Genomic DNA, 56,777 nt, shown 5'->3' on the forward strand with positions numbered 1-56,777 from the left:
TGTTTTTAATAATTCAAACAACACGAAAACAGTAGAGGGACTTAGAGAGGAGCTTATAGGGCAGATTAAAAAATCACTCGGGAACGTTTTAGATGATTTGAATTTAAGCTCTATAGGTGACCCTCTGTCAAACGGAAGTTTTTACTTTGAAAAAGGTGCATCAAAGGATTTTCATTATAAAAACTTGTCGGCAGGAGAAAAATCTGTCTTCGATTTATTATTAGATATCATTATCAAATCCACTTATTACACTGATACAATTTTTTGTATTGATGAACCTGAGGCCCATATGCATACTCGTTTACAAGCTAAATTTCTTAAAGAATTATATAACCTTATACCCAACAGTTCCCAACTTTGGATATCTACCCACTCGATTGGTATGCTTAAACAAGCAGAAGAACTTGAAAAAGATGTGCCAGGCAGCGTTGTCTTTTTAGACTTTGACAATAGGGATTTTGATTTAACAGAAAATATTTTCCCTGCTAAAATTGATAAGACTATATGGAATAGGTTCTTTGATCTAGCGTTCGCCGATTTTTCACAGTTGATTGCTCCGCAGAGAATTGTTTTTTGTGAAGGAACATCCCAGGGTAGAAAATATAAGGACTTTGATGCTCAGATCTATGGTAAAATTTTTGAGCAAAAGTTTCATGACACAAAATTTATATCAATTGGTTCAAGTTCTGAAATTGAAAATATAGAGAACGAATCAGTGAAAATCGTATCAAACATTCTTAAATCTTCGAATATCATAAAATTTATAGACAGAGATAGTAAGAGTTTGCAGGAGATTCAGGAACTACGTGATAAAGGAATAAAAACTTCACGAGAAAGACATATAGAAAGTTATCTTCTTGATGATGAAATTATAGTAAAATTATAGTAAAATTATGTAATATTATGGATAAAGCGAATTTGATTCAAGACTGCTTGAATGCTAAAGCTCAAGCAATGCAGGAAAGTGTTGCAAGAGGTAATGCATCTGATGATATTAAGTCAGCTAGTGGTAAAATATATACCGAACTTAAAAGGATATTGAATATAAATCAAGGCGGAAATAACAAATGCGCATTCATTAGGGATACTATAACACCACTGGTAACAGAAGATACTCATGTTTATAAGAAACTTGAAGCAGAAATATTCGGATAAATAATTAACGTTAATTGAAAATAATATAAGATTAGCCTACCATCTTTTCTCTATGCTAATATTGATCACCTCACCGGCTCCCACAACCGCTTCTTCACCTCCTCTTCCACCCGTTTAGGCCGTTGCGACTTCGGGTCCAGAAGCACCTACTGAGTTTCGGCCTGGCAGAGCAGCACGTTATCGGCGGCCCGCTCGATGCCCACGAAGCGCTGGGATTGGGCCCGCGTATATAGCCCAAGAACTTACTGCCTTCTACTGAGTCCTAATCCCATTTTGTAACTTTAAGACATGGAACTGAAAGATCTTATCACCATTGACTCCGATATCCTAGGAGGGCAGCCTGTCTTCAAAGGAACACGGGTTCCTGTCGAGACGCTTTTTGATCATTTGGAGGCTGGAGTATCGTTAAAAGTGTTTCTAGATGACTTTCCGACGGTTACTAAAGAGCAGGCTATTACGACGCTCGAAATCGCCAATAAGCTCATGACTTCAAAAAATATCGCCAAGCTCTATGAAATTGCTGCTTGACGAGAATCTACCTAAACGGCTAAAGGCGGACTTTCCTGAGCATGAGATTTACACGGTGAGAGACAAGGGCTGGAATGGCATCAAGAACGGCCAGTTGATGCAATTGATGGTAGAAAACGATTTTCATGCGCTATTGACCTTCGATAAAAATTTACAGCATCAACAGAATTTCAAGAAATACATAATAAGCGTTTTTGTCCTTTCCGCCGTTAACAATACTTACATGGCGTTAACAAAACTGACGCCGAGAGTGCATGAGTATTTGAACAAGGAAACGCTGCCTGTTGGGCCAATTATTATTGCTACTCAATAAACAGGAAAACAAGTTTTCTTATTTCCTCACCCCACCGGCTCCCACAGCCGCTTCTTCACGGCTTCTTCCACGCGCTTGGGCCGCTGCGACTTCGGGTCCAGGAGCACCCACTGAGTTTCGGCTTCGCAGAGCAGCAAGTTATCAGCGGCCCGCTCGATGCGCACGAAGCGCTGAGACTGGGCCCCGCGCACTTCTCCCACCCAGGTAGTACAGCGCAGTTCTTCGCCCAGGAACGCAGGCTTGTGGTAGCGGATGCGGTGTTCCAGTACCACCCAGATATAGGGTTCTCCTTCGCCGGGCGGGTAGGCGGTTAGCCAGTGTGCCGCTGCCGTATCCTGCACATACTGCACGTACTGCACATTGTTGACGTGGTTTAGCTCATCGATATCGGATGCAACAACGGTAAGCAAGCGGGAAAAGCGGAAGGCGGGCGTAGGTTCAGACATGAGCGTGAGAGGATGGTTAACGCTAACAACGGCTGGCACGCTCTGGCGTTTATAAGGTTGGCTATTTCTGGCCCGCCACTTTCGCCTTTCGGGTCCACACGCGACTCAGATAGTCGCGGATATCGAAGGTTTGACAGCTGGTGTCGCCGTGGTCAATGACTATTTCGCCAATGCGGTCGGCGGCTTGCTCGGCTAGCTCCCGCAGGGCCTCCGAGCGGCTCCCGATGCTGATGAACGCGGTATTTATGGCTTCCTTGGCGCGGTTAGGCGCCTGGTGAATGGTAGCCTCCATCTGCGGCAGATAGCCTTCGAAGTAAGTGTTCAGCAGATCTTTGTTATCTAGTGCCAGGCGGCTAAGCAAGGAGTAGCCGATGCGCTGATGTCCTTCGTCGGGCGCGGTAGTCCACTGCGCTACTTTCGTTGGCGCAAAGGACGTTTGGGCAACCAAGCCGGCGAATAAATCGGCGAGGGCATGGTAATGGATATCCTGGGCCCAGCTATCGGCCTCGGCTTCGGAAAGCTGCTGCGGATCGGCAATCATGGTAGCCAACGACTGCGCATCGATATTCTGCGTGGCCCACAGCTGTCGGGCTACGGCGTGCGCGTGGGTTTTGTCTTTGCCACGGCCCACAAACTCCTTTTTCAAAGTCCCATAGCTAGCGAAGCTCACCCCAAATACATTTGGCCCGCTGCCGTGACGCTGATAGGTTTTGCGAGTTTGCTCCGAGCCCAAGGCGCGAAGCTGAGCAATTGTTTCTTCAAAATTCATAGAGAGTGAAGTTGACAGCTGGCGTGGTAGCAAATAGAATTGGGCCGGAAGCTAAGCGGAGTTGAAGATGAAAAGCGTAACGCAATTTAATCTTAATCCTAAATCGCTAATACTACGTGATTTAACTAGCCCATGCTGCCTTCATATAAATATGCTCGACTATAGCGGAACGCGAATCTTTAAATGGTGTTATAGCACCTCACAGTAGGTACAGCAGAACATTGGCGCACCATTCAATTTGCCCCCCAACGCTAGCTACGAGAGCTAAACTTGACACTGGGGGCTTTTTTACGAAATAAAATCGTATCTTTGCACCCGCATTTGAGAATGGCCCCGTTCCGCGCAGCTACGGCTGCTTTTTATAAATTTCTGGCCGTCACCGTCTTCCGTCCGTTGCTTCCGTCGCTTGTCGTTGTTGAGAGTGTGGGTGAAGAACGTCGCTGAATCTGCTGTTTTCAGAGCTAGTTCATCTCATTCCATCTAAAGACAACATGGAAAAAGTAAAATTTGAAGAACTGTCGTTATCGACAGAAATGCAACGCGCGATTACCGAAATCGGCTACGAAGAGGCTTCACCGATTCAGTCAGAGGCAATTCCCGCGCTGCTCGCAGGTCGCGACGTGATTGGCCAGGCCCAAACGGGTACCGGCAAAACGGCGGCCTTCAGTATTCCCGCCATCGAAGGCGTTGATACCAATTCCCGCAACACGCAAGTACTCGTACTCTGCCCCACGCGTGAGCTGGCCGTGCAAGTATCGGGCGAAATTCAGAAGCTAGGTAAGTACAAGTCAGGTTTGGCCGTGGTGCCGATCTATGGTGGCTCGTCTTACGACCGTCAGTTCCGCGCTTTGGAGCGTGGTGTGCAGATCGTAATTGGTACGCCTGGTCGCGTTATGGACCACTTGGAGCGCGGCACGTTGAAGCTGGATCATTGCAAAATGATCATCCTCGACGAAGCCGACGAAATGCTGGACATGGGTTTCCGCGAGGACATCGAAACGGTGCTCAAGCGCATGCCTGAGGAGCGCCAGACGGTATTCTTCTCGGCTACGATGAGCCGCCCGATCATGGAAATGACGAAGCGGTATCAGAAAGATCCGCAGATCGTGAAGGTAAACCACCAGGAGATGACTGTTTCGAACATCGAGCAGTCGTACTACGAGGTGCGTGGTCCCCAGAAAAAAGACGTGCTTACCCGCCTGATTGACATGTTCAATCTGAAGTCGGCCATCGTATTTGCTAACACCAAGCGCATGGTAGACGAAATCGTGGGCGACCTGCAAGCCAAAGGCTATTTTGCCGAGGGTCTGCACGGCGACATGGGCCAGCAGCAGCGTCAGAATACGCTTGACAAGTTCCGTAAAGGTACCCTGGAAATCCTGGTTGCCACCGACGTAGCCGCCCGCGGCATCGACGTGGAGAACGTGGAAGCCGTAATCAACTACGACCTGCCCGCCGACGAGGAATACTACGTGCACCGCATCGGTCGTACGGGCCGCGCCGGTAAGTCGGGTCGTGCATTCACCTTCGTGAGTGGCCGCGACATTTATAAGCTGCGCGACATTATGCGCTTCACCAAGGCCACCATCAAGCAGGAACGCGTTCCGTCGTTTGAGGATGTGACCGAGGTGAAAACCACGCTATTCCTGACCCAGATCAAGGATGTTATCGAAAAAGGCAATCTGGAGAAGTACGTAGGCCGCGTGCAGCGCCTGCTGGATCAGAGCGAAGAAATTACTTCGCTTGACATCGCCGCTGCCTTGCTCAAGATGAGCATGAAGGAAGACAAGCGCGTTGAGCAAAGCCTCGACGCTGGTCGTACTCAAGGCGCGCCGCGTGCTGGTTACACCCGCATGTTCGTGACCATGGGCAAGAAGGATCGGATTCACCCACGTGATATCGTTGACCTGATTGCTGAGAGCACAGGCCTGACTGCCGGTAAAGTAGGCGACATCGCCCTTTACGACAAGTTTAGCTTCGTGGAAGTGCCTTCGGAGTTTGCCGAAGAAATCGTAACCAACCTCGGTCGCGCCAGCATCAATGGCCGTCCGGTTGCTTTCAACGTGGCTACGCCCGTGCAGGAAGGTGATGCCAAGCAGGAAGGTGGCCGTCCAGGCGGCTTCGGCGGTGCCAATGAGAATCGTCCTGCTCGTCGTGGCCCAGGTGGCTACGGTGGCGGTGAGCGTCGCGAAGGCGGCTCGAGCTACGGTGGAAATCGTGGGGGCAGCAGCTACGGCGACCGTCGCGAGGGTGGTTCTAGCTATGGCGGCGGTGCCCGTGGTGGCAGCAGCTTTGGTGGCAACCGCGGTGGCTCTAGCTACGGAGGTGGCTACAAGGGCAACCGCGACGGCGGTGGCAGCAGCTACGGCGGCGGTTACAAAGGCAAGCGCGATGGCGACAGCGGTGCCGGCAACGCTGGCAGCACGGGCGGTGGCTACAAGCCCCGCAGCACCAACGACTTCGACGAATAGATCGTTAAGACTGAGTACTACTCGCAGCTTTTAGCAGTGAGTAGTACTAAAAAAGCCCCCCAGACCAACGTCTGGGGGCTTTTTTGTAGTTGTGCAACCAGTATTACTTCTTGCTCGCGTCGCGCAGTGACTTGATAGTGTCGTGGGCTTCGCGTACGCCTTGGTATTGTTTTTCAATGATAGACTTCAACTGGCCGGGAAGGTTTTCTGCCTTCAAAGCTGTTTGATAGGCTTTTACGGCGTAATCTTCGCCACGTTCGCACTCGTTGAGGATGCTTTCGCGGTCCTTGCTGGTGATGGCCGCTTTGATGTTGATGAACGCGCGGTGCACCGTGCCAGTGATAGAAGTGTCTTCCTCCGCCTTCAGGTTAAGCTGGTGCATCTGGTCTTCGATCTCCGTGAGATAGCCATCGCGCTGAGCGGCGTATTTCTTGAAGACCTCTTTCAGGTCCTGATCTTCCACGTCGGTGAGGGCGGTGGCGTAGCCTACTTCACCGTCTTTGAGGGTTTGAACGAGTTCGTTGAGTAGGGCTTGGGTTGCTTTGGAATCCATGAGGAGTAGGGTTGGGTAGGTAAAACATTAACTGCTATGCTTTACTGTGTCCATACCCGCAAGGTTGCAATCCGGCTATGCGATACCCGCTACGGCGCTGGCGTGGTTCTCCACTGGCCCGGCCTGATGCAGGAAGGTTGCGATGGCCGCCAGGGTTTCGATGGGCGCGCTTAAGTGCGGACAGTGTCCGGTAGCGCGCAACGTAATTAAAGTGGAATCGGGGATAGCCTGGTGCATGAAGGCGCCTACTTCGGCGGGCGCAATTATATCCTCAGAGCATTGCAGAATCAACGTCTTGGTAATGACTTTGGGTAGATCCTGGCGGTTGTCGGAGAGAAACATAACCCGAGCAAACTCCTTGGCAATAGCGCTATCGGCGTGGCAAAAGCTATCTATTAATTCCTGCGCTAGTGAAGGACATTCGGGATTTCCCATAATTAGCGGCGCAAAGGCGTTAGCCCAACTCCGAAAATCCTTGTTCATCATGGCTAATATAGCCTTAATATCAGCCTGCTCGAACCCTCCGATGTAGTCGTGGTCGTTGATGTAGCACGGAGAGGGGCCAATGAGAATCAGCTTGGAAAATAGCTCCGGCTCCTGAATCGTGCTCAATAAGCTAATCATGGCTCCCACGGAGTGACCCACCAGAATGACATCCTGCAACGCAAGTGAGTGGCACACCTCCACGATATCGGCCGCATAGCCGTGCAGGGTAGCGTATTTATCTGAGTCGTAGGCGGCCAACGCGGAATTTCCAACGCCCACCTGGTCTATCAGCACCAGCCGATAGTTGGCTAATAAGCCGGCCGTAATGTAGCGCCACACGTTTTGATCGCAGCCAAAGCCGTGGACCAACACCATTGTCTGCTTACCCTTCCCAGTAACCTTGACGTTGTTCCGTATGCATGCATCCATAATCCAATGCAAACTAGTTAAGCTAGTACTAGTGGGTACTTTCCTTCTAAAATATGTAATGATTCGGTATTACAAGACAAAGGCGTATCAATTCTACTTTGGTTGCAAAGCAAAAGGAATGCAATAAGCGCCTATAAGGCAGCAGCGCCCTAATTGTCGTTGAAATAAAAAATTGTGGTACTACGGTTGAGCTGACGTAGAGCCACTATATCTGACCGTGTTTTCGTATCTCGCTCTATTTTATGGAGTTAGACTGCATGCGAGAATGCCCATCAGGTTCGGGAGTTAGGAATTACTCGTCGCCATTGCTCTGCCCGCCAGGTACCCGGTAGTCCAGGCAGCTTGAAAGTTGAAGCCCCCAGTAATACCATCAATATCCAGTACCTCACCTGCGAAGTATAAGCCTGGCACCCGCCGGCTCTCCATAGTATGCATATTGATCTCACTGAGCACGATGCCCCCGCAGGTTACAAATTCCTCTTTGTAGGTGGTTTTGCCCCGCACAGGTAATGGCGTACGCAGCAAGCTTTCAATTAGGCGGTTTTGGAGCTTAGCGGGCAGCTCACTCCAGCGCATTTCCGCACTGATACCGGCCTGGTCGGTGAGGGTGCGCCACAGACGCTGGGGCAACCCAAATAGGGGATTGCTTTCAACCGTTTTACGCCCGTTCTGGTCGCGGAAATTGTGCAGCCACGTGCGCAGGGTTTCCTCCGTATGCGCGGGTACCCAGCTCACCAACGCCGTACTTTCGTACTTGAGCTCGTGGAGGCGGCGCGCCCCCCAGGCCGAAAGCTTGAGCACCGCCGGGCCGCTCACGCCCCAGTGTGTTACCAGAATCGGCCCTTCATACTCTAGTTTTTCGCCCGCTACCCGCACGCGCACGTTGGGCACGCTCACGCCCGGCAGCTCCCGCAGCGGCGAATCGGGCACGTTAAACGTGAATAGCGACGGCACTGGCTCGGCTACAGTGTGCCCCAGCTGGCGTAACCATTGGTAGCTTTCCGACTTCGGCGCGCCACCCGTGGCAATGAGCAGGCGCGCTACCTGCATTTCCTGAGCGTGCGTGCCCGTAAGCCGCAACCGGAAGCCGCCACCGGGCTGGGGGGCAATTTCATCGGCGTTGGTTTGCTGCAAGATGCTCACACCGGCCCGCTGCGCTGCGTCGAGCAGGCACTGGGCAATAGTTTCGGAAGAGTCGGTGGTGGGAAACATGCGGCCGTCGGCCTCCGTTTTGAGCGCCACGCCGCGCGCCTCAAACCAGGCAATAGTAGCGCGGGCATCAAATTCCCGAAAAGCTTCCTTGAGCTGCTTGCCCCCGCGCGGATAGTGTTGCGCCAGCTGGGTCGGCGACTCGCAGGCGTGGGTTACGTTGCAGCGCCCGCCACCGGAGATGCGCACTTTGCTCAGCAGCTTACCCGTTTTTTCGATGAGATAAACCGTTAGGCGAGGGTTGGCTTCGGCGCAGGCAATGGCCCCGAAAAAGCCCGCCGCGCCACCGCCCAGTACGGCTACGGTGTTAGAATGTGAAGGAGTTTGCACACTCCAAAGGTACGAACCTCGCCTGCTTAAATCTCTCAGCGCGGATAGGAGTGAAGCTAGCAGGCGGCCAGCGCCACCTCTATATCGTCGTGTTTGAATTGATACCCCAGGGTCTGCCGAATCAAGGTGCTATCAATAATTTTGCCCCCCAACGCGTCATCCATGCGGAAATCGGGCGGCTGCAAACCCAACTGCTGCGCAGCTTTCGGATAGAAATCGCCACGCATGGGGTGGGAGATGGCGCAAGCATTGAAGGTAAAGCCCCAGGCTTGCTGCCGGATAATAGCCGTGAGCAACCCCACGCAATCGGTGAGGTGAATCAGGTTGACGGGGGCATTGGCCTGCGCCACATCGTGCCGGCCGGCCAGAAATCGGCCTGGCGGGCGTTGCGGGCCAAACAAGCCCGCCAGTCGCACCACCGTATTATGGGGCTGGGGAGCAAAAAGCTCTTCGGCCCGAAGGATATCGGAGGCAGCCTCGGAGGAGGCGTGGGCATCGTTTTCGCGCATGGCGCGGGGCTCGTCGGGGTATACGCTGGTTGAGCTGACGAACAACACATGGCCAACCCCGCATTCCTGGGCAGCTTCTGCTACGGGCTGAAGCAGGTTGGAGTAGCTGCTGGCGGTAGCGCTCCGGCGCGGAGGCACGTTGAGCACCAATACATCAGCGCCGCTGAGTAAGGTGTGGAGAGTGTCGCGGTCGGTGGCCGTGAATTTGCCCCCCAAACTCAGTAAATACGGCCGAATGCCTGCGTCGCGCAGCGTGAGTACGCGGGTGGGGGTGGTGGTGGTGCCGGCTACCGTATAGCCTTCGGCCACGAGGGCCTTAGCCAAGGGTAACCCCAGCCAGCCGCAACCCAGCACGGCCACCGTCGGACGAGGACTTTGAGATGTATTAACCATGTGCGGTTCAAAGGTGGCAAAAAATCCTTCCGGGGCAAGTTGGCTGCTTGAAATTCAGAAATCGAATACATTATGGCCTCCTTCTATCATTTCTATGCTCGCTGGCCATCGACTCTACGATCACCTGCCCGATGAATTAGAAGCCCGAATTCGTATTCTGACTCCCGAAGAAGGTGGCCGTACGGTACCCGCCTACAATGGTATTCGGTGGGACTTTCGCTACGCCCAGGGCGAGTATGCTAAACACCACTTTATGTTGTACCCCGACTTTTATGACCCAGTCACTGGCGCTTCATTTCGGGATGAATGGCTGCCAGTAAATGAGTGGCTCTATGCCCGGATGTATGGTATAAACTCCAAATTAAGGAGTAGCATTCACCAGAAAATGGCGCGGCCAGGCACTTCGTTCTATTGCTGTGAGGGGGCTAGGATTGTGGCCGAAGGGACCATTACGCGAATAACTGGTTTATTTGAGCCACGGGCGTAGCTTGTGACAGCTTTCTGTATTTTTTCTCCTCTAAGACCCCACCAACTCTATCTATGTCTGCTCCCTACACCCAACCCATGCTTCGTGACAACGCCCTGCAAGGCAAAACCATTGTCGTGACTGGTGGTGGCACCGGCCTGGGCCGTGCCATGACCACGTATTTTCTTCAGCTGGGGGCCAATGTCACCATCAGTAGCCGCAAGCTGGACGTGCTGGAAAAAACCGCCGCGGAACTGCGTCAGCAAACTGGCGGCAAGGTGTTGGCCGTGCAGTGCGACGTACGCAAGTACGATGAGGTGGAAAATATGCTACAGCGCACCATCGACGAGTTTGGGGGCGTAGACGTGCTGCTGAACAACGCCGCCGGCAACTTTATCTCGCCTACGGAGCGCCTCAGCCACAAAGCCTTTGACGTAATTGTAGATATTGTGCTGCGCGGCTCTTACAATTGTACCCTCGCCTTCGGCAAACGCTGGATAGCTGACAAAAAGCCCGGCACCATTCTGAATATTGTGACTACCTACGCCTCTGTAGGTTCGGCCTACGTGGTGCCCTCGGCGGCCGCCAAAGCCGGTGTGCTGGCCATGACGCGCTCTTTGGCCGTGGAGTGGGCCAAATACGGTATTCGCTCCAACGCCATTGCCCCCGGCCCGTTCCCCACGGAAGGTGCCTGGAGCCGCTTGTTCCCCGAGCCGCTCGCCAAAAAGCTCGATCCGGCCGCTTCCGTGCCGCTCAAGCGTGTAGGCGACCATCAGGAACTGGCTAACCTGGCCGCTTATCTCGTATCCGATTTCTCGGCGTATATGAACGGCGAAGTTGTTACCATCGACGGCGGCGAGTGGCTAAATGGGGCTGGCGAGTTCAACAAGCTGGAGCTGATTCCGGCCCCCATGTGGGACGAAATCGAGAAAGCCATGCGGCGGTAAAATCGGCAGCAAAAGGATTTGGCTGAAAAAAAGCCCCTCATATTACGTCCGGGGGCTTTTTTATGTGCGCTGAATGTTGGGATGAGTTCAGTTAACGCAGGATTACAGGTTATAATCTTTAAAATCTTTGGTGAACTCCAGAGTTGGAATGGGCTGATTGGCCACTACATCCAAAAACTTAAACTCCTCGAACAGCCCTTTGTCATCTTCCGCGCGGATTAAGAGCGGCAAATACAGCTTTTTGTCAACGCAAATCAGGGTACGCGAGCCGTAGCTATTGGGTACATGCAGCACCTTGCCCGTCGGAATGGGCGCGTCGGCGGCAACCCCGTTTTGCTCCATAATTCGGTATTCACCACAGCCAAATCTGTCGGCCACTTGGGCTACCGTTTCGCCCTTGCCGGCGGTATAGCTCACGTAGCGAAACTTGGGAAAGTCGGAGCGGAGCTGGTAACAGGGGCGGCCCGCCACCACCGTGTCGCCGGCGTAACGAAACGACCGTTCGTAGGAACGATCCGGGCGCTGGGCTGAGCCGCGCAGAATATCGGCTATCATGCCGTAGCCTGCATCCAGTACACTATGGTGCTGACTGCGGCGCATGAGCGTGCCATTAGGATCAAGGCTCAGCGTGACGTACGGAAAGCTATTGGGATACACCCACGCGTCGCCGTCGTTCTGGCCCGTTACCCAGAGCACTTCTACCCCTTTCTTATTGCGCAGGAATATCCGTAGGGGAGCATACCCCAATTTCATGGTGGAGTTAGCCTGGGTGTATTTGGCCCCCAAGCGTTCCTGGGCGTGCACGGTGCAGCGCAGCGTCTTCAAATTATCAATAGCTGCTCGCAACCGCAATACAAGCTGCTCGGTGGTCATGCCTTCCGTGGGGGCCGCCGCTGGTGCCGCACCCGGCCGTAAAATTAGGGTAGCGGCTAACAAACAGGCAGCAGGCACTTGTAGCCGATGAGATAGAGACATAACGAAGCGCTAATGGCTTTTGCAAATGGGTAATACAAATGGGTATATCACGTAATTTTGGTAACGAACTATCCTGCTGAACAAGTTAATTCAGACTGAGGCGAGGGAAACGCGATTTAGCTGAATCAAAAATAAAAAGTTCGTCAATTTCAACTTCTGTGAGAAACGAATACAGGGGAAACCGCTCGACCACGGCTTGTACTGCCGCCGCATCGTCCGCGTTGATGGTAATCCAACCACGAGTTCGATCAGCGCTGATAGCATACGTTTCAATAACGTGTTCCTCAATGAGCTGCTGAATAAGCGCCCAATGGGAGGGGATAAGCGCCATGAACTCTTGGGTGAACAACGCGGGTAGCCGCAAGCTAACGACGAATTTGGGCATAAAAGCAGGAGGACAGAGAGGAAGCAGTAGGTTACCGTTGCTGAACGCCAGGCGTCAGCAGAAAGTTGACGTTTTACAGCGTTGCTGGCAACTTTTTAGGGCAAAAAACAGAATAGAGAGCCATGCACTTTTCCGTTATTACTCCCAGCCACAACCGCCGCCAGTATCTGCCCGAAGCGGTGGCTAGCGTACGGGCCAGCATCAGCGCCCCACTCGACTTCTCATTTGATCATCTAATCTACGACAACGGCTCTACCGATGGCACCGATGAGTGGCTGCATCAGGCCGCGGCCGACACCCCTAATCTGCGCACGTGGAGCCATCCGGAGCCTTTGAAAGCAGGGGAGGCGCGCAACCGTATTATTCGCGAAACGCCCCCGATGCCTGGCTGGTGCCTCTCGATGATGACGATATTCTGCTCCAGCGCACGCTCTACCACTATGCCGACTTGGTGGAGCGCCACCCCGACGCCCCCTGGTTTGTCGCCGATTTCCTGCGCATTGATCAGGATGGCCGCTACCTACCCAACGAAGATTATTACGCCTGGCGCTTTGAGTCGCCAGTAGATATGCTGGGGGCCATTTTTCGAGCCGAGCATTTTATTCAGGGCAACGTATGCTACAGCCGCAGCCTGTTTGATCAGGTAGGAGGTTACGATGGGGAGTTACCTATGGCGGAAGATCTGGACTTATATGTCCGGTTCCTGCTGGCTGGCCATTTGCCAGTAGTCTCGCCCCATATCAATCACTTGCACCGTTTTCATACCAGCAATGTGAGCATAGGGGTAGATGGCAAAAAGCATGGGGAAGACTTACGAGCGATTTACGCAAAATATGCCCCCAACTCAAGGCCTTGGGGGTTGTTGAGCCAGGACATTAACTTTGCAGGCAACAGCATTTCTGTTGTTAACCTTTGACTAACTACAGCAATTGGATACTAAAGAGGTTGTTGCTCGCACCGCGGACTATATTGAAGCCAAGTTCCTGAATGAAGGCTCCGGTCATGATTGGGCTCATATTAAGCGGGTGTGGCATACCAGCCAGGCCCTTGCCGCCCAAACCCCGGCTGCCGATCCATTCGTCACGGAACTGGGTGCCTTACTGCACGACGTCGGTGATTGGAAGTTTCATGCCGGTGATGAGGAAGCTGGGCCACGAGCGGCGCGCGCTTGGCTAAGCAGCCTGGGCGTGGTGGAGGCCGTAATTGAGCGTGTGGAGGCCATTATTCGGGAAATTTCCTTCAAAGGAGTAGGGGTGCCTACCCCCATGAGTACGCCGGAGGGGGAATTGGTGCAGGACGCCGACCGCCTGGATGCTATCGGCGCTATTGGCGTAGCACGAGCCTTCGCCTACGGTGGCCACAAAGGGCGGCCGCTCCACGACCCAGCCGTTGCGCCCATCGCCCACGACTCGTTCGAGAGCTACAAGCAGAATACTGCTCCCACGATCAATCACTTTTATGAGAAGCTGCTACACTTGCAGGATCGGCTTCATACCCCAGCGGCGCGTGTAATAGCCGAGCAGCGGCATCAGTTTATGGAGGCGTTTCTCGCTCAGTTTCTGCGCGAATGGGAAGGGGAGGACGTGAAGGCGAGTGCGCCGGTAGGGTGATAATTTTCACCAGATGCAAGCTGAACCGTAAATAAGGGATTATGTAACTCGCTGCAGATGGCTACTTTTAGGGCATGAATCTACGTTTTCTCTATGTTCGGTTAGTAGTGGCCATGTTCCTGTTGGTCGCCGTGGCCTCGTGTCGAACCTGTCCGATTGTCTCGTGTCATACCCGTAAGCAGCATTTCCACGATGGTACCAAGTTTCGGGGGCAGCCTTTTTTTAAGAAGCAAAACCCCGCTATTGGCGAGAAAATCAAGGTCCACAACGAGGGCAACAGCAAGCGCCGGAAAGCGGATAAAAGCAAACCGCTGAAATAGGCTGCAATTAGGCAAAACGGCCCTTTTTTCGTAACTTGCGGGCTTCACAAAGTACTCATTCACTGGTGCCGAAATTGCCCCCAGGGGGCTTTTTTTCGGCTTACTTAGATTTCTCTATGGCGGAAGGCGAAAAGATCATTCCGATTAACATTGAAGATGAGATGCGCGGGCTTACATCGACTATTCGATGTCGGTTATTGTATCCCGCGCTCTGCCAGATGTGCGCGACGGTTTGAAACCCGTGCACCGGCGCGTGCTTTATGGCATGAGCGAACTGGGCGTATCCTATAATAAATCCTACAAGAAAAGTGCTCGTATCGTGGGCGAAGTGCTGGGTAAATACCACCCGCACGGCGACTCCTCAGTATATGATACCATGGTGCGCATGGCCCAGGAATGGAGCCTGCGGTATCCGCTGGTTGACGGGCAGGGTAACTTCGGTAGCATCGACGGCGACTCGCCGGCGGCTATGCGTTACACGGAGGCTAGGTTGAAGCGTCTGGCGGATGAGCTTTTGGGTGACTTGGACAAAGAAACGGTTGACTTCCAGCCCAACTTTGATGACTCTCTGGAAGAGCCTTCGGTAATGCCAGCCAAGTTCCCGAACCTGCTGGTAAACGGCACAACGGGTATTGCCGTGGGTATGGCCACCAACATGGCGCCCCACAACCTGACGGAAGTGGTTAGCGGCATTATTGCCTACCTCGACAACTCCGAGATTACCATTGCGGAGCTGATGGAGCACGTGACAGCGCCTGACTTCCCGACGGGGGGCATTATTTACGGCTACGAAGGCGTAAAGCAAGCCTTCGAAACTGGCCGGGGCCGGGTGGTAATGCGGGCTAAAGCTCACTTCGAAACTCTGCCCAGCGGCAAGGAGCAGATCATCGTTACCGAGATTCCCTATATGGTGAATAAGGCGTCGATGATTGAGAAAACGGCTGCTCTAATCAACGAGAAGCGTATCGAAGGCATTTCGGATCTACGGGATGAGTCGGACCGCGACGGTCTGCGCATCGTGTATGATCTGAAGCGCGATGCCATGCCCAATGTGGTGCTCAACAACCTGTACCGCTATACCCAGCTACAGAGCAGCTTCGGTGTCAATAACGTGTGCCTGGTTAAAGGCCGCCCCATGACGCTGAATCTGAAAGAACTGATTCATTACTTTGTTGAGCACCGTGCTGATGTAGTAGTACGTCGCACTCGCTATGAGTTGGCCGAAGCACAGAAGCGCGCCCACATCCTCGAAGGCTTACTTATCGCTCTTGATCATCTGGATGAGGTAATCGCACTGATTCGTGGATCCCGCGACGGCGAAGTAGCTCGGGCTCAACTCATCGAACGCTTTAAACTGAGCGAAATACAAGCCCGTGCTATTCTGGATATGCGTCTGCAGCGCCTTACAGGCCTGGAGCGCGACAAAATTGTTCAGGAATATGATGAGCTGATGAAACTCATCGACCACCTGAAGGCGGTATTGGCGTCGGATGAGTTGCAGCGTCAAATCATCAAAGACGAGCTGCTTGACATTCGCGAGCGTTACGGCGATAAGCGCCGGACCACGATTGAGTATGCCGGTGGCGACTTCAGCATGGAAGATATGATTGCCGACGAAAGCATGGTAATCACTATCTCCAACGAAGGCTACATTAAGCGTACTGCCCTTGACGAGTATCGGGCACAGGGTCGGGGTGGCGTTGGCTCCCGCGGCGCGGCCTCTAAGCAAGACGACTTTACATCTAATCTGTTCGTAGCTACTACCCACGAATACCTCTTGTTCTTTACAGAGCTGGGTCGTGTATTCTGGCTGAAAGTATACGAAGTGCCAGAAGGAGGGAAGAACGCCAAAGGGCGTCCCATTCAGAACCTGATTGAGATTCCCCGCGAAGATTCGGTGCGCTCCGTGCTGAACGTCCGCGGTCTGCGCGACCCGGATTATCTGGAGAATACCTTCCTGATGTTCTGCACTGAGCAAGGAACCGTGAAGAAGACTCCATTGGAAGCTTATTCGCGTCCTCGCACGGCTGGTATCAACGCCATCACCATTAATGAAGGTGACCGTTTGCTGGATGTGCAGCTGACCACTGGCAGCAGCGAAATTGTTGTTGCGTTGCGTTCCGGTAGAGCTGTTCGTTTCCCTGAAGGTAAAGTGCGGTCGATGGGCCGCAACGCTGCCGGCGTACGCGGTATCACGTTGGCTAATGCGAATGACCGGGTCGTTGGTATGGTGTGCGTATCCGATCCATCTCAGGAACTGTTGGTTGTGTCCGAAAACGGCTACGGCAAGCGTTCTGAGTTGGAAGAATACCGCATCACCAACCGCGGTGGTAAGGGTGTTCAGGCCATGAAGGTGACGGATAAAACTGGTGCACTCGTAGCTATCAAGGATGTGAATGATACCGACGATTTGATGATTATCAACAAGTCAGGTATCATTATTCGCTTGCGGGTGGCCGATCTACGGATAATTGGTCGGGCCACGCAGGGCGTACGCCTGCTCAAAATCAGCGCTGGTGATGAAATATCATCTGTTGCTAAAGTAGCAGCGGAGGAGAAAGAAGAGATTCTGAATGGTGTTGGCGAAGATGGCGAGGTACAACCGCTTAACGTAGATGCCTCTGCTGATTTGGCTACATTAACTGATCCTGAGCAGCTTAGCGATAACTAAGCATATTTTAATGGCTGAAAATTGATAGTAATGATGGTTTTTCTGTCGTTACTGTCTTTTTTCAGCCATTTTTGTTTTTCAACCACCTTACTTACAACCTTTCGCTGAACCAAGCACATATTTTCCGCGTTTGGCCAGCAATTCCTTTCTTTCACCCTAATTCCTGAGTTTCATCTTTATGAAGAAGATTCTTTTGACCCTGGTTGCTGCAGCGACACTCCACACTGCATCGGCTCAGAACTCGGCCGTTACCAACGCCATTCTCTTCCAACGTCAGGGTACCCTTGATAAGGCTCGTACCGAAATCGATAAGGCTGTTCAAAATCCGAAGACCTCTACCAAGGCTAAAACTTGGTTTACGCGGGGTGAAGTGTACGACGGCATGGCTGCCAGCCCGATCTATGGTAAAGCCTTAGCACCAGGTGAGGGGGCCAAAGTTGCCTTCGAATCCTATCAGAAGGCAATTGAGTTGGACGGCAAGGATGGAGAATTCGGTAAGCAAGCTGTTGCCAAAATGGATAACCTGTACGGATTGGCCCTCAATGCCGGCGTGGAAAGCTATAATGGTAAAAACTTCGACGAAGCCATTAAGTCGTACCAGATGGCTCAGCAGATTCGTCCTCAAGACACAACCGCGTACCTCTATGCAGCATATGCGGCCGAAGCTAAGCAGGACTTTGCTACGGCAAAGAGTACCTATGCTAAGCTGCAGGCGATGAACTACAAGTCGCCACAGATGTATGGCCGCCTGTTGCAAATTGCTCGCGAGGAGAAGAATGATGCTGAGGCTATGAAAGTGGTTCAGCAGGCATTGCAGGCATATCCGAACAACAAGGCATTCATGCTGGAAGAGCTAAACATGTACCTGGCTGCCGGCCGTGGTAAAGAAGCCCTTGACAAAATCGACCGCGCTATTGCCGCTGATCCAACGAACTCGAACCTGTACGCCGTGAAAGGCTCGATTCTGGACCAGAATAAACAGCCTGAGCAAGCGTTAGCCGCATATCGCAAGGCAGTTGAGGTGAATCCTGACAACTTCGATGCTCAATTTAATATGGGCGTTTACAACTATAATAAGGCTGCTGAGAACTTTACGAAGGCCAGCAAGATGGACATGGCGAGCTACCAGAAATCGGGTAAGAAGCTGGAAGCCGATGGCAAAAAATACTTTGAGCAGGCGTTACCACATTTTGAAAAGGCTTTGCAACTGCAGCCCGATGATCGTGCTACCATTTCATCTCTGCAGAAAGTATACGTTCGCTTAGGTCGTAATGCTGATGCTGAGAAAATGAATGCGAAGCTTGAGACACTGAAGAAATAAATCACACAGGCCGCCAGCGATGGGGGAGTAAAATTTAGCAGCCTGGGTATCAGATTAGTGCCCGGGCTGCTTTTTGAAAACACTACTTAACATAATATAAATTATAAGACAAAACTATAATGATGGTTTGGGGCCCAGATCCATGCTCTCATAACGATTTACGATATGATTTGTCGAGGCATATAGACTTCGGAATGTCAACCCAGAGCATACGCTTGCTGGAGCCTTATCCAATAACTTATGTGAGTAATACTCGCAGTCGATGCTTCATAATGGATCAATACAACGAGCGAGCTTGATATAGTGTGTGCATCAGTAGATCAAAGCAGATCCTGCGCAGCAATAAGAACCCTCTAGGCCTCGGTAAGTAACTGAAGCATCTTAAGATATTCTGTGTGATAAATTAGACTTTGACCTAGATAAGATTGCGGTTGACAGAATAGTTATTATATATAGACTTTACAATGATTTAAGAGAACCCTGCAGATTCAATTAGTTTTAGGGCCCTTGGCAAGTAGTTCGAAGTTATAGGGAAATAATGTCACCACACGCCAGTAAACCGATTATACAGCTTCTAAAGCTACTATATCCCCCCTACTTATCGCTTCCACCCGCCGCCTAGACCTTATATTGAGATGGTATTATTCAAAAGTGGGTTATAGTAGAAAAATTAAATAAGCGTTTGTAAATAACTCATACAAGTATAAAATAGTATAAAAAAGCAGTAAATGGTTTTTACTTTTTTATACTTTATACTACTGTTATATACTTATATTGTTTATACTTGTACTCTCACTATTTATACCATCATTTTATATGCCCAAGACCATTGATTATCCTCGCACTAGCTATCTGAGTGCTTGGGAAGTAGCTGAAGTAGTCGATGACACTGGTGGTAAGTGTGCTATTGATACATGCGCACGAAAGCTTAACAGAAAAGTAAGTGGGTCTTTTAAGGCTATTATAGGATCCGCTGTCAAGTTTGGGCTCATAACCAGTAAGCGGGAGTTGCTCACTACTACTAACTTGTTTCGGCGCATTAAGCACGCCTATGATAAACAAGAGGAGAAAGTATTTCATCGGGAGGCGTTTTTACATCCACCGTTGTTCACGCAGATCTGCCGAAAGTTTCGGAGTCGAGAACTGCCCGTTCATATGCTTGATGTAATGCTAATCAGAGAATTCGGCGTTGAAGAGATTAATGCCCAGAATGTAGCAAAGGCTTTTGTGGAAGGGGCTCGGATGGTTGGCGTATTGGATGAACGAAATGTGGTAGCGGATATTGACCAGTTGGCCGCCCAACAACCTCCGCGCCGTGAACTGGCCAGCACCGACATGCCGATGAACTTATTCCGTGGGCCTGCGGCAGCTACTAGCGATACATCAGTCGCTGCAGAGACATTCACTTCAACCAGAACAACAGACACACCTACATCTCAATCTCCTGATAGTATTAACTCCAAGGGGACTCTTGTACCAAAAGGGTCATCAAAGGATGTCGTGTCCGCGCTGTTTGGACTAGATACTGACGATCTAGAGGAAGAGACAGAACAAATGCCCCCCAGCCCGATCGAACCTACACCATTCGCCTTTGAGAATGAGCCAGGGGCAGCTAGTGTAGCAAGTGCGGCTGGCCGCGTAGATCCTAAGCCGACCATCACCAGCCATAGTACGTTGTCACGGACAGTCAATGGACCTCCTCAGACGCCAGCAGTTACTCGAGCTACGGGAACCTCATATTCCATCCATATCACCGGACCGGGCATGGATACACAGTTTAGCATTCAAGATCTCGATGATGTGGAAATCGTCCGGATATTATTGGAAAAGATTAGGAAGCAGTTAGCTGGGTAATCTTGGCTACTTCTGCCCTATTGGCAGTCATACATAATTGGCTGTCAAACACTCTATATATTAATTATGTTAATTAATAATTTTCTGCTTTTCATTTTCCCTCCTGATGACGATTTTCAAATTCCGCCTACTCTTTTCGTTTTTGAGCTTGACTTTACTAGTTGCCTGCGAGCCACAACAAACCTCGACTTCTACCCCTTCAGACAGCACTCAGGCATTACAACGGGAGAACGACCGGCTTAAAAGCCAGAATGACAGCCTCCAAAAATTATTGGAAAGCGAGCGCATGACGCCTCGCTCAGAAATGCCCCCCACCGCCCTTCCATCGTCTCCCGACTCCGTGCCGACGACCAATCCTTAACTACGTGTACTCAACTGCTGCGCACCCTATCGTTGGAGCGTGCGCAGCAGTTGAGGAACGTTATCCACCTCAATGGCATCGGGGTGGGCGGCTACTAAACGCCGTATGGAGCCGGCCGAACGCCCACCAAACAGCACGGCATCGAAGCCCGCTGCCTGCACCTGCGCCACCTGCTCAGGCGTTGCCATCGCTTTGGGAATGACGATGGCCTGCACCCCGATGGCCCTGGCGGCAGCCAATCCGTCGCTGAGGTTTTCGCCTTTCGTAACTTCCAGGCCCAGCGGAACCTGCGGGAGTTCCTGCTTGAGTTGGCGCAGCGTGGGTTGATAGGTTGTAAGAATGAGCAAACGCTCCGGGGGTACTTTATAACGGCGAATCGAAGCCGCGAGGGCTCGAACCAAAGCGGGTGAGCGGGTATACTCGCCGCCACAGACATCATGCTCGTGCAGGTCGAGATGTAGATACGGATACCGTGGATAGCGCGCTACGCGTGCTAACAGGGTTTCGAATGTTATTAGTCGCTCGCTTTGAAATAGATCGTAGCCCCACCCACCCCGATACGGGAGCTTCACCAAGGCCGCCGCGGGCTTTTGACTGACGCAGCCGCTGCCAGTAGTCATGGAAGTAAGCGTAGGATCATGGTATAGCATTGGTATGCTATCCTGACTTAACTGCACATCAATCTCCACACCATCAGCTCCCTGAGCAAGAGCCTTCTCCACGCCTGCCAGGCTGCTGGGGGGCAAGGGATTGAAAGGATTGAGCGGAGTAAAAAAGCCGGAGCCAGCGTGACCAATTACCTGAATATGACCACCATGACGGTTCGAAATGGGGCCGGGCACGGAGGCATTGGCTTCCCAGATCAAGCGGCTGGCACCCAATATGCCAGCCAAAAGCAGTATACTCCCTCCTATCCGGTGGGCTCGGTTTGATAGACGCATAGCTCGCAAGTTCGCAGTTTATGCTGGCTTCCTAGCTAGTCTGAACTGCATAATTCATTCTACCTTTAGCCCTGCTTTCCTGCTTTTTTACCTCTTTGCTTATGCCTTCGGTTCTGGTTACGGGTTGCGCCGGCTTTATTGGGTCCCACCTTTGTGAACGGCTGTTAGCTGATGGCTACCAAGTTGTCGGCCTCGATAACTTCGACCCCTTTTATGACCGCCGCCTAAAGCAGGACAATATGGGGGGCTTTTTTCAGCACTCCGACTTTCACTTTCTCGAGTTGGACCTGCGCGCCGGCACCGAAGCCCTGACCCATGCCTTGGCCGATACACCAATCGACATAGTGGTGCACCTGGCGGCCAAAGCCGGCGTGGGGCCATCGGTGCGTGAACCAGCGGCCTATCTGGAAAATAATGTCCTGGGCACTACCCACCTGCTGGAATGGATGCGGCTGCAAGGCGTCGGAAAATTATTTTTTGCCTCGTCGTCCTCCGTCTACGGCAACTCTCCCCAACGGCCCTTCCGGGAAGATCAGGACCTGCTGCAAGCCTGCATCTCGCCGTATGCTGCCTCAAAGCTGGCCGGTGAGCAGCTGACCTATACCTACCACCACCTCTATGGCCTGAGCGTGCTGAATGCCCGTTTCTTTACGGTATTTGGCCCCCGCCAACGCCCCGATCTGGCTATTCATAAATTTGTGCGCCTGCTGCGGGCAGGTGAGCCCATCCCGGTGTTTGGCGACGGCACCACGGCCCGCGACTACACCTTCGTGGGCGATACCGTGGACGGCATCGCGCGGGGCGTAGCGTATTTAGTATCCCAGCCCATCGGCTTCAATACTATCAATCTGGGCAACAGCCACCCGATACCACTGCTAGAGTTGATTCAGGCAGTCGGTGAGGCCGTAGGAATTGCCCCCCAGCTAGCCTTCCAGCCCATGCAGGCCGGCGACGTGGATGTGACCTACGCCGACATCCGTAAAGCCCAAGAGTTGCTGGGGTACGCCCCCCGGACCTCCCTGGCAGAGGGTTTAACGCTATTTATCAACTGGCAACAGAAGACCAGCACCTCGCCGCTACAGGCCTAAGCAGCCACGCCGGGCAGCATCTTCTCATTCTGGAGCCGCAGACGTTGGCAGAGGATGCGCATAATATTGCGGGCGACTTCGGAGCACTCTTCCATCACATCGTAGAAGTCCTCCTGATCGATGCGAAAGGCCACGACGGGACTCTGCGCAACGGCCGTGGCTGAGCGGGCTTCAGCGTCCAGCAAGGCTAACTCGCCAAAGAAATCACCCTTTCGGAAAGTCGTCAGTTGAAGCGGCCCATCGAAAATTCCCACCTCCCCCTCGCTTACAATAAACAGGGAGTTGCCCAGGGTTCCTTTGACAAAAATCTCCTGATCAGCCTGAAAAGAGACTTCCTTCATAATCGGCACAATGGTACCCAGAACGTTCTCGGGCGTTTCGGCGAAGAGTGCGGTGCCTTTCAACAATAGTACGCGCTCCCGCGCCGAAACCGAGGAAGCGGAAGCGTGCGGCGTGTTCATAAGCAGTTGATGGGAATCTGGATACACAGAAATCAGTTGATCGAAAGCGGCGGGACGCTGCTGGGGCAGCTGCCGGAGTACGGCCATGGCACTCTCCTGAATCAGAACATTGGCTGACAGCAGGTGCGGGTGTAAATACAGTACCGTTTGCGGACTTGAATGCCACTGCAGCAGCGCCACGCTAATCGTCCAGGCTGAAAAAGAGGCAGACCCGCGCCGCACGATGGAGGTTTGAATAGGCTCGGCGGAACTCAGGGGGCCTAATAAACTATCGAAGGTTTGTACCTTATCCCGCAACCGTCCGGTATCGAGCAACGCTTGCAGGCCCTGATAAAGCGGCCGGGGAATTAAGTTGTCCAAAATTTCCAGCGCATTGGCCTGCCGTTCGCCCGCCGAGTGGGCTACGCCGCGCTGCGCGTCCAGAATATGCTGGCGCTCATAAATTTGCATCAGCAGCCAGAATAAGCGCTGTTGTCCTTTCTTGAGCTCGTAGCGTAAGGCCGAGCGTAGCTCCGCGTTGGCACTGCTCATACCATGCAGGACTTGCTGGGCCAGGCGCATTTCTTTCTCCACCAGCCGCTGAAACATGGGCGCATCGGCCGGTACCGTGGGATAACTGCTCAGGGCCCGTAATGCGGCGGCGCGCGCGTGCAGATTGGAGGTCTGCGCTACCTCCACCAACACTTGCCGGGCTTCCGTGGTAGCCAGCCGGGCACACACCTGCGCCAGCAAATGCAGGTAGTGCCCATCTGATTCCTTCGTCAATACTTCCTTGATCTGGGGCAAGGCCGCGGCTCCTAGTCCTACGAGGCTGTCGGCCACTGAATGTCTTACCGTCTTGTTGCGCAGCAAGCGCAGCAGCTCATCGGTTAGGGTCGGATTGGTCGCCTCCGCGGCGGCGGTTACGGCGGCCTGCACTACCTCCGGCGCCGGGCTATGCAGGCAGGTTATCAACAGTTCGCTTTGTTGCTCGGGAGTCAAAAAACGGATGAGTCCCAAGGCCATGATGCGGGAGTTGGTATCGGAAGAAGCCAGGATACTGCTGAGGCTTTGCCTGGCCTGCACGTCGTCGGGAGCTTGTGCCAGCCGGCCCCGCAGAGCTCCCCTCCGCACCACGGTATCCGGATGATGCAGTAAGTCATTGGCCTCGGGGTGGCCACCGGCCAGGGTACTGGCGGTTTCGCGCAGCTTCGGATCGGGGTCGTCGAGCGCCAGGCGCCGCAGTAGGCTCGCATCGGCCTGATGGCCCACCAGACTTAGCACACGCGTACGCACCCGACTATCGGTATGCGAAAGCAAGGCCGAGGCGTGTTGTACCAAGGTGCCGGATCCGGCTTTGAGTAGATCCTCAATGGCCAGCAAGGCTTCCTCTACACTATTGTCGGCTTCTTCCGTATCCGCCGCCGAGGGTGCACTGGGGGGCAAATTTGGCTCTGGGTTGGCCTCAAACCGTAAGCCCAGCGCGTCTTTCAGCTCATCGAGGTATTTCCAGTAGGTACGCTGCAACAGAAAAACAGCGCCCAGCAGTAGCAGCCCCATCCACACAAACGGCACCCACTGGTTCAGCGCTGGCGAGTCGTGCAGGCCCAGTAGCAATAAGCCCCCCACCCCCAACCCCAACGGCTCATAGAAGCCTTTGGCTAAGGTGTGCCCTTCCAGGCGCTCCAGCGGCGTGAGGGGTTGGAAGAGAACTAGGAACACTGGTTCGAACAAGGCCCGGCGCAGCACTTCCAGCGTCAGATAAAGCCCGCCAAAATACACCAGCAACATGGCAGGACCGACAGCAGCCAGCTCCAAAGCCCCAAACAGTAGAACACCCGCCAGGGCCGTCATCGGCAGCAAGGCCAGTGTCCAGCGCACGCCCAGGCGGTCGATGCCGTGGCGCGTGAAGAGCAGCTTAAAGAGCATAGCCAGCAGGTACGTAAGGGCCAAAACGCCCCCCACGTACTGTAGAATCGTGGTCTGATCCTGGAGCTTATACTTCACATTCACAAAGAATATATACTCCACACCCACCGCTACCGCGGCAATGGCGGTCAAACTCAGGCCCATGGCATGAATCAGGGGGCTGGCCCCAAATACCTGGCGTACCAGCGCCGACTGCACTGGCCGCGCTACCCTCGGCGCCCCCGGCCGCGCCTCCACTACCCGCGATTGAAACGTAGCCCGCTGAATCCAGGAGGCCAGTATATAAGCCCCGCAGGCGGTCAACAAGAGCACGTAGAGCTCATTATAGGCGTGCACAACTACGGCCAACACAGCCCCGACGGCTTTGGCGGGCATATCGCCGGCGCTGATGATGCTGAACAGCCGCCGCCCCTGCCGCACGTTAAAGACCACGGCCGACATCCCCCAGAACTCCAGGTTGGTCAGCAGATAAATGAGGCGGTAGCCCGTCATGATGGCTACCGCCGTTGTAACGGACGGCCCCAGCAGGAGCAGCAGCGCCAGCACCAGTGTGAGCACCACAGCCACCAGCAAGGCCCGGACGGCCAGCTTCTGCAACAGCCAGTGGTGTTCAAAGTGCGCGTACAGCTTCCCTACGGCCATCATAGCTAGCGCCCCCACACAATACGCCAGGGGCAGATTGCGCTCCGGATGCTCTTCCAACAGCAGCACGTTGGCCGTCACGTACACCAGAATGGTGCCGATGCCCAGCAGGAAATTGTGCGCAAAAAACAACCCAACCGTCTTCGTCTCGCCGGGCCGTATCCCCAGATACCGGGTTAGCTTTTCCATTCAAATTCTTCCGTTAAAAAGCCCCCCAACGGACACTGCCGGCCTATCAGAGGGCCGCGGCCGCTTAGTGCAAGGCGCGCTTCTTGACCAATCCGCCCTTGGTGTCGCTGATGCTTTGCATGACCACAAAAGCGTTCGGATCGATTTTATGAATCTCATCGGTGAGGCCCACGACCTCAAGACGGGTAACGACCGTAAAAATGGCTTCTACCTTCAGGTGCTGATGCCCGTGCGAGCCGTAGCCCTGGGTAACTTCAAACACGGTAGCACCCCGGCGCAGCTTATCGGTTATCATCTGCCGGATTTCGGTGCTATGGAAGGAAATAATCGTCAGGCCGGTGTATTCCTCAATTCCTACCAGGATAAAGTCCACGGTTTTGGCCGCCGACAAGTAGGCCAGAATGGAGTATAGAGCGGTTTCAATGGACAGCAGCCACGCCGCCACGCCAAAGATGATAATATTGATAATCAGCACAATATCACCAATGGAGAGAGGCAGCTTGCGGCTGAGGTAAAGGGCCAGAATTTCAGTGCCATCGAGCACGCCGCCGCCCCGCATGGCCAAGCCAATGCCCGCCCCGAGAAAAAATCCGCCAAACACCGCAATCAGCAGCTTATCATCCGTGACGCTGGGAAAGGAAACAATCAGCAGCGCCCCGGACAGGGCCATAATCGTTAGCAGGGTTTTAAGCGCGAACTTCCGCCCCAGCTGATAGTAGCCCAGGATTATAAAGGGATATTGATAACCAGAATCAGCACCGACAGGGACATGCCGGTCAGGTGCCTTACCAGCAGCGAAATACCCGTCACGCCGCCGTCAATGAATTCGTTGGGCAACAGAAAGCCTTTCAAGCCCAGCGCCGCCGAAAAAACGCCCGCCAGCAGCAGCAACGTCTGCACGATCGTGCGACGCACCCAGCGCTGCGACAGGGCATAGAACACGTTATAGTTGGCCGACGCAGTGGCCGCCTCGTCCACGGGCGCCGCGACCACTTGCTGCGCATAGCGCTTGGTGCGAAAGCGAGAAGGAATCAGGTGATCAAGCAACATTGCCGCCAGCAAAAGCCAGATGTTCACTACCGATATAGGTTCCGGCGGCCAGCTGGTCAGAAGCCGCTGCCGGACAAATACAGAAAACGCCAGTCACGAGCTCAAGGCTTGCACCGACACCGAAGAACGGAATCTAATTCGGTGCCCTTTTGCTGTTCTATAGACAAAGGGGCACTAGTTGATAATATCGGATTAATTTAAATAAATCGCAAAATAATACTTGAGCTACGCCAAGCGCTTTTTGGGGTCGAGCGGCAGGGAAATGGTAAACTCCGTGTATTCTCCCTCCTTGCTGTCCACGGAAAGGGTACCACCGTGGCCTTTAGTGATAATATCGTAGCTGAGCGAGAGGCCCAGCCCCGTGCCCTCCCCCGTGGGTTTGGTAGTGAAAAAGGGCTGATATATTTTCTCGCGCACCGCTGCCGGAATCCCGTTCCCGTTGTCGCGCACCCGCACTTGCACCGTATTGCCCACTTGTCGGGTTTGCACGCATACCTCCGGGCAATAGCCAGGGGGCGCTTGCCGGCTCTTTTCCGCTACGGCGTAGAAAGCATTGGTCAGCAGGTTCAGAAACACCCGGCTCAGGTCCTGGGGCAGCACTAATACGGGCTTCAGGCTGGGGTCGAGTTCGGTGAGGAGCGTGGCGTTGGAATCCTTGTTTTTCGCCCGCCAACCATGATACGCCAGGCGTAGGCTTTCCTCCACCAAGGTGTTGATGTTGGTCGCCTGCCGCTGGGTGCTGTTGGCCCGGGAGTGCTCCAGCATGCTTTTCACAATGCGGTCGGCCCGGTGGCCGTGCTGATGAATGCGGCTTTGGTTCTGAATCAGTTCCTGCAAGAGCTGCTGAATAGTGTGCTGGCCTTTCTCCGAGAGCTGTTCTTTGGCGAGCTCCTCCTCCAATTCGGCTACCAAATCAACGCTGAGGTCGGAGAAGTTGGTGACGAAATTCAGCGGGTTCTGCATCTCGTGGGCAATGCCAGCGGTGAGCTCCCCTAGGCTCGCCATTTTCTCCCGCTGCACCAGCTGGCTTTGGGTGGTTCGCAGGTCGGCCAGGGCCTGTTCCAGGTCGTTGCGCTGGGCAATTATCTCCGAGGTACGCGCCGCCACCTGCTGCTCCAGCTGCTCATTCTGCTGGGCCAGCAGCAGCTGCTTTTCCTGCTCCTGCACCAGGCGCCGCCGCTGCTCCCGAATCAGGATGGTCACGATGCCCAGGGCCAGCAGCAGCAGGATGGGGCCAACGAGCAGAAAGGGAATCAGGACGTCGGGCATGGCACAAGCCAGCGGAGCTGAGAAAGGTAAAGACGTAACCAGCAAACCAATATACGCAACTTAGAGGGCAAAAAAGCCCCCCACTCTATTTCGAGGGGCAGCCCCATCGGTATTCCTAGGGCTGAGCCGCCGGGGAGGGCTGCGGATACGAGACAGCTGACCGGAAAGCCGTTAGCGGCTGCCCTAGCATTCGATATGGCCGCTGCTCCCAGCTACTGTAGTGCAGCCACCGCGGCAGGGCCCGGCGCGCGGGCACGCTAATAGGAAAGAAGCGGAACATCCAGGCAAATAAGCCCATTTGCACAGCAGCTAAAAACGTATCAGGACTACTGAGAAGCGTATCCAGACGAATAGTGGTGGCCACGTCGTAATCAGCGCTGTAGATGACATTGATGGCCCCATACGTCACTACGGAGCACGAGCAGTACACCAGGATACCGACGCTGAAAAAAAACTCCGGCTGCTTTTCCAGCTCAAAAGGCGAGCTGCGGGTCAGATACACCACATGAATAATGGCGAGCGTCACCAGAATGGTGCAGCCTAGGGCTTGGGCGTAGCTGTTTACATCCGTAAGTAGACCATTGAAGAAAGTGGCATCCAGCAGAGCCACAACCAGGAACACCCCAATGCAGAGGCGGATGATCTGCTGCACCCGCCCGGCGGGTAGTAGACGCTGATAGGTGCCCGCCAGCAGCACTACCATCAGCACCGTGGACAGGTGAAAAAGGTAAATGTTGTTGCGAATGGAAATGCGGCTGATCGTATCCATGGGAAACAGCACCACTTTGGCGGCCACGTAGTAAAATACCAACCGGAAGCGATACGGAATGTGCTGCCGCCGCAAACAGGCACTGGCAAACGGCACGATCGGTGCCGCCTCCAGTATCCGATTCATCACATGAACGACAACCCAAGCATCCATTCGCGCTCCTTAATTCTGATCGAAATGGCCGCAATTATCGGGACATCTCTCCTCACTGGTACCAATCAAGTAGTCGACTTTAAACCCATCTTTTAGCTGGACGGATTTTTTTACTTCTTTCCCGGTGCTATCAACAGCTGTAATCAAGATTCCAAAGTCTTTCTTGTTATTTCCATACGTACGGTAGATGCGGATGCCAGCGCAGTTTTCTGTGTCCTGCATGATCTTGTTTATAGTCGTGCGACTGAAGTAGTTACTGGTAACTACTGCCTTCGGATTGACTCTTTCATATTCATCTATAGCAGCAAGGGCAGCCTTGTATTCCGTCTCATTGCTTGGTATTACACCCGCTCCTGGCTCAAAAGGCGGCTTGGACAGTTTAGGGTCTAGGCCAGTCTCTTCTTCACGAGTTGTATCCGTCTGGCTAAGAACTGCTGGCTGCTGAGAAGCCGAAGGCTCTTTTTTCTGCCCGCTGTCGCAACTAAAAAGCCCCCCAGTACTTGCAAGCCAGAAGCAGCCAACCCAACGCAGTTTTGTAAAGATTTCCATACACACTAGGTTTTGGTAAAAAGTGAAACAATGATGGCTGAAATAAAGCCTCCGCTGAGCATGCGCTGCTAGGCTACTTATTCATATAAGGCGGCTCCTACGCAGTTCTCGGGGCATTTGTCTTCGCTTATCCCGAACAGGTATTTACCCTGGGTTCTCAGCCCCGATTGCTCCTCCAGATTGATCGGATTGACTAAGTCAGCGCCATCCTTATCCACCCCTATCACCACCATTCTTTCCTGCCCCGCGCTGTCGGCGAGGTACATGCGCAGGCCCTCGCATTTGCCGTTGGCCAGCAGGTCTTTCACCAGCTGCTTACTGATATAGCCATTGTGCAGGCCACCGGACGGGTGCTTTTCTCTGTATTTTTTGACCGATGCAATGGCATTGTCATAATCAGCTTTGGTTTTGGGCTTGCGACCCGGCTTGGGCTTCTTGGCCGCGGGAGCTTCTGCCGTATGGAAGGCAAAGTGCACGGGCACGTCCAGCTGTGCCGCCGCCGCCTGACTAGCAGAGGAATTGCTGCATCCAAAAAGCCCCCCAGTGGCCAGCAGCGCAGCCACGCCCATTGCGTAAAGACCTGACATCAGTTTCATATGCAGTAAGCTTAGGTATGCTGAAACTCTACCCAGACAGGAAAGACAGAATGGTAGCAGTAATATCCCCTCTGCGTCTTTACCTTATATAGACGTATAATAGTAATAAAATATCTTTAAATAATATATCCGCAGATATAACTCTGGATAATTGCCTTGCTGCACTAACAAGGAATGAATCAGGGCGAGGTATGCGCTTGATTACAACTGTGACTCTGAAAAGTGAGTATTGGCAGCATAGGCCGATAGGTAACCGGCCACCTTGTTTCCTTTTTAGAGAACTTCCTGCGCCCGTAGGTAGCTAGCCGCACGTATGGTATCTACTTTTACCCTTGCTCATTCCTGGCGCGTTCGCACCGTTGGGCTGCTGTTGGCGCTGGGCACGGCAGCTCCGGTGCAGGCCCAGATTACGCCGCCCGCCGCCGCCGATACTCTCCGTAAGTACGAAACGCCCGCCCAGGCTTCGGCCATCAAGAAACCCTGGTATCAGGGCAAGCTGGTGCGCGCCACCCTTGTGCCAGCCGTGATGATTGGCTACGGTTTTTACACTCATAAGGGTGGCGGTTTTTATACCAACGAGCAGGCCAACCGTGACATTCACAAGCTGTTTCCCACTTACCGCACTTCCCTCGATGATTATCTCCTATTGGCCCCCTACGCGGAGCTGGGCCTTGTGGCGCTGGCCGGCGTAGAGTCGCGCAGCGACCGAATAAATACGCTGCTGGTCATTGGCAAAGCAGAGGCGATTATGCTTACTTCTGTTTACGCCCTAAAGTACATTACCCGCCGGCCCCGCCCCGATGGATCTGACAACGAATCGTTTCCTTCCGGCCACACGGCTCAGGCCTTCCTGGCCGCCAGCATCGTGCACACGGAGTTTCGCGATAAAAGTCAGTGGTACGGCATTGGGGCGTATACCATTGCCACGGGCGTGGGGGCGCTGCGCATGATAAACACCAAGCACTGGCAGAGCGACGTGGTGGCCGGGGCTGGCTTCGGCATTCTCTCCGCCCACCTTGCCTATCTCACCCACCGCAACCGCTGGGGTCGGCAGCCGCGCCTGCCAAAAGGCATGACCCTGACGCCGACCCTGTACGGGGGCGCTACGGGGCTGTGCTTTATCTGGCGCCCTCAGTAGCCAGAAGTAACCTCAGAATGGCACAGCTACAGGGGACGTAGAATGGAAATAAACCAGTGTCCTTTCTTTCGCTCGCGCCCCAGGTAGTACCCGTCTACTACTTTAATTTGCAAGTGGCGGCGCCAGCGGGCCGGAATTTTGGTGTAGGGCAGCGAGTTGGAAAAGACGGCAATAGGCAGCTTTTGCAGCGGCAGCGAATCGGTGGCGGGGTTCCAGGTAGGTACGGCTTGGCCAGCGGCCCATACCTGCTTTACCTGCATTGTATCAAGGCTATACCAGGGCACCTGCTGGATAGCGGGCTGCCGCCGGGCCATGCTCAATTGGCGCAGGCCACGCTCCCCGTGCCTTTCCTCCCAAACAGGATACGCTGGCTGCAGAATACTCAGGATGGCGGCCATGAGCGTCAGCGATGCGGCCATGAGTAACTCCGGCCGAGTGTGCCAGGCCGCGCGCACAGCTACAATGCCTACGCTGCCCAGGACCAGCACAACCGCGTCAAACCGCAGCGTATTCGGCCCAAAGCCCGGCAGATTGATAACCAGCATTGCTCCCGGCACGGCCAGACAAACCACGGCCAGCAGGCCCGCCCAAAAGCGCAGCAGCAGATGGTCGGAGCGGGTGGCCTGCTGATGGCGGAAAATCGTTTCCCAGTAGCGCAGGGCTCCGGCAGTCAGCAACGCCAACGGGGGCAGCAAGGGCAGCATATACCTCACTTTTTTTTCGGGCACCAGACTCAGTAGCACCAGAGCGGCTAGCAGCCAGCCCAGGACCAATACATAGGGCAAAAAGCCCCCAGACGCCGCTTCGCGTAGGGTACCACCAGGGCAGCTACTGTTGCCACCACCCACACGCCGGTATATACAAAGAAAGGCGAGTAATACCACAGCGGCTGGACATGTCGCTCACCCCAGGCCGTCACCTCTGTTTGAGCTACCGCCAAGGCTGCCGGGCGCACATGATAGAGAATATACAGTGGCCAGCTGCCGCCCACCACGAGCGCCACCATCCCGGCCAGCAAGGTGCCGCGCCAATGCCCGCGCACTCCCCCGCGCATTTCCGGATTTAGCCGAGATAGATAGCACGCCACAAATGGCAAGAGTGCTCCATACAAGGCCACGGGACCTTTGCTCAGCATTGAAAAACCCAGCAGCAGTCCGGCTCCACTGAAGGTACCATAGCCTTGGCCGGCGCTCCGCCAGCCCCGCACCAGCAGCCACAGCGCCCCCACGACGAACCCGTACGCAAAAATATCCCACTGCCCTTCCCGGCCACTCACAATTACCAGCAGGCTACTGGCTAATACCAGCGCACTCAACCAGGCCGTGCGGCCGGGGTTATCGCTTTCAAAAGGCGCATCGCGCGTTAGCTCGCGGGCCAGGCCCCAGAACATCAGGACCAGTAGCGTAGCCATCACAGCGGCCGGAAGTCGGAGCAAAGCCAAATTGTTGGTGGGGGCTACGAGTTGCTGCGTGGCCGCAACGGCCCAGGTAGGCAGTGGGGGCTTGGCCAACCGCAACTCATGGTTCAGGGTAGGAATCAGCCAGGAGCCGCCGGCCACCATTTCGCGGGCAGCCACAAAATTGCGGGCTTCCATCAGACTAACCTCCGGGGCGCCTACGTGAACAAAAAAGCTAAATACGCAGACCAGCAGCACGGACGCCAATCGGCCGAGCGTGCTGCCTTTGGTTGGTAGCGTTGATTCAGGCACAGATGATCAGCTTAAGATACTGTGTGATTATACTGAGAATAGCGCAGCCCTTAGCAACAACCACGAAGCTGCACATTTACTTCGTTTGGCTAGCTGGTAATTAACTATTCGGAAAGAAAAATGTCTAGTAATTCTGATTATGGCTGACAAAAAAGCCCCCCAGGTATTTCTGGGGGCTTTTTTTTGCTGTATAAACGTGACCTGGGGCGCTCGGGCTCACTTCTCAATTTCCTCTACCCGCAGCCCCTTGATTTCCCGGCGCAGCAGCACCACGTTGCGGGCGTACACGATAATGCCTGGCACGTTGCCCAGAATCAGGACGTAATCAATGGGGCGGCGCAGCACGGCGTAAGCCAGAATAAGCGCCGAGCCAATGAGGCTGACGAGCCAGAAACCCAGCGGCAGCACCGATTCACCCTTGCGTTCGGAATACAGCCACTGATACACGAAGCGCAGCAGAAAAATGGTTTGTCCCACCGCGCCCAGCGCCAACACGCCACCCGGAATGCGGTTAGCGAGCATGGTTTGCAGGCTAAAATAAGCAGTGCCGGACACAAACCAGGCAATAGCTGCTAAGGGAAACGCATATGCCCCCACCCGAAACGCGCCGTGGAGCTTACCCCACTCGCCCAGCAGCTGCAAGTTGCGGATATAGATGGCGTAGCTGATAAGCTGGGCTGCCAGAATAATCGGGTCGTGGCGGAGCATGCCGTAGAGAATCATCAGAAACGACGACACCAGGCTGATTTGCCAGAATAGCACCGGCACCAGCACGCGTTTGGCCCGCTCGCTCTGAATCCATTGCAGAATAATACGGCTCGAAAACAGCAGTTGGGCAATTAGCCCCACCCCGTACGCGACGATTTCGGTCTTCATGCCTTGGGGCTAGCCTTCGAGGGTGCGCCCGGCTGGGGCCTGCTGCTGGCGCTGCTCCTCCCCAATGGCGTAGTTCAGCCAGCGGCTCCTGATCCAGCGGAAGCCGAAGGTATCGACTAGGGGCTTCCAGGCGCGGTTCCAGAGGTTGTATTTGGCCGTGCCGGCGAAGCGCGGGAAGTGGCGCACGGGCAGCTGCTTTACTTTGCCACCCTGCAATTGCACCAGCGCCCCCAGAAAGCGGTGCATACCGTGGAAGAGCGGCACGCGGCGGGCGTACTCGATTTTGATGATTTTGAGTGGGCAGCCCGTATCCTGAATGCCGTCGTTGATGAGGGTGCGCCGCACGGTATTGGCTACCTTAGAGGACAGTTTTTTGACCAACGTGTCCTGGCGCTTGGCCCGGATGCCATTTACCATGTCGTACTCGGGCAGGAACTCGAAGAACGTCAGAAAGTCGAGCGGCGTGGTTTGGATGTCGCTGTCGATGTAGCCGATGAGCGTCGTGCGGCAGTGGTCGATGCCGGCTTTGATGGCCGTGCTCAGCCCGCGATTTTGGGCCAGACTAATGAATTCGTACGGAGTGCCCGCGCGGCAGATGTTGCGCAGCAGGGCCAGGGAACCATCCGTGGAGCCGTCGTTGACAAATAAGACGGTGGTCGCGACAGGCGTTTGGGCCAGAAATTTATCCATCTCCACCACAAATTGCGGCAGGCTTTCTTCCTCGTTATACACGGGAACAAGCACCGTAAGCGACTGGGTGGCGAGGTAAGCGGAGGGGGCAGCAGACATAGAAAGGCAGATAAGCGGGGCGCAAGGTAAAAAGGATTTAGCGCCAGCGGCTTGTCAGTAAGGATAAGGAGCGTGAAAAAGCCCCCAGAGTGCTTTTTAATAGAGACCGTCATGCCGAGCGGAGCGAAGCATCTCGCTCGGGGTCGTTGCAGTAGTAACTCAACGTTCAACACGCGAGATGCTTCGCTGCGCTCCGCATGACCGCCTTATAATGGAGACGGACTTATCATTAAATGTAAAGCCTTACTCCCGCCGTACTCCCGCCGAGATCGTGCTGTGCCGCTCGCGTAGTACAGCTACTACATCGTCCAGCGTGAGGCCCGAAGCGGCCAGCAGCACCAGCAGATGGTAGAGCAAGTCGGCGGCTTCGCCTTTCAAGCCTTCAAAATTGCCCCCCACGGCGTCAATTACCGTTTCTACGGCTTCCTCGCCTACTTTCTGGGCGATTTTGGGCATGCCTTTGCGAAACAGCGAGGCTGTGTACGACTTAGGGTCTTCCTCGGGAAGTCGCGGCGGCGCTGCACCAGGCGCTCCAGCTCGGCCAGGAACCCGACCGGGGCGGCGGGAAGGGCCGTTTGGTCGGGTTGCTCGAAGCAGCTGGTGGTGCCGCGGTGGCAAGTGGGCCCGTCGGGGCGGGCGCGGATGAGGACCGCGTCGCCGTCGCAGTCGGGGTGCAGACTTACTACGGTGAGGAAGTTGCCGGAGGTTTCGCCCTTGGTCCAGAGGCGGTTTTTGGAGCGCGAGAAAAAGGTCACGCGGCCCTCCTGTTGGGTTTTGGCTAGCGCCTCCTGGTTCACGTAGCCCAGCATCAGCACCTGGCCCGTCTGGTCGTCCTGCACCACGGCGGGAATTAACCCATCGGGCATTTTAGCGAAATCGAATGTCATATCTGATTTATAGTCGCACCGGAATCCCATCCTGGCGCAAGTGTTCTTTCAATTCGCGAATGCCGATTTCGCCGAAGTGAAAAATGCTGGCCGCCAGGCCCGCGTCGGCATGGGCAGTTTGAAATACTTCCGTGAAGTGCTGCTTGCTGCCCGCGCCGCCCGAAGCCACCACCGGCACGGATACGGCCCGGCTCACGGCGCCAGTAATGTCCAGCGCGAAGCCATCCTTGGTGCCGTCGTTACTCATGCTGGTGAGCAGAATTTCGCCCGCGCCTCGCTCAGCGGCTTCCCGGCACCACTGCACGGCGTCGCGGCCAGTGTTGTGGGTGCCGGCGCGGGTGTAGATCTGCCAGCCTTCGGGCTCGTGAAAGCGGGCGTCGGCGGCTACCACAATGCACTGGGAACCAAAGCGGCGGGCTAGCTCGTCGATCAATTCAGGGCGGTGCAAGGCGGCGGAGTTGATGCTGACTTTATCGGCCCCGTTCATGAGTAAAGCTTCTACGTCGGCCACGGTGCCGATACCGCCGCCTACGGTAAAGGGAATATCCAGCTCGCGGGCCACGTCGCGCACCAGTGCTACCAGCGTGGCGCGCTTCTGGTTGGTGGCCGTGATGTCGAGGAAAACCAGTTCATCGGCGCCCTCGCGGGCGTAGCGGGAAGCCAGGGCCACCGGGTCGCCGGCGTCGCGCAGGCCCTCGAAGCGCACGCCCTTCACGGTGCGGCCGTCTTTCACGTCGAGGCAGGGAATAATTCGTTTGGTAAGCATCGGGGGGCTTTTTTGATCTAATTGTTTTCTAACTGGAAATTCACAGGTGGCCACACAAACTCAACATCTTCTCTCGGATTCCAACTACTGAGTCCACCTCCTAACCGATTCAGTTCAGCTGGCATCATTATAATGCAGAAGCTACAATCACAGTTGTAAGGCTCTTTGAAAGTATTTTTCACCCGCACGCGGAGGGCTGATGAACCATTTGCTTCGTAACAAAATGCCTCTAGCAATAAATAATAAGCCCACTGCTTGCTATCCTCTCCCATCTGATAAGTAACGGTACTATCTATCAACTGCGGAAAACTCCTCAATTGCTCTCCAAATTCTATAAACTCATTATCGTAGCCATAGAAATCAAGGGTTGCAGCAGCCTCTCCGTTTGATAGAGAAATTTGAAAATGTAACAGCCCATCTCCATCATCTAAGCTGAGCCTTTTAATTTCAAATTTGAAGTCATCCACTTCCTAACGGTATTTTTTACTTTTTCATCAATACAGTATTATAATTACAGCAAAGCCTGTATTATAATTACAGCAAAGCCTGTAGCTGCTCTAGCGTGATGGTGCCTTCGTACAACGCTTTGCCGATTATGGCGCCGTGCATCCCACTACTGGCCAGTACCTCTACGTCCTGCATGGTGGTTACGCCGCCGCTGGCCACGAGCTGGGCCTGCGGATATTGCTGACGTAGCTCCTGATACATAGGCAGCGAGGGGCCTTGCAGCTTACCATCCTTGCTCACATCGGTGCAGATAAAGGTGGTGGCGCCGGCCTCCAGGTATTCCCCGATAAACGCGCTTAGCGTCCACTCCGACTGGTCGGCCCAAGCGTTGATGGCAATGTGATTATGGCGAAAATCAGCCCCCACAATAATTTTATCGGCTCCGAACGTGGTCAGCCAGCGCTGCACCACGCCGGGCTCGCGGACGGCAATGCTGCCGGCCGTAATCTGCGCCGCGCCCGCATCGAAGGCCTGCCGGACTGATTGTTCGCTTTGCAGCCCACCACCGAAGTCGATGTGCAGCTGGGTGTGGCGCGCAATTTTCTCCAGCACCGGCAGATTAACCGGATGCCGCGCCCGCGCCCCATCCAGATCCACCAGGTGCAGCCGACGCACGCCCTGTTGCTCGAAGCGCTGCGCCACGGCCAGCGGATCGGCGTCGTAGGTGGTTTGCTGCGCGAAGTCGCCTTCGGTAAGGCGGACGCACTGCCCATTAATGAGGTCGATGGCGGGGATAATATGCATAAGCGATGGGGTATAAGTAAGCGTCGGGTTCGTGTGTCTGCGTCGTTGTGGTCGCACAACTGCGGCTTGCTGGGCCAGCAAATCGAACGGAGACTCACTTGAAGGTTAGAGTTGCAGGAAGTTTTCCAGAATACGGGTGCCAACCGGACCGCTTTTTTCGGTGTGAAACTGGACCGCGTAAAAGTTCTTGTGCTGCACGGCCGCACTAAAAGGCGTGGGATACTCCGCCTCGGCTATGGTATAGTCACCCACTGGCGCGTAGTAGCTATGCACGAAGTATACGTAGTCCTCCGCGCCCAGGCCGGCAAAGAGCGGTGACTGGAGTCGCTGCAACGTGTTCCAGCCCATGTGCGGGACTTTATACTCGGGCAGCGTGGGAAAGCGCTTGACCTCGAAGGGTAATATACCAAGTAAGGTCGCGTCGTTCTCCTCACTGTGTGTACCAAGCAGTTGCATACCCAGACATACCCCCAAAAATGGTTGGGTCAGACTAGGTAGTAATTTATCCAGTCCTTGTACCCGAAGCTCACGCATGGCAGAGGCGGCTTCACCCTCGCCTGGGAAAATAATCTTATCGGCCCGCTGTATGACTTCGGGGTCAGCCGTAAGGGTTGGGTGGCATCCTAAGCGCTCTAACGCGAACAACACCGACTGCACATTACCACCTTTATAATCAATGACTGCTATTTCCATTTGAGTATTTTCAAACGATACCCATTTGTTTACACATTTGGTTTATCGCCTATTGCGCTGTGACACAGACTTTAATTCCTCGCTTATTTTCATTGGCAGAGCCCTTCGCTGAGCTAATCACCCAACCAGCTACCATTTACCCATTTGTTTTAACAAATGGGTAATCCTACAGAACCCCCTTAGTACTCGGGATTTCCATTTTGGAGGCATCACGAACCAGAGCCATCTTCATCGCTTTAGCAACAGCCTTAAATATGGATTCGATTTTATGGTGTTCATTATCGCCGGCACACTGAATATTGAGGTTGCAGCGGGCTCCATCGGAGAAGCTTTTGAAGAAGTGAAAGAACATTTCGGTGGGCATATCCCCTACCCTCTCACGTTTAAACTCAGCATCCCAGACTAGCCATGGACGGCCCGAAAAGTCTATAGCGGCTTGTGCTAACGAGTCGTCCATGGGTAGTAAAAAACCGTAACGGGCGAGGCCGCGCTTGTCGCCGAGTGCTTGGGCAAAGGCTTCACCGAGAGCCAACGCCGTGTCTTCAATAGTGTGGTGCTCGTCGATGTGCAAGTCGCCTTGTACTTCGATTTTCATATCGACACCTGAGTGTTTGCTAAGCTGATCGAGCATGTGGTCAAAAAATCCGAGGCCGGTGTGCATACTGGGTCGCCCCTGCCCATCGAGGTTTAGCTCAACGCGAATTTTGGTTTCGTTCGTGTCGCGCTGCACGAGGGCCGTGCGAGCCGGCAGTCGGAGGAAGCGATAGATTTCATCCCAGCTCAGTGTGGTGAGAGCGGCGCGCTCGTCGGCTTGCTCGCGAAGCAGGATTGATTGGCACCCCAGATTTTGGGCCAGTTCGACATCCGTGAGCCGGTCGCCGATGACAAAAGAATTTTGGAGGTCGTAACCGCTGCTGTCACCTAGATACTGAGCGAGCATACCGATACCAGGTTTGCGGGTGGGCAGTTTTTCGTGGGGAAAGCTGCGGTCGATGTGTTCGCGGGCAAACTCCACTCCTTCTCCCCGCAAAATATCGAGCATGAGATTATGGGCGGGCCAAAATGTCTCCTCGGGAAAACTGGCGGTGCCGAGGCCATCCTGGTTGCTGACCAGCACCAGCTCGTAGTTCAGTTCGCGGGCAATGCGAGCGAGATTGGTGATAGAGCCGGGCAGAAACTGAAACTTCTCCAAGGAGTCAATCTGAAAATCCGTGGGCGGCTCGATAAGGATGGTACCGTCGCGGTCAATGAAGAGTACTTTTTTCATGAGAGGAGAAATAACATCAAGTGTTGACGGCTTCTGCCGCGCGCAAGTTGATGCATCGTTGCTGGGAGTAAAAAAGCCCCCTAATGGATTTTTACTTTAGTACGTGAACTCTCGCAGCGCCGCGAGTAGCTGCTCGTTTTCGGCGGGCGTACCGACGGTGAGGCGGAGCGTGCCGGCGCAACCGGGCTGCGTGGTACGGTTGCGCACGACAATACCGCGTGCCAATAAGTAGTCGTACACGGCGGTAGCATCGGGCCGGAAGCGAACCAGCAGGAAATTAGCATCGGAAGGGAATACCTCGTCTACAATTTCTACCGCTGGCAGGCGCTCGGCCAGCCACTGACGGCCCACCAGCAAGTCGTTGCGCAAATTGTCAAAATGCCCCCCAGCCGCCAACGCCGCCAGCGCATGTTGCTGCGTGGCTTCCGACACATTATAAGGAGGCTTGATTTTATTGAGGTAACCAATAATTTCCGGCGAGGCGAAGGCCATGCCCAGGCGCAGCCCGGCCAGGCCCCAGGCTTTGGAGAAGGTCTGCAGAATTACCAGATTCGGAAACTCGGCCAGGCGCGTGGTCCAGCTGGGCGCGGAGGCGAAGTCAGCGTAGGCTTCATCCACCACGACTAAGCCGCGAAAGCCGCGTAAGATTTCCTCGATGGCAGCAGCGTGCAGCAGATTACCGGTCGGGTTATTGGGCGAACAAACAAAAACTAGTTTGGCGTCGGAGGCAATGATGCCGGCCACGATTTCATTGGAAAGCTGAAAGTCGGCGGTCAGCGGCAGACGCTGAATGGCCACATCATTCAGGTTGGCGGCCACCTCGTACATGCCGTAAGTGGGGGGCAAAATCAGGATGCTATCCTTACCCGGAACGCAGGTGAGGCGCACGAGCAGATCGATGGCTTCATCGGAGCCGTTCCCGAGGAAAATTTGCCCCCGGATACGTGTTTCATTTTTGCCAACTCCGCTTTCACGGCGCGCTGCTGCGGATCGGGGTAGCGGTTGAAGGTGGCAGGGCCGGCGCTGCCGAGGCTGTTTTCGTTGGCGTCGAGCATGACCTGTGCGTCGCCCTGAAACTCATCACGCGCCGAAGAGTAAGGTTTCATTGCCCGAATATTGGGGCGAACAAGGCTTTCTAAATCGAACATGTTCCTGTTTTGATTACAAGTTCTATGAAGTTGACTTTCATATAACTTGGTGATTTTTATTGACCCAAGCTTTCTAACCGCAGCGTAACCGCACGGGCGTGGGCGTGCAGTCCTTCGGCCTCGGCCATTGTCTCGACTATGGGGCCCACGTTGCGCAGGCCTTCGGTGGTGAGGCGCTGAAAGGTGATTTTTTTCAGGAAGGAATCGAGCGAAACGCCGCTGTAGTTGCGGGCGTAGCCGTTGGTGGGCAGCGTATGATTGGTACCCGAGGCATAGTCGCCGGCGGCTTCGGGCGTGAGATGACCCAGAAAAACCGATCCGGCGCTGGTGACGCCCACGCTATATTGCTCGGCGCCCTCCACGGCCAGAATTAAGTGCTCGGGCGCGTATTGGTTGGAGAAATACAGCATTTCCTCGGGCGTACGCAGCAAAATGGCGCGACTTTCCTGCAAGGCCAGAGCAGCCACTTCGCGCCGCGGCAGCGTAGCCAGCTGGCGTTCCACTTCCTCCGTAACGGCCGCCAATACCGTATCGGAAGTGGTGAGCAGCAACACTTGGGAATCGGGGCCGTGCTCGGCCTGGCTGAGCAAATCGGCGGCGACGAAGGCCGGGTTGGCGGATGAATCGGCAATAACCAGCACTTCCGATGGGCCTGCGGGCATATCAATAGCGACGCCGTAGCGGGTCGCCAATTGCTTGGCGGCCGTGACGTAGCGGTTGCCGGGACCAAAGATTTTGTCAACGCCCGGCACGCTTTCCGTCCCCCGGATAAAGCGGCAATAGCTTGCGCGCCACCCGCTTTAATGATTGTTGTGATTCCTAACAGCTGGGCCGTAAACAGAATAATGGGGTTCACAGAGCCATCCGACGCGGGCGGCGTGCACAGCACAATCTCGGGGCATTCGGCCAAGCGGGCGGGCACGCCCAGCATCAGTAAGGTGCTGAACAGCGGCGCCGAACCGCCGGGAATATATAAGCCCACCCGCTGCACGGGCACTGCCCGACGCCAGCATTCAACGCCTGGCATGGTTTCAACGCGCTCTTCAACCGGACGCTGAAGGGTGTGAAACGTGACCAGATTGGCATGCGCTTGCCGAATAGCGGATTGGAGCGCAAACGGCACCTGTGCGGTCGACGCGGCCAATTCTTCGGGCCGGACGCGCAAATCGGTGAGCGTGGCCCCATCGAATCGAGCGCCATACTCGCGTAGAGCTTCGTCGCCGCGCTGGCGCACATCTTCGAAAATAAGGCGCACGCGTTCTTCCAGTTCGCGGGCCTCGCCAGCGGCGGCGCGCTGCTGCAAAGCCGGCCACTCGGCCATGTCAGGATAGCGGATGAGTTGCATGTTACAATGGGTGAATGGGTGAATGGGTGAATGGGTGAATGAGTGGATGGGTGAATGTTTGTCGTTTTAATATTCACTCATTCAGCCATTCACTCATTCCACCCATTGATTTAACTAATCATTTTTTCAATGGGCAGTACCAGAATGCCTTCGGCGCCAACGGCCTTGAGCTGGCCGGTGATGTGCCAGAAGTCATCCTCATTTACCACTGATTGCACCGAAACCCACCCTTCCTCGGCTAAAGGCGTGACCGTCGGTGACTTAATGCCCGGCAACAGAGCAAAAACAGACTCTAGAGCACTCTGGGGGCATTTAGGATAATGTACTTGTTGCGGCGCGCCCGACGCACGGCCTGCATGCGAAAGCGCAGCTGGTCCAAAATCTCCTGCTTTTCGGCCGACAGATGTTGGGTAGCAATCAGAACCGCTTCGGAGCGAAATACCGTTTCTACCTCGCGCAAACCATTACCGAGTAGCGTGGAGCCCGAGGAGACGATATCGCAGATGGCATCGGCCAGGCCAATGCTAGGAGCAATTTCTACGGAACCGCTTATGGTGTGCAATTGAGCCTGCACGCCTTCGCCGGCCAGGTAGCGGCCCAGAATCGCGGGATACGACGTGGCAATGTTCAGCCCCTGCAAGTCGGCTACCGACTTGTAATTTGCCCCCGAGGAATGGCCAACGACAGGCGGCACTTGCTGAAGCCCAAAGCTTCTACTTCCAGCTCGGGGTGGCCAGCTTCCACCAACACATTTTGGCCTACGATGCCTAGATCAGCCACGCCGTCCTGGACATAGCCGGGAATGTCGTCGTCGCGCAAAAACAGGATTTCGAGGGGGAAATTGGTGGCTTCGGTCTTGAGCTTATAGGTGCTGCTGACGAAGGAAATACCGCACTCACGAATCAGATTGAGAGAATCTTCACTGAGGCGGCCTGACTTCTGGATGGCCAGACGAATCATGGGGTCAAATAAAAATGGAGAATGGGAAAGCCGGACTAGACGCGGGGCCGAAATCGTACTTCTCTGAACAGAACCACGAAAGCCGGGAAATGGCTACAACGTGGTTGAAAATCGGGCAGAAAAGGCCAAAACGACCAGGGCCACCTTGGATGGGTGACCGGGTGGCCAACTGCGGCACACCCCACGGGGACGATATGCTTGTATAATTCCTCTAGAAAGAGGAATGATGCCCGTGATGCAGATGGTGCGGCGCGCCTACGCCAGCAACGGCCCCTGATTGCAGGGCTGCCGTGGGGCTTAGGGAGGAAAACTGGCGCGAGGCGAAGGGCATAAAGGCAGATTGCGGAGCAAAAGTACACGCAGATACGAGGTTTGAAAACTTTTAGCCTAAAAACTTTCTGTCGAGCTGCTATTGCGTATATGGTAGGTGTGGCGAGTACTTTGGCACTATTGTTACGGAAAGAACAATAGATTCCTGCTTCTGCCCTATTCTTCCACCCTGTTGCCTTGCTTGTTATGTTGTCTTTGCTTCCTCGCTCGTTCTCCCGGCTGCTGGCCAGTGGTGCCTGCTGCCTATTGCTGGGGCTAGCCAGTGTGCCAGCCATGGCACAGCAGCCAGCAGCTGACACCCCGCAACTGCCTTTGCCCCAGGCCAGTCCGCACGCATACGTATTGCAAACCATTGGCCTGACCGACGTATCGGTTGACTACCACGCGCCCGGCGTTCGGGGTCGGCAGATCTGGGGGCAACTGGTGCCGTGGGGGCAGGTGTGGCGGGCGGGCGCCAATGAAAACACCATCATCACGTTCTCGGCGCCGGTAAAGGTAAATGGTGAGCCCGTGCCAGCTGGCAAGTACTCCTTCTATATAATACCCAGGATAACCAAGACTGGCAATTGATTCTGAACCGCGTAACCACTCACTGGGGCAGCGAAAAATACGATGCCAAGGACGATTTGCTGCGGGTGCCGGCTTCCGCCGAAACTTCCCCCGCCTACGAGACGCTGGTGTACTGGTTTTCGGAAGTGAAGCCGACCACGGCCCGCCTCAACTTATCTTGGGAAAAGCGCACCGTGAGTATGACTATCGAAACGGACGTGCACGAGCAGGTTGTCAAGGGCATACAGCAAACGCTGGCTAGCGCGCCCAGCAACTGGCAACTTTTGGCGCAAGCCGCCGACTATTTGGTGCAGAATAATCTGCAGGGGGAGTTGGCCCTGCGCTACATCAATGAGTCGATCCGGCTCAAGGATGTGTACACCAATAACTGGATAAAAGCCCGTTTGCTGGCTTCCAAGCAAGACTACACCACAGCCATTGTATACGCCCGTAAGGCCATCAAACTCGGCGACAAGAGCGACGATACATTCAAATCACAGCTACCCAGTATGCGCGTGGCCCTCACCGATTGGCAGGCGAAAGCGTACTAAATAGCTCAGATCAAACGGGCGCTGGGGGGCAAAATCGCGCGATTTTGCCCCCCAGCGCCCGTTTCGTACCTAGCCAGTTGTTTGGCTTAAACCCTTTTTCAACTCTATTAACGTTGCCACTCCTCAGCTTCCCATGCCCGATTTGCCGACCTCGCCCCTTTTAGCTTTACTTGAAATCATGCAGCCTCTATCGACGGAGCTGCGGGAGGAACTAGAGCAACTGATGCGACAAGAGCACCTGGCGCGTGGCACGCAGCTGCTGCAACCGGGACAGGTGGCACATCGCCTGTACTTTGTGGAGCGCGGCGTAGTGCGCGGGTTCTATCTGAAAGATGGCCGCGATGTATCGTCTTGGTTTATGAAAGAGAACGACTTTATTATCTCCATCGTCAGTTTCTTCACCCAAACGCCTTCGCTGGAATATGTGGAATTGCTGGAAGATGCCACGCTGTGGTCGTTGAGCTATGCCCAGCTGCAACACTTGTATCAGCGATTTCCGGAGTTCAATGCTATTGGGCGCCGCCTCACCGAGAGTTACTACGTGCTTAGCGAGCGACGCACCCTCAACTTGCGCCTGCAATCGGCCCCGGCCCGCTACGAGCAGCTACTAACTGACTTTCCGGCTATTTTCCAGCGCGTGCCGCTCAAGCATATTGCCTCCCACCTCGGCCTGACGCCCGAGACCCTGAGTCGTCTGCGCGCCCGGCGCTAAATTTGCCCCCCACACGGTGTAGAGCCGCTTAGTCTCAGTTCTACACCGTGTAAAAAGCCAGGTGCCGAACTTGATCTATATCAATTTTAGTGTGGTGCCAGGCGGCCACCTTTGGGTTAATTATTCACTTAACCCCAAAGATCATGCAACTGCCCCTTTTCCTGTGCGGCATCACGTTTCCCAGCTTCAGCTGGAGCAACCCACCGATCCTAATAATTATCCTGCTCGTGTTTGCTGGCTGCTTCTTGCTGGAGCGGCTAGTGCCAGGCTGGAAATTACCCTCCGTTCCCACCTGGACGCGGCGGGTGTTGGCCCTGAACTTTCTACAGCTGCTGGTGGTGTTGCTGGCGGGCGTAAGTTGGGAAAAATGGTTTTCGGCTTATTCCGTTTTTCACTTGTCGGAGCACGTGAGCCCCGTGGTGGGCGGAATGGTGGCTTACTTCGTGGCCACGTTTATCTTTTATTGGTGGCACCGCTGGCGCCACACCGTCGATTTCTTGTGGCAGCATTTTCATCAGATTCACCACAGTCCGCAGCGCCTAGAAGTCATTACCTCCTTTTATAAGCACCCGCTGGAAATGACGGCCAACTCTCTGCTCGGCGGCCTCCTGATTTATACCCTGCTGGGCTTATCGCCGGCGGCGGGGGCATTTATACGCTGTGCACGGCGCTAGGCGAATTTTTCTACCATACCAACGTGCGCACTCCGCAGTGGATCGGCTACATTTTTCAGCGTCCCGAAATGCACCGCATTCACCATGAGTACCAAAAACACGCCCACAATTACGGCGACATCGTGTGGTGGGACATGCTCTTCGGTACTTACCGCAACCCTCGCGAGTTCCGCGCCACCTGCGGCTTCGACGCTGAGAAAGAAGAGCAACTCCTGCCCATGCTCGGGTTTCGGGATGTGCATAAGAAAGAAAATAAGTAGAGCGAACTCAGCTACTGGGGCAATCCGCTTCAACCAACCTTTCGCGTAGAATCGCTGCCGCATTAGCTCTCAGAGTTGACTCAACCGAATCGTGTATACTTGCGCACTCTTCGGTTTCACGTCTCTACGCTTCATGTTTTCCTCTAGTCATATTGTAGCCATTCGCAAAGAGAAAGGCTTTTCCCAGGAGGTGTTAGCAGAGCGTTCGGGTATAAGTCTACGTACGATACAACGGGTGGAGCGGGGCGAAACTATTCCCCGCGGTCATACCCTGCTGGCCCTGGCCTCGGCCCTGGAAGTAGCAATTGAGGATTTTCAACCGGCACCTGACCCTAAGTCGGTGCAGGCGCCGGTTTCCTCGCCGCCCGAGCTGCGCTCCGATCCTCAGTTTTTGCAGCTACTCAACCTGAGCGCTTTAAGCTTTCTGCTGTTTCCGCTCCTTAATATCCTATTCCCGGTGGTGCTGTGGCGGGCCCGCAAACGCACCGTGCAAGACGTCGGAGAGGTCGGGCGCCGCGTTGTGGGCTTTCAGATTCTCTGGCAAGTGGGCAGCGTCTGCCTCTATCTTCTAGCAATGGCCGTGCACTTGGTGGGGGCATTTCTGCTAAATCAACGTTACCTGTTAGTTTACTCAGCATCCTGTTTACCACCTACGCGGTGAACGTCGGGGCTATTTGCTACTATGCTTTTCGGCTCCGTCAAGGGCATCTCGATATCTACCCAGTTCGGCTGTGAACCAGTCTATTACAATGTATTGACCTTAAATGCTTTACGATTAATGGCGGGGAAATGGCGCAGAAATGACGCACGCTTCAAGGCAGCAGTGGAAGTACTTTCGACTCAGTCAATCACCCTTGTCTAGTGTCTCATGAAGACCTCCCACAAAATTGTACTTAGGATTGCAGTCCTGCTTATCGTAAGCGGAATAGGCGGGTATTTCTATGCTCGTCAGCTGTTTCGGGCACCCCAGAATCAGTTGCTGATCACGGGCCTGCCCGCTACACTCCCCTTCGTCTGGCACGCGGAAGATACGGGCAGCGGCCCCGTGGCCCATGCCGGGCTTCTGGTACCGGTGCAGGTGCCAGGCTGCTCCCGCCCCTGCTATTTGCAGTTTGATACGGGTGCCCCTTATTCCGTGCTGTATGCCAATCCGCTGGCGGCGCTGCAGCAACAATACCCCACTATGCGCCTAGCTTTTTCAGCCGGGGGCGATACGCTGAAAAACTTCCGGTGCAGCCTGGGCAACGGGCAAGTGCTGGCCCGCACGGTGAAGGTGCTTCCCCTTGGCGCGAAGCAGCTACCGGAGGCGGGCAGCAACGAGCATTTGATTATTGGTACCCTGGGCACCGATTTTATGGACGGCCGGGTACTTATCATTAACTATCCACAGCAGCAAATTACCCTCGCAACCGCCGTGCCCGACAGCCTGAAACAGCGCATGGTAGCGGTACCACTCACCTTCGAGAGTCGCCGGGTGTTGCTGACGCCGCAGGTAGAGGGTAAGGCGCAGCAGCTGCTTTTCGACTCTGGCAGCAGCGCCTTCGCCCTGCTAACCAGCCGGATTATATGGGATAAGTTAGTCCAGCCGAAAGCTCCCGTTCAAACGACGACGGTTAACTCCTGGGGCAAGTCCCTCACCGCGCATACTGCCCCTACGGCTGCCCAGCTCGGCTTTGGTGATCAACAGGTAGCCCTCGGAACGGTCACTAATATAGAGGGCACCAGCTTTGTGCAGAACCTGATGATGCGGGTGAGCGGGATGGGCGGCATGCTAGGCAATGCTCCGTTTGAGCATCATACTGTCGTCATGGACGTGAAAGGTGGCCGTTTTGGGCTGGTTTCCCCTTAAAACCGCGCTATTACCCGCAGATTCACCAAGCGCTGGGACAGGTAATTGGGTACGGAATAAGTGTCGCCGTTCACATCCTGGAGGTAGCTGTAGCCACCCACATTGTTGGCGGCCAGCACGTTCAAAATCTCCAGGCCCAGCCACAGGCTTTCCAGCTGGCCTACACGGCGTGGTGTATTAACGTCATTGCGCAGGGTAAGTACTTTGGAAACGCCTAAATCGACGCGCTTGTAGGAGCGGCTGAGCTTGGTAGTACCGCGCTCCTCTGGGAGGTTGGGCGGACTGAAAGGCAGGCCCGAGCCAAACACAAAGTTCACGTAGCCTTTCACCGAGGGATTGTTGGGCAGATGATCCTGGAAGAAAATGCCCAGGTTGAGGCGTTGATCGGTGGGGCGGCGGATATAGCCTTTCTCTTCCCGGCCGATCTCGGTGCCATCTTCGTCGCGCAGGGTTATGAAGTCGTCGTCGAGGTTTTCGCGGGTGGTGAGCACGCCCAGGCTAAACCACGACTCGGTGCCGGGCACGAACTCGCCAGCTACGCGGGCATCGAGGCCGGCGGCGTAGGCAGTGGCATTGTTGCGGGCAAAGTAGCGCAGACGCACATTGTCGAGGTCGTAGGGTACGACGTCGGTGAGGTATTTGAAATAGACTTCGCCGGTGAAGCGGAAAGGCCGACCCCACTGCTGAAACTTCAGATCCTGCCCAGCGATGAAATGCAAGGAGCGTTGGGCCCGCAGCTCTGGGTTCAGAATGGCTTGCTGGTTGCGCAGCTCCCGATAAAACGGCGGCTGGTAATACACGCCCGCTGCCACTTTGAACGCCAGATCTGGGTTGCGGCGGGTTACAAACGAATACTGCACCCGGGGACTAAAGACCAGTTGGCGGTTTACGCTCCAGTAGTGCGCGCGCACTCCGTAAGTAAGTGTGCGCAACGAGTCGAAGGTGATTGTATGTTGAGCGTAGCCTTGGTACCGCTCACTATCAAGCGTCAGATCGGTGCGCAGGCGAGTGAAGCGGGCCTCGGGCACAAAGCCCGCCGAATCGACAAACCCGTACTCATTCAGCATATCCTCAATGTGCTCGCGGCCAGCTTTTGCCCCCCAACGCACCGTGTGGCGACTAGTCGGTGACCATGTGCCGCGGGCTTCGAGCGTAGCGAGGCGGGCGCTCAGGGTATTGCGCGAATGGTCGTAGCGCGAGCCTAGGTCGCGGATGCGGACGGGACGATTAAAATCGGGCGAGTTTGGGTCAACGTTGATATCGGCGAAACGGTAGCTAGCTTCCACGTCCCGAAACTCCAGCTCCCGCGAAATTAGCCCCCCAGCCAGCAGCTCCCCCGTAAACTTAGGGCTAAACTCGTGGCGCAGATTTAGGCCACCTTGATAGGTGTCGTACTGCATCCGCTCGCGGCCATCGTAGGCAATAAAAAGCCGTGTAAACTGGTTGGTGGCGGTGCTGAAGGTACTCTGGCCGGTTTCGGGCGTGAAGCGATAATCGTTGTGGGCAAAGGAAGTCAGCAAGCCTAAAGTCGTTCGGTTTGGCTCCGATTTGCCCCCCAGTGCCGCGTTGATATAGAGCTGACCGTCGTAAAAAGTAGGGTTGTAGCCACCTTGCGCCTGCCGCAGCGAACGGAGCACGTACTGAGCATTTTTGTAGCGAATGCCGGCCAGGTAGCTCACGCGCTTATTAGGCGACGTGGCCTCCACGTGGGCCGTGCCGCCCACCAAACTAGCCGTGGCCGAGGCTCCAAAGCGAGCGGGCGTTTTGTACTCCACATCCAGCACCGACGAGAGCTTATCGCCAAACTTTGGCTGCCAACCGCCCGTCGAAAACGCTACCTGGCTTACCAAATCAGGGTTGATAAAGCTCAAGCCTTCCTGCTGCGCGGCAGTCACCAGAAACGGTCGGTACACCTCAATGCCGTTTACGTACACGAGGTTTTCCTCGTAGTTGCCGCCCCGAACCGAATAGGTGCTAGTCAGCTCATTATTGGCTACCACACCGGGCAGCGTGGTGAGTATCTTATTGAAATCACCGAAGGCCGAAGGCAATTCCTTCGCCGCCCGCGGGTTAATGCGCGTCAGGCTCACTTGCTCACGCGTATCCGCGCTTTCGCCGCGGCCGCGCACCGTTACGTTGCCCAGAGCGCGGGCATCGGTAGTGAGCGTGAGCCGCTGGGGGGCATTTTTGGTTAAATCGAGGGGCGTGCGCAACACCTTGTAGCCCAGACGACGCGCCACGAGCACAAGAGCTGGTGCGCCGGGCGCGGGCGGCGTTACGCGCAGCGAAAATTGCCCCCCAGTATCGGTAGTAGTGCCGCCGGGTTGCCCTTCAACGCCTATATCCACAAGCTCCAGGGGTTGCCCATCCGCGTTGCGGACGGTACCGCTGACTAAGATGCGGTTGGCGGTTTGTTGGGCCATCACCCCCGTCCCGACCAGAACTAGCAGTAAGGTCAGTAGTAGGCGAAGGGGCTTGTTTCGCAGGCGAGTAAGCAAATGCATTAGGCGTTCAGGCTCTCCTCCGATTCATCCTCCAGCAGCTCGCTTTCGCTCAAGTGCGCACGCAGGTCAGCCAGCGTAGCTACGGGGTCGGGCGAGCCAAACACAAAGTTGCCAGCCACCAGCACATCAGCGCCGGCTTCTACCAAAGCGGCGGCGTTGTCGCGGCTCACGCCGCCATCAATCTCAATCAGAGCCGAAGAGCCGCTATCCACCAGCAACTCCTTCAGTGCGGCTACTTTACGTAGCGTATTGGGAATAAACGCCTGCCCGCCAAAACCTGGGTTTACCGACATCACGCACACTACGTCCAGATCGGCGGCAATATCCTCAAGCAGCCACACCGGCGTATGCGGATTGAGCGCCACGCCCGCCCGGCAGCCTAATGCTTTGATTTGCTGAATCACACGGTGTAAATGTGGGCAAGCTTCATAATGCACCGTGATGTTAGTTGCACCCGCGTCGCGGACGGCGGCCAGATAATTCTGGGGATCCTCAATCATCAAGTGCACATCGAGCGGCTGCTTGGCATGACGGCCAATGGCCTGCAATACTGGTATTCCAAAAGAGATATTCGGCACAAACCGACCATCCATAATATCGCAGTGCAACCAGTCGGCGGCGCTACCAGCAAGGCGCTCGATTTCAAATTGCAGGTTGGCAAAATCGGCGGCGAGCAGCGAAGGAGCCAGTAATGGGGCTAGGCGGCGGGTAGAAGTCATACCGCGAAGGTAAGCGTTTGGGCGCGAGCTTGGATGAGGTTTGCACTCAACAATTGTCTTGCTTCAACTTGCTTTCCAAAAGTGAAGATTAATAGACGTTCGCAATAAAATAAGCCCGTCATGCAGAGGCGAAGCCGAAGCATCTCGCGTGTTTAGCAGGATTACTAAACTCACAACAGCGAGCGAGATGCTTCGGCTCCGCCTCCGCATGACCGCCTTCGTGTTGGTAGTTGTTGGGATTATTCTTGATTCTCCGCTTTGATCCGTGGGTCGAAGGCAAACTCCTCCCGACTGCTAATGCGGATCCGGGCAAAGTCGGGGTGGCGGGCGTGTAGAATGTAGTTGAACTCGCTGGCGATAATGGAAGACGGCACCCGCAGCACAGGTGCCGTTTTGCGTTCATACCACGCGTCGCCCAAGGGCTGACAGAGGGAATAGTTGCGGGTTTTGTGCCAGTTGGGGGGCAATTGTTCCAGCGTAATAGTCTCTACAGCCAAGTCGTCCGGAATCTGCACAACGAGTACTTTGAATCGTTGATTTAGCCCCTCGCCGCCCCGGTGCACTACGTTTTCCAAGCACGCCAGCGCCCGACTGCTGGCCGTATAAATGACGAAATGGCCCTTGGAATTCCAGCGCCCGCGGTTGCCTGAGGCGTATAAATCCTGGGCGTACTCCGCCAAGCAAATACGGTATACTTCCACCCTACTGCTCGTTTAAGCCAAGTCGCCGTAGGCAATCCGATCCAACTCTTCCAGCACTAGATCAATGCCGCCGCTGGTTTCTAGCAATGTGAGCGGCACTTGCTCATCGAGACCGTAGGAAGGCTTTTCGAGCCACCGGACAAAGGCATCCGCTTCGCCAAATACCTGCTGCCCGCGCAGATGCAGAGCGAGCAGCTTCAGAGTCTGCTCGCTGTGGGCAGGGTTCAGGTTTTTCTGCTCTTGGCGGTAGGTACGCAAGGTTTTGGTGGTGATGTTGAGAATATCAGCAAGCTGCTCGGGGTGTAGATGAAGCAAGCCGGCCACTGCAATAGCCGTAGCGGCCGAAACACCTTGCCGCGCCGCCATCACCAAAGAAAAGGAATCCTTTACCACTTTCTTAAGCGCCGTCAGCTCCGACCCAGCCATGGGAAGATTGGCGAGTCCACTTGCTTTGCGAGTTGTTGCTATGCTGCTCATAATCGAAGTGGTTCTAGGTGTTATTTCAAAGTTAGGAATATTTTCCCTTAAACTCGGAAATTTTTCTTTTTGTTTGGTAACACTTCCTCTGGATTGCCGCTTCGCAACGATAGTGGAAACAAAAACCCCATGATGGTCATGCAGAGCGGAAGCGAAGCATCTCTACAGCGGTAGTAGGATTAGTAACCTAGCATCAGCACGCGAGATGCTTCGCTTCCGCTCTGCATGACGGTCCAAGTATAATAAGGCTTAAAAAAACGTAGCTCGAAGCAAATGCTTCGAGCTACGTTCAAACTCTACTCGTTATCAACCTTACTTCTCCCCTTTCTTCCACGGCTGCCAGTCCAATTCACCATTCTCGCGGCGGCGTAGGAACACCGTTTGATCATCTTTTTGGGTTTTGCCGAAGGTCACGTCGCCACGGCAATCGAGGCATTTGACGGACGTATATTTGAATTTATCCTGCGCCACGCGCGAGGTAAGATCGAGGTTATCGGAGCCGCAGAGGCCACAGGCGGGCACATCGGCAAAGCTCAGGCGGTCGTACTCGGACACCACGTCGTGGAAGTTGCCTCCCTGCACGGTGAAGTGAAACTGCCGGCGCCCGATGCGCTTGGTAATCATGAGTTGAAGCACAGCAAATACATTAAAGGGTGAGAGCGGAATAGTTGGTTAAGGATAAGGGTTTTTATTGGAATTAGAAGCGCATAAAAAAGCCCCCAGACACAGTATACCTGCTACCTGGGGGGCATTTTTGGAATATTATTCCTTAATAAAGCGCACCGAACGGCGCACCCGACCAGCACTTACGGAACACGTATAGGCTCCTTTGGCTAAAACGCCGGGTCTCAATTCTACCTGTTGAGCTGAAGTAGCGGGCACTTTTTGCTCCATAACAACCCGGCCGCGAGCGTCGATGATGCGTACGCGCAGTGCTACATTTTGAAACTCGGGCGTGAGCTGCAAGAACAATGCGTCATCACGGGTCGGGTTGGGGTAAAGGGCTAGCTGTCCGCGAGCAGGCGCTGGCGCGGCCACGGGGAGCAGCGTACCCGCCGCGAGCGTTTGCGCCCGGCCAAAATCAGGGATGCCGTACCCCAACTCATTATCGGGTTGAGTTGCCTGGGAGCCGGAGCGCTGCAAAGTGGCAATTACCTGCTGTGCTGTCAGCTTAGGATTTGCCTGCCAAAAGCCAGCAACCAAGCCTGCCAGCGTAGGACACGCATAGGAAGTGCCGTTGCCGTTGACTACTGTACCCGCGGCCGTCATCACAGCCGAAGCTCGCCCCTGCGCTGCGAGCGCAGGCTTGATACGCCCATCGGCTGTGGGCCCGACGGAGCTGAACACAGCCCGCTGCAACAACACCGAATCGACGGCGCCCACAGTTAAGATGGAATCAGCATCGGCCGGGGCATTCACGTAGCGCCATGGGCTGCTGCCTTCGTTGCCAGCGCTATTTACTACCAGGATACCTACGCGGGCCGCTACCGTAGCCGCCCGCGACGAGAGCGCTGTCCGGCCGTTTAAATCGGCGTAGGCGTAGTCGGGCGAGGGCTGATCAAAGTCATTATAGCCAAGGGAAGAACTGATGATATCCACGCCCACCGAATCGGCGTACTCGGCGGCCAGCAGCCAGTTGGCTTCCTCAATCGGGTGCTCCGACTTAACGTCTTCCGTAACGAGCAGATGGTAGCTGGCCTTAGGAGCAGTGCCCACAAAAAGACCAGGCTGGTTGGCTGCCATCGTTGATAAACACTGCGTACCATGCTCGTTACGCCCGTAAACGGCCTTATCGTGTTCTACAAAGTTGTAAGTACTCAGTAGGCGCTTTTCCGCGAATAACGGCGCAAAAGCCGGTAGGCGGTCTACACCCGAAAAGCCCCCATCGAACACGGCAATCTGGATTCCCTCTCCCCGAAAGCCAGCGTCGTGCATAGCCACGGCCCCTAGCATTTGGGCTTGCCCATACGCAGGTCCGTAGGTAGGTCGTCCCGGTGCCGTAGTAGTGGCGGGCGGTAGAGTAGCCGGTGGATTAGTAGGGATAGGTGAGGCAGGTGCCGCCTGCGCCCGAATCAGGGTTTGCGTGCCCTTCACGGAAGGCAGTTTGCGGAGGGTAGCCAGTGTAGCAGAGTCGCAGACCACCACGGCGGCATTGAACCAACGTGAGGTGTACCACACTTGCACGCCCGAAACCGCCTTTATCTGGGCTACATAGGCCGGATTGACGGGCAAGTCGCGGGGCTGGATGGCAATATTCTGGCGTGTCCGGCGAGTGATGGCGCGGGCCGACAAATACGCCTGAGGCTGCGTTATGCTAAACGGAGAATTGGCTTTGTCGCGAAAGAATATCAAATGCCTGCCCACCACAGCCGTCGCCTGCGGCGGACTGCCGGGGTTCGATTGGGCCATAGCACTACTTAGGTGGCTACTGAGCCCCATCCAGAATAAGACAAGCAGAGAAATTCGCATTAAGTAAGACGAGTAAAAGAATCAAAAAGGAAAAAACACAACTGCTAATTCACAGAAAAAAGCCCCCAGGCCACGTACAGCATAGGCTGCACCATGAATAAAGGCACTACGTGGCTAACCGGAAATAGTAGAATAATAACACGGATACTGGGAAGGTCGTTGCATCAGTGGGCTCGGCAAAAAGCCCCCCAACAGCGCAACGTATATAACAGCGCCCAACAATGGTAGTTATAAAAATCTACCATTGTTGGGCGCTGCTCTCAAAGGTTATCACCCTGCGAATGACTACAGTTTTCCAGCCTCAATTAACGTCTCGACTCGGGAGCTACCTGCCAAGCGGTAGCCAGGTACCAAAGAGCAATCAGCAGGCGAGCCGGGCGGACAGCCATATTGGTAGCGACGCCGCCACCGATGGATGGGTCCCACTTCCCGAGCGTACACCTGGCGTTGAATATTGAGGTTAAACAAATCGTAGGCAGTTGTGTCAGCGGTTGTAATCGTCTGCTCGTAGCGCTGGGGCTGAGTGGCTGCGGTTAGCTCGAAAGGCTCTCCTACCCGGTCATAGCCCCGCTTCTCAGCCGTAATAGTATCGCCGGAATTAAAGGCATTGGAATTCCATTTCCGGCCAGCACGCACCGGAAACACGAGTTCTACGGTGCGGCGATTGCTACGGGTAAGTAGTAGCGTGTTCGGGGTTGTCTTGATGATGAATACGCTATCGTCGCGCCAAGCCTGGGCGGGAGTGGTGCGGCGCGACCGCACCACTCGGTAAACAGAGTCGCCAGAGGCATCGATGAAAGTTTCGTCTACCCGCTCCCGAAACTGAAAGCGGGTAGCCGTGCCCGTGTTATTCTGATAAATGGAATCGACTACGGCATACACCCGGTACGCTCCAACCTCCACCGGATAATACTCCAGACCCATATCAGGTCCGGGCTCCGTTTCGCGGGTGCAGGCCCACGCTACTCCTACCGCCAGCAAACCAGCCGCAAGTGCACGGCGGCTTATGAATAATTTAGCGAAGCGCAGACGATAGAAATAGCTCATGCAGAAGCAGGATTACAGGGCTGAACCGGCAAGCGCCGCAGCTTGAGAAGTAGGATCAGATATCACGTGGCGCTCAATCCAGCCGCCACCCAGCACGTCATTGCCTTCGTAGAAAACGGCAGCCTGACCGGGCGTAACAGCGTGAACAGGCTCCTCAAAATAAGCATACACTTTGTCACCGATCTGTTCGAGGAACGCGGCGGCTCCGTCGTGGTTATAGCGAATCTTCGTGGTAGAGGGCACCAAACCCATTCCTTCCAGCGAAGCATACTTGCCCATATTGAGCTTGCCGACCACGGTCGTAGTGCTAGCTAAATCATCGAAGTTGCCAAGTACGACTTGGTTCGAATCGGGTCGAATTTCGGTCACGTAGGCCGGGAAACCAAGGGCAATACCGAGCCCTTTGCGCTGCCCAATCGTATAGAAAGGATAGCCCTCATGCGTACCAACGACAGTGCCGTCGCGGAGCACAAATTGCCCCCCAGCCACGCGCGCCTCCAGCCCTTCCACCCGCCGCTTCAAAAAGCCGCGGTAGTCATTGTCAGGGATAAAGCAGATTTCGTAGCTCTCCGGCTTATTGACCAGTTCAGTAAACCCGCGCCGACGAGCTTCATCATAAATCTCAGTTTTGCGCATTCCACCCAACGGAAACATTGTCCGCGCCAAGCTTTCCTGCGACACCCCCCAGAGGGCATATGACTGATCTTTGTTTTCGTCTAAGCCTTTGCTCACCACGTAGCGACCGTTTTCTTGGCGAATATTGGCATAGTGACCCGTAGCGATGAACTGGCAACCCAGCTGATCAGCGCGGCGCAAAAGCGCATCCCATTTGATGTGGGTGTTGCAGAGCACGCACGGGTTAGGCGTGCGGCCGGCCAGGTATTCATCGGTGAAGTTGTTGATGACAAAGTCACCAAATTCGTCCCGGATATCAATGATATAATGAGGAAAACCGAGTTCAACGGCTATTTGACGGGCGTCGTTGATGGAG

At 54.7% G+C, this 56,777-nt stretch carries 54 protein-coding genes and 6 pseudogenes (2 of these 60 running past the window's edge); 22 read left to right on the forward strand and 38 right to left on the reverse strand.

Annotated features, from left to right (window positions below; all coding sequences use genetic code 11):
• The 4 genes from EPD59_RS11070 to EPD59_RS11080 all read left to right on the forward strand — a co-directional run.
• Positions 1-886: the 3' portion of an AAA family ATPase gene (locus tag EPD59_RS11070; protein ID WP_205703528.1), read on the forward strand. It extends 458 nt beyond the left edge of the window; the window shows 886 of its 1,344 coding nt (coding positions 459-1,344); its start codon lies beyond the left edge, outside the window; its stop codon occupies positions 884-886.
• Positions 887-903: 17 nt separating this feature from the next.
• Positions 904-1,155, forward strand: coding sequence for a hypothetical protein (locus EPD59_RS21880; protein ID WP_205703529.1), 252 nt, complete (start codon positions 904-906; stop codon positions 1,153-1,155).
• Positions 1,156-1,443: 288 nt separating this feature from the next.
• Positions 1,444-1,683, forward strand: coding sequence for a DUF433 domain-containing protein (locus EPD59_RS11075; RefSeq protein ID WP_133272838.1), 240 nt, complete (start codon positions 1,444-1,446; stop codon positions 1,681-1,683).
• Complete coding sequence (locus tag EPD59_RS11080; RefSeq protein WP_133272839.1) at positions 1,667-1,996, forward strand: DUF5615 family PIN-like protein; 330 nt, start codon at positions 1,667-1,669, stop codon at positions 1,994-1,996. Before EPD59_RS11075 ends, EPD59_RS11080 begins: the two co-directional genes overlap by 17 nt.
• 26 nt (positions 1,997-2,022) lie before the next feature.
• Here the strand turns inward: EPD59_RS11080 and EPD59_RS11085 are convergent, their stop codons facing one another.
• A complete protein-coding gene (locus EPD59_RS11085) occupies positions 2,023-2,442 on the reverse strand; it encodes an acyl-CoA thioesterase (RefSeq protein ID WP_133272840.1) in 420 nt (139 codons plus the stop codon).
• A 61-nt stretch (positions 2,443-2,503) separates the two neighbouring features.
• A complete protein-coding gene (locus EPD59_RS11090) occupies positions 2,504-3,211 on the reverse strand; it encodes a DNA alkylation repair protein (RefSeq protein ID WP_133272841.1) in 708 nt (235 codons plus the stop codon).
• Between the two features lie 491 nt (positions 3,212-3,702).
• Here EPD59_RS11090 and EPD59_RS11095 point away from each other — a divergent pair, with 491 nt between their 5' ends.
• Positions 3,703-5,682, forward strand: a complete 1,980-nt coding sequence (locus EPD59_RS11095; protein WP_133272842.1) for a DEAD/DEAH box helicase — start codon at positions 3,703-3,705, stop codon at positions 5,680-5,682.
• A 103-nt stretch (positions 5,683-5,785) separates the two neighbouring features.
• Here EPD59_RS11095 and EPD59_RS11100 read toward each other — a convergent pair whose 3' ends face one another.
• From EPD59_RS11100 to EPD59_RS11115, 4 genes are all read right to left on the reverse strand, one after another.
• Positions 5,786-6,235 carry a PA2169 family four-helix-bundle protein gene (locus EPD59_RS11100; protein WP_133272843.1) on the reverse strand — a complete coding sequence of 150 codons (450 nt, stop codon included), beginning with the start codon at positions 6,233-6,235 and terminating at the stop codon, positions 5,786-5,788.
• A gap of 75 nt (positions 6,236-6,310) precedes the next feature.
• Entirely contained in the window at positions 6,311-7,150 is an 840-nt protein-coding gene (locus EPD59_RS11105) for an alpha/beta fold hydrolase (RefSeq protein ID WP_133272844.1), read from the reverse strand.
• A 285-nt stretch (positions 7,151-7,435) separates the two neighbouring features.
• Positions 7,436-8,689 (reverse strand): BaiN/RdsA family NAD(P)/FAD-dependent oxidoreductase, encoded by a 1,254-nt coding sequence (locus EPD59_RS11110; RefSeq protein ID WP_240731359.1) that lies wholly within the window; start codon positions 8,687-8,689, stop codon positions 7,436-7,438.
• A gap of 56 nt (positions 8,690-8,745) precedes the next feature.
• Positions 8,746-9,591: an NAD(P)H-binding protein gene (locus tag EPD59_RS11115; protein WP_133272845.1), complete on the reverse strand. Its 846-nt coding sequence runs from the start codon at positions 9,589-9,591 to the stop codon at positions 8,746-8,748.
• Positions 9,592-9,685: 94 nt separating this feature from the next.
• Between EPD59_RS11115 and EPD59_RS11120 the strand changes: the two genes are divergently transcribed.
• Together EPD59_RS11120 and EPD59_RS11125 are read left to right on the forward strand one after the other, a co-directional pair.
• Positions 9,686-10,078: a hypothetical protein gene (locus tag EPD59_RS11120; RefSeq protein WP_133272846.1), complete on the forward strand. Its 393-nt coding sequence runs from the start codon at positions 9,686-9,688 to the stop codon at positions 10,076-10,078.
• A 53-nt stretch (positions 10,079-10,131) separates the two neighbouring features.
• A complete protein-coding gene (locus EPD59_RS11125; RefSeq protein ID WP_133272847.1) occupies positions 10,132-11,004 on the forward strand; it encodes an SDR family oxidoreductase in 873 nt (290 codons plus the stop codon).
• 102 nt (positions 11,005-11,106) lie between these two features.
• Here the strand turns inward: EPD59_RS11125 and EPD59_RS11130 are convergent, their stop codons facing one another.
• Positions 11,107-11,979, reverse strand: a complete 873-nt coding sequence (locus EPD59_RS11130; protein WP_133272848.1) for a LysM peptidoglycan-binding domain-containing protein — start codon at positions 11,977-11,979, stop codon at positions 11,107-11,109.
• A gap of 85 nt (positions 11,980-12,064) precedes the next feature.
• A complete protein-coding gene (locus EPD59_RS11135) occupies positions 12,065-12,364 on the reverse strand; it encodes a hypothetical protein (protein ID WP_133272849.1) in 300 nt (99 codons plus the stop codon).
• 122 nt (positions 12,365-12,486) lie between these two features.
• Here EPD59_RS11135 and EPD59_RS11140 point away from each other — a divergent pair, with 122 nt between their 5' ends.
• The 7 genes and pseudogenes from EPD59_RS11140 to EPD59_RS11170 all read left to right on the forward strand — a co-directional run bounded on the left by EPD59_RS11140 (position 12,487) and on the right by EPD59_RS11170 (position 20,501).
• A complete protein-coding gene (locus EPD59_RS11140) occupies positions 12,487-12,930 on the forward strand; it encodes a glycosyltransferase family 2 protein (protein ID WP_133272850.1) in 444 nt (147 codons plus the stop codon).
• 363 nt (positions 12,931-13,293) lie between these two features.
• Entirely contained in the window at positions 13,294-13,974 is a 681-nt protein-coding gene (locus EPD59_RS11145) for an HD domain-containing protein (RefSeq protein WP_133272851.1), read from the forward strand.
• Between the two features lie 74 nt (positions 13,975-14,048).
• A complete protein-coding gene (locus EPD59_RS11150) occupies positions 14,049-14,294 on the forward strand; it encodes a hypothetical protein (protein WP_133272852.1) in 246 nt (81 codons plus the stop codon).
• A 116-nt stretch (positions 14,295-14,410) separates the two neighbouring features.
• Positions 14,411-16,965, forward strand: a pseudogene (gyrA, locus tag EPD59_RS11155) (DNA gyrase subunit A).
• 178 nt (positions 16,966-17,143) lie between these two features.
• A complete protein-coding gene (locus EPD59_RS11160) occupies positions 17,144-18,286 on the forward strand; it encodes a tetratricopeptide repeat protein (RefSeq protein ID WP_133272853.1) in 1,143 nt (380 codons plus the stop codon).
• A gap of 816 nt (positions 18,287-19,102) precedes the next feature.
• Positions 19,103-20,140 (forward strand): hypothetical protein, encoded by a 1,038-nt coding sequence (locus EPD59_RS11165; protein ID WP_133272854.1) that lies wholly within the window; start codon positions 19,103-19,105, stop codon positions 20,138-20,140.
• 106 nt (positions 20,141-20,246) lie between these two features.
• Entirely contained in the window at positions 20,247-20,501 is a 255-nt protein-coding gene (locus EPD59_RS11170; protein ID WP_133272855.1) for a hypothetical protein, read from the forward strand.
• A gap of 26 nt (positions 20,502-20,527) precedes the next feature.
• Here the strand turns inward: EPD59_RS11170 and EPD59_RS11175 are convergent, their stop codons facing one another.
• Complete coding sequence (locus EPD59_RS11175; RefSeq protein ID WP_165963560.1) at positions 20,528-21,394, reverse strand: glycerophosphodiester phosphodiesterase; 867 nt, start codon at positions 21,392-21,394, stop codon at positions 20,528-20,530.
• 149 nt (positions 21,395-21,543) lie between these two features.
• Here EPD59_RS11175 and EPD59_RS11180 point away from each other — a divergent pair, with 149 nt between their 5' ends.
• On the forward strand, positions 21,544-22,530 hold the full coding sequence (locus tag EPD59_RS11180) for an NAD-dependent epimerase/dehydratase family protein (protein ID WP_133272857.1): 987 nt from the start codon (positions 21,544-21,546) through the stop codon (positions 22,528-22,530).
• On the opposite strand, the gene EPD59_RS11185 is transcribed toward EPD59_RS11180, so the two are convergent.
• The 7 genes and pseudogenes from EPD59_RS11185 to EPD59_RS11210 form a co-directional block, all read right to left on the reverse strand.
• Positions 22,527-25,730 (reverse strand): cyclic nucleotide-binding domain-containing protein, encoded by a 3,204-nt coding sequence (locus EPD59_RS11185; RefSeq protein ID WP_133272858.1) that lies wholly within the window; start codon positions 25,728-25,730, stop codon positions 22,527-22,529. The genes EPD59_RS11180 and EPD59_RS11185 overlap by 4 nt on opposite strands.
• Before the next feature lie 64 nt (positions 25,731-25,794).
• A complete protein-coding gene (locus tag EPD59_RS24125; RefSeq protein WP_394347229.1) occupies positions 25,795-26,025 on the reverse strand; it encodes a YitT family protein in 231 nt (76 codons plus the stop codon).
• A gap of 54 nt (positions 26,026-26,079) precedes the next feature.
• Positions 26,080-26,780, reverse strand: a pseudogene (locus EPD59_RS24130) (YitT family protein); the annotation flags it as partial.
• 225 nt (positions 26,781-27,005) lie between these two features.
• Positions 27,006-28,049, reverse strand: a complete 1,044-nt coding sequence (locus EPD59_RS11195; RefSeq protein ID WP_133272859.1) for a sensor histidine kinase — start codon at positions 28,047-28,049, stop codon at positions 27,006-27,008.
• 115 nt (positions 28,050-28,164) lie between these two features.
• Positions 28,165-28,971 carry a hypothetical protein gene (locus EPD59_RS11200; RefSeq protein ID WP_133272860.1) on the reverse strand — a complete coding sequence of 269 codons (807 nt, stop codon included), beginning with the start codon at positions 28,969-28,971 and terminating at the stop codon, positions 28,165-28,167.
• Positions 28,972-28,980: 9 nt separating this feature from the next.
• A complete protein-coding gene (locus tag EPD59_RS11205; RefSeq protein WP_133272861.1) occupies positions 28,981-29,520 on the reverse strand; it encodes a hypothetical protein in 540 nt (179 codons plus the stop codon).
• Positions 29,521-29,597: 77 nt separating this feature from the next.
• Positions 29,598-30,116, reverse strand: a complete 519-nt coding sequence (locus tag EPD59_RS11210; RefSeq protein ID WP_133272862.1) for a hypothetical protein — start codon at positions 30,114-30,116, stop codon at positions 29,598-29,600.
• A gap of 313 nt (positions 30,117-30,429) precedes the next feature.
• On the opposite strand from EPD59_RS11210, the gene EPD59_RS11215 reads away from it, so the two are divergent.
• Positions 30,430-31,254: a phosphatase PAP2 family protein gene (locus EPD59_RS11215; RefSeq protein WP_133272863.1), complete on the forward strand. Its 825-nt coding sequence runs from the start codon at positions 30,430-30,432 to the stop codon at positions 31,252-31,254.
• 26 nt (positions 31,255-31,280) lie between these two features.
• On the opposite strand, the gene EPD59_RS11220 is transcribed toward EPD59_RS11215, so the two are convergent.
• The 14 genes and pseudogenes from EPD59_RS11220 to hisG all read right to left on the reverse strand — a co-directional run bounded on the left by EPD59_RS11220 (position 31,281) and on the right by hisG (position 42,944).
• Positions 31,281-32,027 carry a hypothetical protein gene (locus EPD59_RS11220; protein WP_165963561.1) on the reverse strand — a complete coding sequence of 249 codons (747 nt, stop codon included), beginning with the start codon at positions 32,025-32,027 and terminating at the stop codon, positions 31,281-31,283.
• Complete coding sequence (locus tag EPD59_RS11225; RefSeq protein ID WP_133272865.1) at positions 32,006-32,962, reverse strand: ArnT family glycosyltransferase; 957 nt, start codon at positions 32,960-32,962, stop codon at positions 32,006-32,008. The genes EPD59_RS11220 and EPD59_RS11225 overlap by 22 nt, the downstream gene beginning before the upstream one ends.
• A gap of 216 nt (positions 32,963-33,178) precedes the next feature.
• A complete protein-coding gene (locus EPD59_RS11230; protein ID WP_133272866.1) occupies positions 33,179-33,838 on the reverse strand; it encodes a lipid-A-disaccharide synthase N-terminal domain-containing protein in 660 nt (219 codons plus the stop codon).
• 9 nt (positions 33,839-33,847) lie between these two features.
• Positions 33,848-34,627, reverse strand: a complete 780-nt coding sequence (locus tag EPD59_RS11235; RefSeq protein ID WP_133272867.1) for a glycosyltransferase — start codon at positions 34,625-34,627, stop codon at positions 33,848-33,850.
• Positions 34,628-34,870: 243 nt separating this feature from the next.
• Positions 34,871-35,514, reverse strand: a pseudogene (gene hisIE, locus EPD59_RS11240) (bifunctional phosphoribosyl-AMP cyclohydrolase/phosphoribosyl-ATP diphosphatase HisIE).
• A gap of 7 nt (positions 35,515-35,521) precedes the next feature.
• A complete protein-coding gene (hisF, locus tag EPD59_RS11245; RefSeq protein WP_133272868.1) occupies positions 35,522-36,280 on the reverse strand; it encodes an imidazole glycerol phosphate synthase subunit HisF in 759 nt (252 codons plus the stop codon).
• Between the two features lie 17 nt (positions 36,281-36,297).
• The gene (locus EPD59_RS11250) at positions 36,298-36,747 is read right to left on the reverse strand and encodes a hypothetical protein (RefSeq protein WP_133272869.1); all 450 of its coding nucleotides are present in this window, start codon (positions 36,745-36,747) and stop codon (positions 36,298-36,300) included.
• Positions 36,748-36,814: 67 nt separating this feature from the next.
• Entirely contained in the window at positions 36,815-37,531 is a 717-nt protein-coding gene (hisA, locus tag EPD59_RS11255) for a 1-(5-phosphoribosyl)-5-[(5-phosphoribosylamino)methylideneamino]imidazole-4-carboxamide isomerase (protein WP_133272870.1), read from the reverse strand.
• Between the two features lie 105 nt (positions 37,532-37,636).
• On the reverse strand, positions 37,637-38,224 hold the full coding sequence (gene hisH / locus EPD59_RS11260) for an imidazole glycerol phosphate synthase subunit HisH (RefSeq protein ID WP_133272871.1): 588 nt from the start codon (positions 38,222-38,224) through the stop codon (positions 37,637-37,639).
• Positions 38,225-38,390: 166 nt separating this feature from the next.
• Positions 38,391-39,491, reverse strand: coding sequence for a bifunctional histidinol-phosphatase/imidazoleglycerol-phosphate dehydratase HisB (hisB, locus tag EPD59_RS11265; RefSeq protein ID WP_133272872.1), 1,101 nt, complete (start codon positions 39,489-39,491; stop codon positions 38,391-38,393).
• A gap of 96 nt (positions 39,492-39,587) precedes the next feature.
• Positions 39,588-40,379, reverse strand: coding sequence for a histidinol-phosphate transaminase (gene hisC, locus EPD59_RS11270; protein ID WP_317128356.1), 792 nt, complete (start codon positions 40,377-40,379; stop codon positions 39,588-39,590).
• A complete protein-coding gene (locus tag EPD59_RS23705; protein ID WP_317128357.1) occupies positions 40,340-40,597 on the reverse strand; it encodes a hypothetical protein in 258 nt (85 codons plus the stop codon). Before EPD59_RS23705 ends, hisC begins: the two co-directional genes overlap by 40 nt.
• A 98-nt stretch (positions 40,598-40,695) precedes the next feature.
• Positions 40,696-41,894 (reverse strand): annotated as a pseudogene (hisD, locus tag EPD59_RS11275) (histidinol dehydrogenase).
• A gap of 200 nt (positions 41,895-42,094) precedes the next feature.
• A pseudogene (gene hisG, locus EPD59_RS11280) lies at positions 42,095-42,944 on the reverse strand (ATP phosphoribosyltransferase).
• 516 nt (positions 42,945-43,460) lie between these two features.
• Between hisG and EPD59_RS23235 the strand changes: the two are divergent.
• From EPD59_RS23235 to EPD59_RS11310, 6 genes and pseudogenes are all read left to right on the forward strand, one after another.
• Positions 43,461-43,844 (forward strand): DUF2911 domain-containing protein, encoded by a 384-nt coding sequence (locus tag EPD59_RS23235; RefSeq protein WP_133272873.1) that lies wholly within the window; start codon positions 43,461-43,463, stop codon positions 43,842-43,844.
• Complete coding sequence (locus EPD59_RS23240) at positions 43,841-44,374, forward strand: DUF2911 domain-containing protein (protein ID WP_133272874.1); 534 nt, start codon at positions 43,841-43,843, stop codon at positions 44,372-44,374. The genes EPD59_RS23235 and EPD59_RS23240 overlap by 4 nt, the downstream gene beginning before the upstream one ends.
• A gap of 178 nt (positions 44,375-44,552) precedes the next feature.
• Positions 44,553-45,086 carry a Crp/Fnr family transcriptional regulator gene (locus EPD59_RS11295; RefSeq protein WP_240731361.1) on the forward strand — a complete coding sequence of 178 codons (534 nt, stop codon included), beginning with the start codon at positions 44,553-44,555 and terminating at the stop codon, positions 45,084-45,086.
• 428 nt (positions 45,087-45,514) lie between these two features.
• A pseudogene (locus EPD59_RS24135) lies at positions 45,515-46,020 on the forward strand (sterol desaturase family protein).
• A 133-nt stretch (positions 46,021-46,153) separates the two neighbouring features.
• Positions 46,154-46,681, forward strand: a complete 528-nt coding sequence (locus EPD59_RS11305) for a helix-turn-helix domain-containing protein (RefSeq protein WP_133272876.1) — start codon at positions 46,154-46,156, stop codon at positions 46,679-46,681.
• A gap of 207 nt (positions 46,682-46,888) precedes the next feature.
• Positions 46,889-47,869: a hypothetical protein gene (locus EPD59_RS11310; RefSeq protein WP_133272877.1), complete on the forward strand. Its 981-nt coding sequence runs from the start codon at positions 46,889-46,891 to the stop codon at positions 47,867-47,869.
• On the opposite strand, the gene EPD59_RS11315 is transcribed toward EPD59_RS11310, so the two are convergent.
• The 8 genes from EPD59_RS11315 to mnmA form a co-directional block, all read right to left on the reverse strand.
• Positions 47,866-50,373 carry a TonB-dependent receptor plug domain-containing protein gene (locus tag EPD59_RS11315; RefSeq protein WP_133272878.1) on the reverse strand — a complete coding sequence of 836 codons (2,508 nt, stop codon included), beginning with the start codon at positions 50,371-50,373 and terminating at the stop codon, positions 47,866-47,868. The two genes, EPD59_RS11310 and EPD59_RS11315, sit on opposite strands and share 4 nt — an antisense overlap.
• Positions 50,373-51,092, reverse strand: a complete 720-nt coding sequence (gene rpe / locus EPD59_RS11320; protein ID WP_133272879.1) for a ribulose-phosphate 3-epimerase — start codon at positions 51,090-51,092, stop codon at positions 50,373-50,375. Before rpe ends, EPD59_RS11315 begins: the two co-directional genes overlap by 1 nt.
• 239 nt (positions 51,093-51,331) lie before the next feature.
• On the reverse strand, positions 51,332-51,793 hold the full coding sequence (locus EPD59_RS11325) for an RES family NAD+ phosphorylase (protein WP_133272880.1): 462 nt from the start codon (positions 51,791-51,793) through the stop codon (positions 51,332-51,334).
• Between the two features lie 12 nt (positions 51,794-51,805).
• The gene (gene parS / locus EPD59_RS11330) at positions 51,806-52,270 is read right to left on the reverse strand and encodes a type II RES/Xre toxin-antitoxin system antitoxin (RefSeq protein WP_240731362.1); all 465 of its coding nucleotides are present in this window, start codon (positions 52,268-52,270) and stop codon (positions 51,806-51,808) included.
• A gap of 312 nt (positions 52,271-52,582) precedes the next feature.
• On the reverse strand, positions 52,583-52,906 hold the full coding sequence (locus EPD59_RS11335) for a hypothetical protein (RefSeq protein WP_133272881.1): 324 nt from the start codon (positions 52,904-52,906) through the stop codon (positions 52,583-52,585).
• A gap of 126 nt (positions 52,907-53,032) precedes the next feature.
• Positions 53,033-54,679, reverse strand: coding sequence for a S8 family serine peptidase (locus EPD59_RS11340; RefSeq protein WP_165963562.1), 1,647 nt, complete (start codon positions 54,677-54,679; stop codon positions 53,033-53,035).
• A gap of 345 nt (positions 54,680-55,024) precedes the next feature.
• Positions 55,025-55,786, reverse strand: a complete 762-nt coding sequence (locus tag EPD59_RS11345) for a hypothetical protein (protein ID WP_133272883.1) — start codon at positions 55,784-55,786, stop codon at positions 55,025-55,027.
• 12 nt (positions 55,787-55,798) lie between these two features.
• A protein-coding gene (gene mnmA / locus EPD59_RS11350; protein WP_133272884.1) for a tRNA 2-thiouridine(34) synthase MnmA crosses the window boundary here: on the reverse strand, positions 55,799-56,777 show its 3' portion. It continues 194 nt past the right edge of the window; the window shows 979 of its 1,173 coding nt (coding positions 195-1,173); the start codon falls outside the window, past its right edge; its stop codon occupies positions 55,799-55,801.

This window comes from Hymenobacter radiodurans, from assembly GCF_004355185.1.
Lineage (GTDB): Bacteria > Bacteroidota > Bacteroidia > Cytophagales > Hymenobacteraceae > Hymenobacter > Hymenobacter radiodurans.

What these genes read in the sequence shown, in the direction of transcription:
- EPD59_RS21880 (WP_205703529.1), top strand. Translation starts at nt 904, where the DNA reads ATGGATAAAGCGAATTTGATTCAAGACTGCTTGAATGCTAAAGCTCAA.
- EPD59_RS11080 (WP_133272839.1), top strand. Translation starts at nt 1,667, where the DNA reads ATGAAATTGCTGCTTGACGAGAATCTACCTAAACGGCTAAAGGCGGAC.
- EPD59_RS11170 (WP_133272855.1), top strand. Translation starts at nt 20,247, where the DNA reads ATGACGATTTTCAAATTCCGCCTACTCTTTTCGTTTTTGAGCTTGACT.
- EPD59_RS11310 (WP_133272877.1), top strand. Translation starts at nt 46,889, where the DNA reads ATGAAGACCTCCCACAAAATTGTACTTAGGATTGCAGTCCTGCTTATC.
- EPD59_RS11120 (WP_133272846.1), top strand. Translation starts at nt 9,686, where the DNA reads ATGCTCGCTGGCCATCGACTCTACGATCACCTGCCCGATGAATTAGAA.
- hisF (WP_133272868.1), bottom strand. Translation starts at nt 36,280, where the DNA reads ATGCTTACCAAACGAATTATTCCCTGCCTCGACGTGAAAGACGGCCGC.
- EPD59_RS11140 (WP_133272850.1), top strand. Translation starts at nt 12,487, where the DNA reads ATGCACTTTTCCGTTATTACTCCCAGCCACAACCGCCGCCAGTATCTG.
- EPD59_RS11210 (WP_133272862.1), bottom strand. Translation starts at nt 30,116, where the DNA reads ATGAAACTGATGTCAGGTCTTTACGCAATGGGCGTGGCTGCGCTGCTG.
- EPD59_RS11105 (WP_133272844.1), bottom strand. Translation starts at nt 7,150, where the DNA reads ATGGATGCATGCATACGGAACAACGTCAAGGTTACTGGGAAGGGTAAG.
- EPD59_RS24125 (WP_394347229.1), bottom strand. Translation starts at nt 26,025, where the DNA reads ATGATAACCGATAAGCTGCGCCGGGGTGCTACCGTGTTTGAAGTTACC.
- EPD59_RS11075 (WP_133272838.1), top strand. Translation starts at nt 1,444, where the DNA reads ATGGAACTGAAAGATCTTATCACCATTGACTCCGATATCCTAGGAGGG.
- hisB (WP_133272872.1), bottom strand. Translation starts at nt 39,491, where the DNA reads ATGAAAAAAGTACTCTTCATTGACCGCGACGGTACCATCCTTATCGAG.
- EPD59_RS23235 (WP_133272873.1), top strand. Translation starts at nt 43,461, where the DNA reads ATGTTGTCTTTGCTTCCTCGCTCGTTCTCCCGGCTGCTGGCCAGTGGT.
- EPD59_RS11295 (WP_240731361.1), top strand. Translation starts at nt 44,553, where the DNA reads ATGCAGCCTCTATCGACGGAGCTGCGGGAGGAACTAGAGCAACTGATG.
- EPD59_RS11160 (WP_133272853.1), top strand. Translation starts at nt 17,144, where the DNA reads ATGAAGAAGATTCTTTTGACCCTGGTTGCTGCAGCGACACTCCACACT.
- EPD59_RS11195 (WP_133272859.1), bottom strand. Translation starts at nt 28,049, where the DNA reads ATGCCCGACGTCCTGATTCCCTTTCTGCTCGTTGGCCCCATCCTGCTG.
- EPD59_RS11315 (WP_133272878.1), bottom strand. Translation starts at nt 50,373, where the DNA reads ATGCATTTGCTTACTCGCCTGCGAAACAAGCCCCTTCGCCTACTACTG.
- EPD59_RS11130 (WP_133272848.1), bottom strand. Translation starts at nt 11,979, where the DNA reads ATGTCTCTATCTCATCGGCTACAAGTGCCTGCTGCCTGTTTGTTAGCC.
- hisH (WP_133272871.1), bottom strand. Translation starts at nt 38,224, where the DNA reads ATGGAAATAGCAGTCATTGATTATAAAGGTGGTAATGTGCAGTCGGTG.
- EPD59_RS11180 (WP_133272857.1), top strand. Translation starts at nt 21,544, where the DNA reads ATGCCTTCGGTTCTGGTTACGGGTTGCGCCGGCTTTATTGGGTCCCAC.
- EPD59_RS11135 (WP_133272849.1), bottom strand. Translation starts at nt 12,364, where the DNA reads ATGCCCAAATTCGTCGTTAGCTTGCGGCTACCCGCGTTGTTCACCCAA.
- EPD59_RS11340 (WP_165963562.1), bottom strand. Translation starts at nt 54,679, where the DNA reads ATGGCCCAATCGAACCCCGGCAGTCCGCCGCAGGCGACGGCTGTGGTG.
- EPD59_RS11125 (WP_133272847.1), top strand. Translation starts at nt 10,132, where the DNA reads ATGTCTGCTCCCTACACCCAACCCATGCTTCGTGACAACGCCCTGCAA.
- EPD59_RS11100 (WP_133272843.1), bottom strand. Translation starts at nt 6,235, where the DNA reads ATGGATTCCAAAGCAACCCAAGCCCTACTCAACGAACTCGTTCAAACC.
- EPD59_RS11345 (WP_133272883.1), bottom strand. Translation starts at nt 55,786, where the DNA reads ATGAGCTATTTCTATCGTCTGCGCTTCGCTAAATTATTCATAAGCCGC.
- EPD59_RS11205 (WP_133272861.1), bottom strand. Translation starts at nt 29,520, where the DNA reads ATGGAAATCTTTACAAAACTGCGTTGGGTTGGCTGCTTCTGGCTTGCA.
- EPD59_RS11150 (WP_133272852.1), top strand. Translation starts at nt 14,049, where the DNA reads ATGAATCTACGTTTTCTCTATGTTCGGTTAGTAGTGGCCATGTTCCTG.
- hisA (WP_133272870.1), bottom strand. Translation starts at nt 37,531, where the DNA reads ATGCATATTATCCCCGCCATCGACCTCATTAATGGGCAGTGCGTCCGC.
- EPD59_RS11185 (WP_133272858.1), bottom strand. Translation starts at nt 25,730, where the DNA reads ATGGAAAAGCTAACCCGGTATCTGGGGATACGGCCCGGCGAGACGAAG.
- EPD59_RS11200 (WP_133272860.1), bottom strand. Translation starts at nt 28,971, where the DNA reads ATGGATGCTTGGGTTGTCGTTCATGTGATGAATCGGATACTGGAGGCG.
- EPD59_RS11095 (WP_133272842.1), top strand. Translation starts at nt 3,703, where the DNA reads ATGGAAAAAGTAAAATTTGAAGAACTGTCGTTATCGACAGAAATGCAA.
- EPD59_RS11235 (WP_133272867.1), bottom strand. Translation starts at nt 34,627, where the DNA reads ATGTCTGCTGCCCCCTCCGCTTACCTCGCCACCCAGTCGCTTACGGTG.
- EPD59_RS11090 (WP_133272841.1), bottom strand. Translation starts at nt 3,211, where the DNA reads ATGAATTTTGAAGAAACAATTGCTCAGCTTCGCGCCTTGGGCTCGGAG.
- EPD59_RS11305 (WP_133272876.1), top strand. Translation starts at nt 46,154, where the DNA reads ATGTTTTCCTCTAGTCATATTGTAGCCATTCGCAAAGAGAAAGGCTTT.
- EPD59_RS23705 (WP_317128357.1), bottom strand. Translation starts at nt 40,597, where the DNA reads ATGAAACCTTACTCTTCGGCGCGTGATGAGTTTCAGGGCGACGCACAG.
- EPD59_RS11115 (WP_133272845.1), bottom strand. Translation starts at nt 9,591, where the DNA reads ATGGTTAATACATCTCAAAGTCCTCGTCCGACGGTGGCCGTGCTGGGT.
- parS (WP_240731362.1), bottom strand. Translation starts at nt 52,270, where the DNA reads ATGAGCAGCATAGCAACAACTCGCAAAGCAAGTGGACTCGCCAATCTT.
- EPD59_RS11215 (WP_133272863.1), top strand. Translation starts at nt 30,430, where the DNA reads ATGGTATCTACTTTTACCCTTGCTCATTCCTGGCGCGTTCGCACCGTT.
- rpe (WP_133272879.1), bottom strand. Translation starts at nt 51,092, where the DNA reads ATGACTTCTACCCGCCGCCTAGCCCCATTACTGGCTCCTTCGCTGCTC.
- EPD59_RS11165 (WP_133272854.1), top strand. Translation starts at nt 19,103, where the DNA reads ATGCCCAAGACCATTGATTATCCTCGCACTAGCTATCTGAGTGCTTGG.
- EPD59_RS11230 (WP_133272866.1), bottom strand. Translation starts at nt 33,838, where the DNA reads ATGAAGACCGAAATCGTCGCGTACGGGGTGGGGCTAATTGCCCAACTG.
- EPD59_RS11085 (WP_133272840.1), bottom strand. Translation starts at nt 2,442, where the DNA reads ATGTCTGAACCTACGCCCGCCTTCCGCTTTTCCCGCTTGCTTACCGTT.